The sequence below is a fragment of the Lacrimispora sp. 210928-DFI.3.58 genome (genome assembly GCF_020554865.1).
Classification (GTDB): domain Bacteria; phylum Bacillota; class Clostridia; order Lachnospirales; family Lachnospiraceae; genus Enterocloster.
In genome coordinates this window covers 57,672-115,342 of record NZ_JAJCIC010000009.1, presented here as the reverse complement: position 1 = coordinate 115,342, position 57,671 = coordinate 57,672, and the positions used below count along the sequence as shown (strand labels likewise).

The 57,671-nt window shown below is 51.5% G+C and carries 50 protein-coding genes (2 of these 50 cut by a window edge); 10 read left to right on the top strand and 40 right to left on the bottom strand.

What is annotated here, in order from left to right:
- The 4 genes from ribD to ribH all read left to right on the top strand — a co-directional run.
- Nucleotides 1-648, top strand: the 3' portion of a protein-coding gene (gene ribD, locus LIZ87_RS07975) for a bifunctional diaminohydroxyphosphoribosylaminopyrimidine deaminase/5-amino-6-(5-phosphoribosylamino)uracil reductase RibD (protein ID WP_178316901.1). The gene continues 492 nt to the left of window position 1, outside the view; only the last 648 of its 1,140 coding nucleotides appear in the window; the start codon falls outside the window, past its left edge; the stop codon is at nucleotides 646-648.
- Nucleotides 630-1,394 (top strand): riboflavin synthase, encoded by a 765-nt coding sequence (locus tag LIZ87_RS07970; protein WP_227146205.1) that lies wholly within the window; start codon nucleotides 630-632, stop codon nucleotides 1,392-1,394. The genes ribD and LIZ87_RS07970 overlap by 19 nt, the downstream gene beginning before the upstream one ends.
- A gap of 19 nt (nucleotides 1,395-1,413) precedes the next feature.
- Entirely contained in the window at nucleotides 1,414-2,613 is a 1,200-nt protein-coding gene (locus LIZ87_RS07965) for a bifunctional 3,4-dihydroxy-2-butanone-4-phosphate synthase/GTP cyclohydrolase II (protein ID WP_227146203.1), read from the top strand.
- An 88-nt stretch (nucleotides 2,614-2,701) separates the two neighbouring features.
- The gene (gene ribH, locus LIZ87_RS07960) at nucleotides 2,702-3,166 is read left to right on the top strand and encodes a 6,7-dimethyl-8-ribityllumazine synthase (RefSeq protein WP_227146201.1); all 465 of its coding nucleotides are present in this window, start codon (nucleotides 2,702-2,704) and stop codon (nucleotides 3,164-3,166) included.
- Between the two features lie 6 nt (nucleotides 3,167-3,172).
- On the opposite strand, the gene LIZ87_RS07955 is transcribed toward ribH, so the two are convergent.
- The 8 genes from LIZ87_RS07955 to dapF (LIZ87_RS07920) all read right to left on the bottom strand — a co-directional run bounded on the left by LIZ87_RS07955 (nucleotide 3,173) and on the right by dapF (LIZ87_RS07920) (nucleotide 10,687).
- Nucleotides 3,173-3,826 carry a 5-formyltetrahydrofolate cyclo-ligase gene (locus LIZ87_RS07955; RefSeq protein WP_227146199.1) on the bottom strand — a complete coding sequence of 218 codons (654 nt, stop codon included), beginning with the start codon at nucleotides 3,824-3,826 and terminating at the stop codon, nucleotides 3,173-3,175.
- Nucleotides 3,827-3,909: 83 nt separating this feature from the next.
- Nucleotides 3,910-4,692: an N-acetylmuramoyl-L-alanine amidase gene (locus LIZ87_RS07950; protein WP_227146197.1), complete on the bottom strand. Its 783-nt coding sequence runs from the start codon at nucleotides 4,690-4,692 to the stop codon at nucleotides 3,910-3,912.
- A 111-nt stretch (nucleotides 4,693-4,803) separates the two neighbouring features.
- Nucleotides 4,804-5,244, bottom strand: a complete 441-nt coding sequence (locus tag LIZ87_RS07945) for an Lrp/AsnC family transcriptional regulator (protein WP_227146195.1) — start codon at nucleotides 5,242-5,244, stop codon at nucleotides 4,804-4,806.
- A gap of 176 nt (nucleotides 5,245-5,420) precedes the next feature.
- Nucleotides 5,421-6,641 (bottom strand): LL-diaminopimelate aminotransferase, encoded by a 1,221-nt coding sequence (locus tag LIZ87_RS07940; RefSeq protein WP_227146194.1) that lies wholly within the window; start codon nucleotides 6,639-6,641, stop codon nucleotides 5,421-5,423.
- 165 nt (nucleotides 6,642-6,806) lie between these two features.
- Entirely contained in the window at nucleotides 6,807-7,688 is an 882-nt protein-coding gene (dapF, locus tag LIZ87_RS07935) for a diaminopimelate epimerase (protein ID WP_178315605.1), read from the bottom strand.
- 9 nt (nucleotides 7,689-7,697) lie between these two features.
- The gene (locus tag LIZ87_RS07930) at nucleotides 7,698-8,246 is read right to left on the bottom strand and encodes an ANTAR domain-containing response regulator (protein WP_178315607.1); all 549 of its coding nucleotides are present in this window, start codon (nucleotides 8,244-8,246) and stop codon (nucleotides 7,698-7,700) included.
- Nucleotides 8,247-8,285: 39 nt separating this feature from the next.
- Entirely contained in the window at nucleotides 8,286-9,623 is a 1,338-nt protein-coding gene (gene glnA, locus LIZ87_RS07925; protein WP_178315609.1) for a type I glutamate--ammonia ligase, read from the bottom strand.
- Between the two features lie 203 nt (nucleotides 9,624-9,826).
- Nucleotides 9,827-10,687 carry a diaminopimelate epimerase gene (dapF, locus tag LIZ87_RS07920; RefSeq protein ID WP_178315611.1) on the bottom strand — a complete coding sequence of 287 codons (861 nt, stop codon included), beginning with the start codon at nucleotides 10,685-10,687 and terminating at the stop codon, nucleotides 9,827-9,829.
- 170 nt (nucleotides 10,688-10,857) lie between these two features.
- Between dapF (LIZ87_RS07920) and LIZ87_RS07915 the strand changes: the two genes are divergently transcribed.
- The 3 genes from LIZ87_RS07915 (at nucleotide 10,858) to LIZ87_RS07905 (ending at nucleotide 13,956) form a co-directional block, all read left to right on the top strand.
- Nucleotides 10,858-11,718 carry an AraC family transcriptional regulator gene (locus LIZ87_RS07915; protein WP_178315613.1) on the top strand — a complete coding sequence of 287 codons (861 nt, stop codon included), beginning with the start codon at nucleotides 10,858-10,860 and terminating at the stop codon, nucleotides 11,716-11,718.
- 226 nt (nucleotides 11,719-11,944) lie between these two features.
- Nucleotides 11,945-13,375: an MATE family efflux transporter gene (locus LIZ87_RS07910; protein WP_178315615.1), complete on the top strand. Its 1,431-nt coding sequence runs from the start codon at nucleotides 11,945-11,947 to the stop codon at nucleotides 13,373-13,375.
- Nucleotides 13,372-13,956: a cytidylate kinase-like family protein gene (locus LIZ87_RS07905; protein WP_178315617.1), complete on the top strand. Its 585-nt coding sequence runs from the start codon at nucleotides 13,372-13,374 to the stop codon at nucleotides 13,954-13,956. Before LIZ87_RS07910 ends, LIZ87_RS07905 begins: the two co-directional genes overlap by 4 nt.
- Before the next feature lie 134 nt (nucleotides 13,957-14,090).
- Here the strand turns inward: LIZ87_RS07905 and ftsH are convergent, their stop codons facing one another.
- Nucleotides 14,091-16,166, bottom strand: coding sequence for an ATP-dependent zinc metalloprotease FtsH (gene ftsH / locus LIZ87_RS07900; RefSeq protein WP_227146191.1), 2,076 nt, complete (start codon nucleotides 16,164-16,166; stop codon nucleotides 14,091-14,093).
- A gap of 226 nt (nucleotides 16,167-16,392) precedes the next feature.
- Between ftsH and LIZ87_RS07895 the strand changes: the two genes are divergently transcribed.
- Together LIZ87_RS07895 and LIZ87_RS07890 are read left to right on the top strand one after the other, a co-directional pair.
- Nucleotides 16,393-17,994: a CTP synthase gene (locus LIZ87_RS07895; protein WP_227146189.1), complete on the top strand. Its 1,602-nt coding sequence runs from the start codon at nucleotides 16,393-16,395 to the stop codon at nucleotides 17,992-17,994.
- A 171-nt stretch (nucleotides 17,995-18,165) separates the two neighbouring features.
- Nucleotides 18,166-18,351 carry a hypothetical protein gene (locus tag LIZ87_RS07890; protein ID WP_227146185.1) on the top strand — a complete coding sequence of 62 codons (186 nt, stop codon included), beginning with the start codon at nucleotides 18,166-18,168 and terminating at the stop codon, nucleotides 18,349-18,351.
- Between the two features lie 18 nt (nucleotides 18,352-18,369).
- Here LIZ87_RS07890 and LIZ87_RS07885 read toward each other — a convergent pair whose 3' ends face one another.
- The 9 genes from LIZ87_RS07885 to LIZ87_RS07845 form a co-directional block, all read right to left on the bottom strand.
- Nucleotides 18,370-18,513, bottom strand: a complete 144-nt coding sequence (locus tag LIZ87_RS07885) for a hypothetical protein (RefSeq protein ID WP_227146181.1) — start codon at nucleotides 18,511-18,513, stop codon at nucleotides 18,370-18,372.
- On the bottom strand, nucleotides 18,510-19,253 hold the full coding sequence (locus LIZ87_RS07880) for an amino acid ABC transporter ATP-binding protein (RefSeq protein ID WP_227146178.1): 744 nt from the start codon (nucleotides 19,251-19,253) through the stop codon (nucleotides 18,510-18,512). Before LIZ87_RS07880 ends, LIZ87_RS07885 begins: the two co-directional genes overlap by 4 nt.
- Nucleotides 19,250-20,047, bottom strand: a complete 798-nt coding sequence (locus LIZ87_RS07875; protein ID WP_227146175.1) for an amino acid ABC transporter permease — start codon at nucleotides 20,045-20,047, stop codon at nucleotides 19,250-19,252. The genes LIZ87_RS07880 and LIZ87_RS07875 overlap by 4 nt, the downstream gene beginning before the upstream one ends.
- Before the next feature lie 81 nt (nucleotides 20,048-20,128).
- Entirely contained in the window at nucleotides 20,129-21,076 is a 948-nt protein-coding gene (locus LIZ87_RS07870) for a transporter substrate-binding domain-containing protein (RefSeq protein ID WP_227146172.1), read from the bottom strand.
- Between the two features lie 131 nt (nucleotides 21,077-21,207).
- On the bottom strand, nucleotides 21,208-22,611 hold the full coding sequence (locus LIZ87_RS07865; RefSeq protein ID WP_227146169.1) for an MATE family efflux transporter: 1,404 nt from the start codon (nucleotides 22,609-22,611) through the stop codon (nucleotides 21,208-21,210).
- A 148-nt stretch (nucleotides 22,612-22,759) separates the two neighbouring features.
- A complete protein-coding gene (locus LIZ87_RS07860) occupies nucleotides 22,760-23,554 on the bottom strand; it encodes a peptidylprolyl isomerase (protein ID WP_178314355.1) in 795 nt (264 codons plus the stop codon).
- Nucleotides 23,555-23,573: 19 nt separating this feature from the next.
- A complete protein-coding gene (gene thiD / locus LIZ87_RS07855; RefSeq protein WP_178314359.1) occupies nucleotides 23,574-24,365 on the bottom strand; it encodes a bifunctional hydroxymethylpyrimidine kinase/phosphomethylpyrimidine kinase in 792 nt (263 codons plus the stop codon).
- A 59-nt stretch (nucleotides 24,366-24,424) separates the two neighbouring features.
- Complete coding sequence (locus tag LIZ87_RS07850; protein ID WP_227146166.1) at nucleotides 24,425-25,765, bottom strand: ATP-binding protein; 1,341 nt, start codon at nucleotides 25,763-25,765, stop codon at nucleotides 24,425-24,427.
- 15 nt (nucleotides 25,766-25,780) lie between these two features.
- On the bottom strand, nucleotides 25,781-26,488 hold the full coding sequence (locus LIZ87_RS07845) for a LytR/AlgR family response regulator transcription factor (protein WP_227146163.1): 708 nt from the start codon (nucleotides 26,486-26,488) through the stop codon (nucleotides 25,781-25,783).
- A 238-nt stretch (nucleotides 26,489-26,726) separates the two neighbouring features.
- Between LIZ87_RS07845 and LIZ87_RS07840 the strand changes: the two genes are divergently transcribed.
- A complete protein-coding gene (locus LIZ87_RS07840) occupies nucleotides 26,727-28,184 on the top strand; it encodes a sodium:solute symporter family protein (RefSeq protein WP_178316099.1) in 1,458 nt (485 codons plus the stop codon).
- A 51-nt stretch (nucleotides 28,185-28,235) separates the two neighbouring features.
- Here LIZ87_RS07840 and LIZ87_RS07835 read toward each other — a convergent pair whose 3' ends face one another.
- The 22 genes from LIZ87_RS07835 to LIZ87_RS07730 all read right to left on the bottom strand — a co-directional run.
- Nucleotides 28,236-29,138 carry a DMT family transporter gene (locus LIZ87_RS07835; protein ID WP_178316098.1) on the bottom strand — a complete coding sequence of 301 codons (903 nt, stop codon included), beginning with the start codon at nucleotides 29,136-29,138 and terminating at the stop codon, nucleotides 28,236-28,238.
- Entirely contained in the window at nucleotides 29,135-29,779 is a 645-nt protein-coding gene (locus tag LIZ87_RS07830) for a metallophosphoesterase family protein (protein WP_178316097.1), read from the bottom strand. Before LIZ87_RS07830 ends, LIZ87_RS07835 begins: the two co-directional genes overlap by 4 nt.
- Nucleotides 29,780-29,783: 4 nt before the next feature.
- Nucleotides 29,784-31,730, bottom strand: coding sequence for a BMP family ABC transporter substrate-binding protein (locus LIZ87_RS07825; protein WP_227146161.1), 1,947 nt, complete (start codon nucleotides 31,728-31,730; stop codon nucleotides 29,784-29,786).
- A gap of 68 nt (nucleotides 31,731-31,798) precedes the next feature.
- Nucleotides 31,799-32,455, bottom strand: coding sequence for a response regulator (locus LIZ87_RS07820; protein WP_178314625.1), 657 nt, complete (start codon nucleotides 32,453-32,455; stop codon nucleotides 31,799-31,801).
- Nucleotides 32,452-34,071 carry a histidine kinase N-terminal 7TM domain-containing protein gene (locus LIZ87_RS07815; protein ID WP_227146159.1) on the bottom strand — a complete coding sequence of 540 codons (1,620 nt, stop codon included), beginning with the start codon at nucleotides 34,069-34,071 and terminating at the stop codon, nucleotides 32,452-32,454. The genes LIZ87_RS07820 and LIZ87_RS07815 overlap by 4 nt, the downstream gene beginning before the upstream one ends.
- A 221-nt stretch (nucleotides 34,072-34,292) precedes the next feature.
- On the bottom strand, nucleotides 34,293-37,085 hold the full coding sequence (locus LIZ87_RS07810; RefSeq protein ID WP_227146157.1) for a hypothetical protein: 2,793 nt from the start codon (nucleotides 37,083-37,085) through the stop codon (nucleotides 34,293-34,295).
- A 490-nt stretch (nucleotides 37,086-37,575) separates the two neighbouring features.
- Nucleotides 37,576-40,200: a pyruvate, phosphate dikinase gene (ppdK, locus tag LIZ87_RS07805; RefSeq protein WP_227146155.1), complete on the bottom strand. Its 2,625-nt coding sequence runs from the start codon at nucleotides 40,198-40,200 to the stop codon at nucleotides 37,576-37,578.
- Between the two features lie 467 nt (nucleotides 40,201-40,667).
- Nucleotides 40,668-41,651 (bottom strand): hypothetical protein, encoded by a 984-nt coding sequence (locus LIZ87_RS07800; protein ID WP_178316543.1) that lies wholly within the window; start codon nucleotides 41,649-41,651, stop codon nucleotides 40,668-40,670.
- Between the two features lie 192 nt (nucleotides 41,652-41,843).
- A complete protein-coding gene (locus LIZ87_RS07795; RefSeq protein ID WP_178316542.1) occupies nucleotides 41,844-42,533 on the bottom strand; it encodes a response regulator transcription factor in 690 nt (229 codons plus the stop codon).
- Complete coding sequence (locus tag LIZ87_RS07790) at nucleotides 42,505-44,025, bottom strand: sensor histidine kinase (RefSeq protein WP_227146153.1); 1,521 nt, start codon at nucleotides 44,023-44,025, stop codon at nucleotides 42,505-42,507. The genes LIZ87_RS07795 and LIZ87_RS07790 overlap by 29 nt, the downstream gene beginning before the upstream one ends.
- A 412-nt stretch (nucleotides 44,026-44,437) precedes the next feature.
- Complete coding sequence (locus LIZ87_RS07785) at nucleotides 44,438-44,608, bottom strand: hypothetical protein (RefSeq protein WP_178317299.1); 171 nt, start codon at nucleotides 44,606-44,608, stop codon at nucleotides 44,438-44,440.
- A 32-nt stretch (nucleotides 44,609-44,640) separates the two neighbouring features.
- Nucleotides 44,641-44,847, bottom strand: a complete 207-nt coding sequence (locus LIZ87_RS07780) for a MarR family transcriptional regulator (RefSeq protein ID WP_178317300.1) — start codon at nucleotides 44,845-44,847, stop codon at nucleotides 44,641-44,643.
- A gap of 781 nt (nucleotides 44,848-45,628) precedes the next feature.
- Complete coding sequence (locus LIZ87_RS07775; RefSeq protein WP_178317301.1) at nucleotides 45,629-47,017, bottom strand: glycine--tRNA ligase; 1,389 nt, start codon at nucleotides 47,015-47,017, stop codon at nucleotides 45,629-45,631.
- 178 nt (nucleotides 47,018-47,195) lie between these two features.
- Nucleotides 47,196-47,837: a hypothetical protein gene (locus LIZ87_RS07770; RefSeq protein WP_178317302.1), complete on the bottom strand. Its 642-nt coding sequence runs from the start codon at nucleotides 47,835-47,837 to the stop codon at nucleotides 47,196-47,198.
- Between the two features lie 96 nt (nucleotides 47,838-47,933).
- Nucleotides 47,934-48,596: a DNA repair protein RecO gene (gene recO / locus LIZ87_RS07765; protein ID WP_178317303.1), complete on the bottom strand. Its 663-nt coding sequence runs from the start codon at nucleotides 48,594-48,596 to the stop codon at nucleotides 47,934-47,936.
- 76 nt (nucleotides 48,597-48,672) lie between these two features.
- Nucleotides 48,673-49,587, bottom strand: coding sequence for a GTPase Era (era, locus tag LIZ87_RS07760; protein WP_227146151.1), 915 nt, complete (start codon nucleotides 49,585-49,587; stop codon nucleotides 48,673-48,675).
- Between the two features lie 19 nt (nucleotides 49,588-49,606).
- Nucleotides 49,607-52,555: an insulinase family protein gene (locus LIZ87_RS07755; protein ID WP_227146148.1), complete on the bottom strand. Its 2,949-nt coding sequence runs from the start codon at nucleotides 52,553-52,555 to the stop codon at nucleotides 49,607-49,609.
- A gap of 238 nt (nucleotides 52,556-52,793) precedes the next feature.
- Nucleotides 52,794-53,624, bottom strand: a complete 831-nt coding sequence (locus LIZ87_RS07750) for a YdcF family protein (RefSeq protein ID WP_178316877.1) — start codon at nucleotides 53,622-53,624, stop codon at nucleotides 52,794-52,796.
- 73 nt (nucleotides 53,625-53,697) lie between these two features.
- Nucleotides 53,698-54,945 (bottom strand): peptidase U32 family protein, encoded by a 1,248-nt coding sequence (locus LIZ87_RS07745; RefSeq protein WP_227146145.1) that lies wholly within the window; start codon nucleotides 54,943-54,945, stop codon nucleotides 53,698-53,700.
- A 41-nt stretch (nucleotides 54,946-54,986) separates the two neighbouring features.
- On the bottom strand, nucleotides 54,987-55,634 hold the full coding sequence (locus LIZ87_RS07740) for an O-methyltransferase (protein WP_227146143.1): 648 nt from the start codon (nucleotides 55,632-55,634) through the stop codon (nucleotides 54,987-54,989).
- Nucleotides 55,631-56,317, bottom strand: a complete 687-nt coding sequence (locus LIZ87_RS07735; RefSeq protein WP_178314697.1) for an endolytic transglycosylase MltG — start codon at nucleotides 56,315-56,317, stop codon at nucleotides 55,631-55,633. The genes LIZ87_RS07740 and LIZ87_RS07735 overlap by 4 nt, the downstream gene beginning before the upstream one ends.
- A 22-nt stretch (nucleotides 56,318-56,339) precedes the next feature.
- On the bottom strand, nucleotides 56,340-57,671 hold the 3' portion of the coding sequence (locus LIZ87_RS07730) for a ribonuclease J (RefSeq protein ID WP_227146231.1). The gene runs 303 nt beyond the window's last position; 1,332 of the gene's 1,635 nt are visible here — the last part of the coding sequence; the start codon falls outside the window, past its right edge — the gene reads right to left on this strand; its stop codon occupies nucleotides 56,340-56,342.

Here is a 57,671-nt window from a genome sequence, read left to right as displayed (position 1 = left end):
AACGGAAGCTCCCGCTGGATCACCGGAGAGGAAGCCCGCAAAAAGGTCCACCGGGACAGAGGCATCTACAGCGCCATCATGGCCGGTATCGGAACGGTCCTTGCAGACGATCCCCTGCTCACCTGCCGGGAGCCCGGCGGACATACGCCTCTGCGCATTATCTGCGACAGCGGCCTGCGCATGCCCCTTGATTCCAATATCAGCAGGACAGCGCGGGAATTTCCCACTCTCCTTGCCACCTGTGTGAAGGACCAGGATGCGCTCTGTCCATATCTGGATATGGGCTATGAAATCCTCTCCCTGCCGGAGCATGACGGTCACACAGACCTTGCAGCCCTCATGGACGAGCTGGGAAAGCGCGGCATTGACAGTGTTCTTTTAGAAGGCGGCGGGGAGCTCAACTGGTCTGCCCTGCGGGCAGGGATCGTAAACAGGGTACAGGCCTACATTGCCCCAAAGCTCTTCGGAGGCCGGGATGCCAGATCGCCCGTAGGCGGCAGGGGCGTAAATGTGCCGGATGAAGCATTTTCCCTTATTGCCAGATCCGTCACCAGGATCGGGGATGATATCCTGGTGGAGAGCGATGTCCTTCCCTCCATCAATACTACAGATGAAAGGCAGGCAGCACCATGTTCACAGGAATCATAGAAGAAGTCGGCACCGTCCTTTCCGTAAGCCGGGGAGCGCGCTCCTGCTCCATTAAGATCAAAGCCAAAACCGTTACCCAGGGAACAAGCATCGGGGACAGCATTTCCACAAATGGTGTCTGCCTGACGGTCACAGGCCTTATCCCATCAGGCTTCATAGCTGATGTCATGCCGGAGACCATGAACCGCTCCTCCTTAAGCGCCCTGGCTCCCGGAAGCCCCGTCAACCTGGAGCGGGCCATGGCCCTGGGAGGCCGGCTGGGAGGTCACATCGTATCCGGCCATGTGGACGGCACCGGAACCATCACCAATGTGAGACGGGATGACAATGCTGTCTGGTACACCATCTCCGCTCCGTCATCCATCCTACGCCTGACTGTAGAAAAGGGCTCCGTTGCCATTGATGGCATCAGCCTGACCGTGGCACGGACGGGCAGAGAGGATTTCAGCGTTTCCATCATCCCCCACACGGCTGCCTCCACTGCCCTGTCCCGCAAAAAGGCCGGGGACATTGTAAACCTGGAAAATGACTGCATCGGAAAGTATGTGGAACAGCTGCTGTCCTGGGGAAAATTGGAGGCTGCACCCGGATCTTCCATAAAAAAAGAATCCTGCTCCGCAGGATTCTCCGCCTGCGGCGGGTCGCTTCATCGACATAATTCCAAACCGCCTTCCGGGTCCTTCCGGACAGACACAGCCAGCTCAGCGGGCATCACAATGGAAATGCTGCATAAATACGGATTTTAATCATCAAGGAGGTATCCATATGTTTCAGTTCAACACAGTAGAAGAAGCCCTGGAGGATTTAAAACAGGGACGGCTGATCCTTGTGACGGATGACGAGGACAGGGAAAATGAAGGCGATTTTATCTGCGCCGCCCAGTTTGCCACCACAGAAAATGTAAACTTTATGGCAGTACACGGAAAAGGGCTGATCTGCATGCCTATGAGCAGAGAGCTCTGCAAAAAGCTTCAGTTTCCCCAGATGGTAACAGAGAATACGGAAAGCCACGAAACAGCCTTTACGGTTTCCATTGACCACGTGACCACCACCACAGGCATTTCCGCCCAGGAGCGGGGCGTCACGGCCAGAGCCTGTGTTTCGGAGGATGCAAGGCCGGAGGATTTCCGCCGTCCGGGCCATATGTTTCCTCTCATGGCAAAGAAGAACGGCGTCTTAGAGCGTCCCGGACACACGGAGGCCACCGTGGATCTTATGCGCCTGGCAGGGCTTAAGGAATGCGGACTCTGCTGCGAGATCATGCGGGAGGACGGGACCATGATGCGCACCCCGGAGCTCATAGAGCTTGCCCAAAAATGGGATCTCAAGTTCATCACCATCAAGTCCCTCCAGGATTACCGCAAGCGCCATGAAAAGCTGGTTGACTGCGTTGCCGTCACCAATATGCCCACTCGCTTCGGCCTGTTTAAAGCCCACTGCTACGTCAGCCGTCTCACAGGGGAGCATCATGTAGCTCTTGTAAAGGGCGACATTGGAGATGGACAGGACCTGATCTGCCGTGTCCACTCAGAATGCCTGACAGGCGATGCTTTTGGCTCCATCCGCTGTGACTGCGGCCAGCAGCTGGCCGCCGCCATGAGCCGTATTGAGTCGGAGGGAAGAGGAGTCCTCCTCTACATGCGCCAGGAGGGCCGCGGGATCGGCCTGGTAAACAAGCTAAAGGCCTACGAGCTCCAGGACAATGGCATGGACACCCTGGATGCCAACCTGGCCCTGGGCTTTGCGGGAGACTTAAGGGAGTATTTCACCGGGGCTCAGATCTTAAAGGATCTGGGAGCGAAAACCCTGCGGCTTTTAACAAACAATCCCGACAAGGTGTACCAGCTATCCGACTATGGCATCGAGATCAAGGAACGGCTTCCGATCCAGATGGATGCCACTGCTTACGATCTGTTTTACCTGCGCACAAAGCAGCGCCGCATGGGACACATTTTAAACTATTGACAGAAACGCAGCGTTTGCGTTTCCCGCTGCTTCATGGAGCAGGGGACGAGCGAAATAGAAAATAAATGAAACAAAAGGAGAATCAATCATGAACGTATTAGAAGGAAAACTTGTACCGCAGAAGATCAGAGTAGGGATCGTAGCTTCCCGTTTCAATGAATTTATCACCTCAAAGCTGGTAGGCGGAGCCTTAGACGGCCTGAAAAGGCACGATGTGGCAGAGGAGGACATCGATGTGGCGTGGGTTCCGGGCGCCTTTGAGATCCCCCTGATCGCCTCCAAAATGGCGGAAAGCGGCAAGTATGACGCTGTCATCTGCGTAGGCTCCGTTATCCGTGGAAGCACCACGCACTATGACTATGTGTGCAATGAGGTTTCCAAGGGCATTGCCCAGGTATCCTTATCCACCGGCATTCCCGTTATGTTCGGTGTGCTGACAACGGAGAACATTGAGCAGGCCATTGAGAGGGCTGGCTCAAAGGCAGGAAACAAAGGCTATGACTGCGCCCTGGGAGCCATTGAGATGGTGAACCTGATCCGGCAGATCGGATAATGGGGCTTATCTTATAATTCCATCTTCATTTACCACAAGCCCTATCCGCATATCATGCTCTTCCACCGGAATATCCTCCCGCATGAGCCGTTTTCTGCACAGCACTGCCTTTGCCCCTGCTGCCTCCCGCAGATACCTGTCATAATAGCCTCCTCCATAGCCCAGACGTCTTCCGTCTGGGCTGCAGGAAAGGCATGGGATCAGCGAGAGATCGATCTCCTCCGGCCCTATGAGACCTGTCCCCTTTTTCGGCTCCAGTATTCCATAGCTTCCGGGCTCCAGATCCTCTTTTCCGGTTATCCGGCGCACCTCCATGATCCCCTCTGCCACGCATTTAGGCACGCCCACCCGTTTTCCCTGAAAAAGGGCATCCAGAATGAGCGGCATGGTGTTGATCTCATCCTGACGGCCCACAAAGCAGAATATGGTGCCTGCTCTCTGGTATTCCGGCATGGATACAACCTGATCCCGTATAGACTTATCCGCACTTTTGCAGTATTCCTGCCCAAGAGCCTTTACCTCTTCCCTCAGCTTTTTCCTGAACAGCCTCTTCTCCTCTGCCCTCTCCATGCTTCCTCCTGTTCTCTTCCATGTACCTTTGCCGCCAAAAAGCACCACCGCCCAGGCGGTCCGTACTGCTGCGCAAAACAGCATCTCCATGCAGGCCAAAGCAGCCGGATCCTATCCATCCGGCTGCTGCCAATCTTGTTCCTGCTTTCATTTTTCTAAAACCTTCATATTAATCAATAGATGGCCGGCTCCCTCACAAGCATGGTAGGATAGCCCAGATTTCTCACTGTCCGCTCCATCCTCACTGCATTGTCCATATTTAGAAATGCGCCCACGCGTGCCTTGTACAGGCCGTCATCATAGACCAGAAATGCAGGCAGTCCCTTTGTCCGGAGCTCATTCACCAGACGCTCCCCAGGCATCCGGGTGCGGAAGGCCCCCACCTGGACCTGGTAGTAGGCCGTTCTTGCCTCCTCCTGCTCTCGGATCGTCTCTGAGATTCCATCTGCAATTGCCTGGGCAATTGCCTCGAAGTTCTCATCAAAGAAACGGTTGTCTGACGGATTGTCAATAAAACCGGCTTCCACCAGAACAGCCGGCATCTGCGTCCTTCTGAGGACGATCACTCCCGGCCGCTCCTGTATTCCCAAGTCTGCAAAGCCCGTTTCTACCAGCCTCTGCTGGATATTGCCTGCCAGCATGGCCGGAATCCCTGTATCCTCATATACCAGCACGGTTGACCCGCTTCCAGTACCCGGTATGGGCATGGCGTTCCTGTGGATGGATACAAAATAATCCCCCTCAGAACGGTTGGCGATCATGGCCTTTTCCAGAGGCGTGTCAAATACATCCGTTGTCCTGGTATAGACCACATCCACTCCCCTGTTTTCCAGTATATCGCCTATTGCAAGAGCCAGCCGCAGCGTGTCGTCCTTTTCCCGGCGTCCTTCAAATACAGCGCCGGGCTCATCCCCGCCGTGTCCGGCATCGATGATCACACGTTTAACCTCTGCCATATATGCTCTCCTTCACATCATTCCTTACCCTATACCATATGTGAAGATGAGACAAAAGTTGCCAGAAAATCCATTCTGCGCCATTCTACTGAAAGTGAATGAGACAGTACACTAGATTTCTTCCACATCCACTCCTCTGGGGCCTACCTGGGTGGAGAATACGATCTGGGTGCTGGTCTTTCCGAATTTCTGGAGCTGCCCGATAAAGATATCCAGCTCCATGGTGCTCTGGAAGGCCACCTTCAGCAGCATGGAATATTCCCCTGTGACGCAGTTGCACTCCAGCACGTTGGGGACCTCCTGGGCATAGGCATAGAACTTCGGCTTATCCTCAGGAATCACATCCAGATTGATAAATGCCAGAATATGATAGCCCAGCTTCATGGGATCCACTACTGCGTGATAGCCTGAAATGATCCCATCCTTTTCCAGCTTTTCTATCCTGGCTGATACAGCCGGTGATGACAGAAATGTCTTTTCTGCAATGGTTTTCAGGGACATCCTTGCATTGTCCTGAAGCAGCTTTAATATCTTACGGTCGATGTCATCCATGATTTCATGTCCTCCCTATTTTCCGGCACTGTTTCTTCCCATATGCCTGTAAAAACCGCCTATGTAATGAAAAAGCGCCCGAACCTCTGGCCCGAACGCTTTTGCTCGAAAAGAATTATTTTCTTATTGTTGTATAATAAACGTTTTTTTCTTTCTTGTCAACCTGATTTATAAAATTATTTCTTTAATGCTTTCATGCGTTCCACGGCTTCCACCGTATTTTCGTAAGTTCCAAATGCTGTCAGGCGGAAATAGCCTTCTCCGCTGGGGCCAAAGCCGCTGCCCGGAGTGCCTACCACATTGGCTTTTTCCAACAGGTAATCAAAGAACTCCCAGCTGGTCATGCCGTCCTCTACCTTCAGCCACACATAAGGGGAGTTGACGCCGCCAAATACCGTATAGCCAGCCTCCTTTAAGCCGTCATAGATCACCCTTGCATTTTTCTTATAGTAGGCAACCTGTTCCATTACCTGCCTGTTTCCCTCTTCGGAATACACAGCCTCTCCGGCCCTCTGCTCAATATAGGGAGCACCGTTGAATTTGGTGCCGTGGCGGCGGGCCCACAGGGAATGGAGCATCACACCGCCGCAGGTCAGATCCTTCGGCACTACGGTGAAGCCTAAGCGGACTCCGGTAAAGCCAGCCTTCTTTGAGAAGGAGCGGAACTCAATGGCACAGGTGCGTGCTCCCTCGATCTCAAAAATACTGTGGGGCACATCCTCCTCAGAAATATAGGCCTCATACGCTGCATCATAGAGGATAACGGCACCTACCTTGTTGGCATAATCTACCCACACCTTCAGCTGATCCCTGGTGAGAGTGGTTCCGGTAGGGTTGTTCGGCACACAGAGATAGATCAGATCCGGCGTCTCTTCCGGAAGGGCAGGCACAAAGTTATTCTCTGCCGTACAGGGCATATAGATCACATTGCTCCACACGCCTGTCTCGCTGTCATATTCTCCTGTGCGTCCTGCCATGACATTGGAGTCCACATAAACGGGATATACGGGATCGCACACAGCAATACGGCTGTCAGCGCTGAAGATCTCCTGGATATTGCCGCAGTCGCTCTTTGCGCCGTCGGAGACAAAGATCTCATCCGCCTCAATGGGGCAGCCTAAGGCCTTATAGTCCTTCTCAGCGATCACTTCCCGCAGAAAGCCGTAGCCCAGATCAGGGGCATAGCCGTGGAAGGTCTCCTCACGCCCCATCTCGTCAACTGCCTTGTGCATGGCCTCCACAATGGCAGGGGCAATGGGAAGGGTTACATCGCCGATTCCTAAACGGATGATTCTCTTGTCAGGATTGGCCTGCTGGAATGCCGCTACCTTTTTTGCAATAGTGGAAAACAGATAGCTTCCCGGCAGCTTTAAATAGTTTTCGTTGATTTTGAACATAGATCATTTCCTCCTCATTGTCTTTCCTTATGGACCGCCGCAGTGCGGTCCTCGCGGAGTTTCCTATGGAATAAACAGAACACTCCCAGGAACCCCGCACATCCTCGTGCCTGTGGTCCCTGAGAGTATATATTGTATACAATATTTATCCAATTTACCGCCGTGTCAATCATAATATATTTCCGGCGGGATGTCAATACTTCCGCTGAATACTTCCGTGGCCGGACCTGTCATAAACAGATGGCCTGTGACGCGGTCCAGACGTATTTTTAAGCATCCGCCCCGCAGCTTTACCTCAGCCTCATCCTCTGCATAGCCCATGAGAATGGCAGCCATCACACTGGCTGTCGCCCCTGTGCCGCAGGCCCAGGTCTCCCCGCTGCCCCGCTCCCATACGCGCATGTTCAGGTGGCCCTTGTCCACCACCTCTATGAACTCCGTATTCACGCGTTCCGGCTGAAAACGCTCATGGAATTCAAAGGAGGGGCCTATTTTTTCCAGATCCAGCTTTTCGATCCCCTTTGTAAAGCATACGGCATGGGGATTTCCCACATTGATCCCCACAAAGGAGAGACAGCCTGCCTCCGGATCCCTGGGAGCCTCTGCGCTGCCGGCAGATTCCAGGCTCACACCCTCTACCAGGATATCCTCAGGAAGCTCTGAGGTGAGTTCTCCCTTTCCCATATCCACAGTGAGTGAAACGGCTTTTCCATCCTCTACCTGGAGCTCCAGCGTCTTGATCCCGGCCAGGGTTTCTACGGTGATCGTCCTTCTGTCAGGGGGCACCAGGCCATGGTCATAGGCGTATTTGCCCACACAGCGGATGCCATTTCCGCACATCTTGCCTCTGGAACCGTCCGCATTGTACATATCCATCCGGCAGTCTGCCTTTTCGGAAGGGCAGATCAGGATCAACCCATCGGAGCCAATGCCAAAATGTCGGTCGCTGATAAATTCAGATACCTTCCCCGGCTCCTTTACCTCCTCCTCAAAGCAATTTACATAGACATAATCATTGCCGATCCCATGCATTTTTGTAAATTTCATACCAATACCTCACACATGTATTAAACTGATCACCATCTGGGCTGTCTCCACCAGGTTCGTACCGCTGTCCATACTGCATTTCTGTATGTAGCGGTGGGCCTCTGACTCTGTCATGTTATTCCGCTCCATAAGCAGTGCCTTGGCCTCTGCGATCAGCCCCTTCTCCTCCTCACTGCGTTCCTTTGGCTTGCTGCGCTGCTTTCTGCGTATACGCATCTGGGCCTGGACCATCATTTCCAGAGTGCTTAGCAGGTCATGGACCTTTAAGGGCATGGGCAGGCAGATGATATTGCCTTCCGGCTGTCCTCCCCACCGGCTGGGCGAAGAGATGAGCAGCATATCAAAGGTCACCGGCAGGCACTGGCGCAGGTCCTCACACATCATATCCTCAAACCGATAACCGCTGACCACAATGCCGCTGCTCAAGCTGTCGGCCGCGGAGATCGTTTGAGCGCCGGATGTACAGACAGCGACTACCTGATATCCGTTTCTCATTAAAATGCCCTTTATGTTCTTTCCATCCTCCGGCTTGGAGAACGCTACAATAATATTAGTCACATGTCTCACCTCCATGCAGGCGTTTTCCGATAAACGGCATCAATATTTGTACAGATACTCGCTTACCTCCCAGTCTGTGACCTGGGCTCTGAAGTCCCTCCACTCCTTTTTCTTTGCTTTGAGGTACTTTTTATAGACATGCTCTCCTAATACTTCTTTCATAAACGAATTTCCGTCAAAGGCTTCGATGGCATCCCCCAGTGTCTCCGGGATCCTCTCCACGCTGCGGCGCTTAAGCTCCTCCGGCTCCATAGAGAACAGATTACCCTCCACACAGGTCGGAAGCTCCATCTCATGCTCAATGCCGTCCAGTCCCGCACACAGGCAGGCTGCCAAAGCAAGATAGGGATTCATGGCAGAATCCGGGCAGCGCAGCTCGATCCTTGTATGCTCTCCTCTGGGAGACGGAATACGGATAAGGGAGCTCCTGTTGGAGGTGGAAGACCAGGCAATGTAGATAGGCGCATCATACCCCGGTATCAGCCTCTTGTAGGAATTTACAAGGGGATTGGTCAGTATGGTCATGGATTTCATGTGATGGAGGATACCTGCCATAAACTGGTATGCCAGCTTGCTTAAGGCCTTTGGGTCATTCTCATCGGCAAACAGGTTCCGGCCATTTTCATCGGAAAGGGACATGTTGATGTGCATGCCGGAGCCGTTTACACCCTCCTTGGGCTTTGGCATAAAGGTGGCATGGAGTCCGTGGCGCTTTGCAATGGTCTTTGCCGCCATTTTAAAGGTCATAATATTGTCTGCCGCCTTTAAGGCCTCAGAATACTGGAAATCGATCTCATGCTGGGCCGGAGCGATCTCATGGTGGCTGGCTTCCACCTGAAAGCCCATATCCTCCAGGTTCAGCACAATATCCCTGCGGACATTTTCCGCCAGATCAATGGGGGAGACGTCAAAATATCCGGCCATCTCATGGGTATTGGTGGTAGGACGGCCCTCCTCATCGGTGTGGAACAAAAAGAATTCGCATTCCGGTCCTACCTGGAAGGTATAGCCCATATCGGCGGCCTTCTTTACCGCCCGCTTTAGCACATTCCTGGGATCGCCTGAAAATGGCGTGCCGTCCGGATTGTACACATCACAGATAAACCTGGCTACCTTGCCCTGCTGAGGCCTCCAGGGGAATATCTCAAAGGTATCAAGATCCGGATACAGGTACATATCGGACTCATCGATCCTTACAAATCCTTCAATGGCGGAACCGTCAAACATGCATTTGTTATCCAGAGCCTTTTCTAACTGGCTGGATGTGACTGCCACATTTTTCAGCTGGCCGAAGATATCCGTAAACTGAAGGCGGATAAACTCCACATCCTCCTCTTCCACAATACGGATAATGTCATCTTTACTGTATTTGCTCATTTCCAATCTCCTTCTCTTGCAACTGCTGGACGTTTCAAACACATAGAGGCGGGACCTCTGAAAGGTGCCCGCCCCTTTTCCGGCAACTATAATAGAAACAACTTTTGGACGCACTGCTTGTAGCTATAAAAAATATAACAGCTGGTTTTTTATTTGTCAATCGTCACCTTTGCCTAAGTTTTATGCCAGTTTCTTAAAATTTTTCATTTTACCGCCTTCAGCTGTTCTGTGAAACTGCTTCCTAACCTCATGCTTCCCACATAGCCCACGTCCCCTGTCATAAGAACAGTTCCGTCCTCCTCGATCTCCACCTCCAGGGTTCCGCCGGGCATCTGCACAATGACCTTCGGATCGGTCAGGCCCAGCCTGTAGGAGGCAGCTGCCGCTGCACAGCAGCCAGTGCCGGAGGCCAGGGTATAGCCTGCTCCCCGCTCATAGACCTCTGTCTGGATATGGGTCCTGTCTAACACCTTCATGATCTGTGTGTTGATCTTCTCAGGGAACTGGCGGGCTGTCTCGGAATATTTTCCGATCCTGCAGACCAGGTCCTTGGAGATCTCATCCATGAAGATCACGCAGTGGGGATTCCCAATGGAGAGGCAGGTCACAGGATAAGGTATCCTGCCAAATACCATGGTCTCGTTGATGATCTCCCTGCGTGGACCGGTTACAGGCACATCATCGCTCCAGAAGGACACCTTTCCCATGGAGGCCTTCAGCCTTGTGCCCTCCTCATTGAGATAGTGGACCGATGACTGGCCCTCACTGGAATGGATGGTAAAATCCTTTTTCTGCACATAGCCCGCATCCTTCAGATATTTTGCAAAGATCCGCAGGCCGTTTCCGCTCCTCTCCGTCACGCTTCCGTCCGGGTTCCATACGATCATGGAAATGCGGTCCTCCTCTATAATAGGTCCCTCCAGCACCCCGTCAGCGCCCACGCCAAAATTCCTGTTGCACAGAAGCTGCACTCTCTCAGGAGTCAGTTCCAGCCTATTTTTATTGGGATCATATACCAGATAATCATTTCCCAGCCCATGGTATTTTTCTATCACTAATTTCATGTTCCACCGCACCCTTCTTCTGTTCTTGATTGTATGTATCTGTTTTTCATTTTATCAGGCATTTTTTCATAAAAATATCAATATATTGCTGTTTTATATTGCAAATTATGCTATCATATCTTTGATGATACCAGAGTCAAACTGGCCCCTGCATCTTTTGGAGGTAAAAAATGCTGTATACAGATGATGCGCCGTCTTTCCAGAAAAAGGGATTTTTAGAGGAGGAGTTCCGCCTCTTCCACATAAGGGACCACAGCAGGAGAAGCTATGACTTCCATTACCATGATTTCTTAAAGATCATGGTACTCCTTGAGGGCAGGGTGGACTATGTCATTGAGGGGCGCTCCTATACCCTGGCCCCCTATGATCTTGTGCTGGTAGACCGGGGCGAGATCCACCGTCCTGAGGTGGACCCCTCCTTTCCCTATGAGCGGACGATCCTCTACCTGTCCCCGGATTTTATGGAGCAGTCCGGCGTCTCCTTAAATACCTGCTTTCAGACTGCGGCCTACCGCCATTCCAGCGTGCTCCGCATAAAGGATGATGCCCGCCAGCCTCTTTTCTCCTTGCTTCGGCGGCTGGAAAAGGCGATCCAGCACCAAAAGGAGGAGTTTGCAGGCCCCCTCTATGTCCGGCTTCTCTGCCTGGAATTTCTGGTAGAGTTAAACCGCGTCTGCCTGGCCCCTGCTTCCCAGTACCTGGCCTCCGGCAGCCTGGATTACCGTGTCTCCGGGCTCATTGCCTATATCAATGAGCATCTTTCCGAGGACTTAAGCATCCCCCTCCTCTCCGACCGCTGCTGCTTAAGTCCCTATCATATGATGCGCATTTTTAAGGAAGAAACAGGCTATACCATCGGCAGCTACATCACAGAAAAACGCCTCATGCGGGCAAGAGACCTGTTATCCGGGGGGATGGGAGCCACAGAAACCTGCTTTATGTGCGGCTTTCGGAATTATTCCACTTTCCTGCGGGCTTACAAACGGCGGTTCGAGGAGCTGCCTCGCAGAAGCTTGAAAAATCAAGGTTGAAAAAACAAATTTCATGTGATATGATAATCTTGAATTGAATAGTAATTCGATACGATACAAGAAGTGCAGGTCTGCAATCTGATACGATACAGAATGCCGGCACCTTTTGTATCATTTTTTTTGCGTATACAAAAGGTATACGCTTTTTTATTACGAAGTATCCAGTAAAACGCGCCAGTGACGCGTTTTATCGGATTGTCGGAAAACAGTAGGAGGTAATGATCAAATGAAAGAAACACAAACAAATGATTTTCTCGAACGGGAGAGCTTGGGAAAGCTTATGAGGAAATATGCAGTTCCCTGCGTGATCTCCCTGCTGGTAGCAGCATTGTACAACATTGTTGACCAGATATTTATCGCCAATGCATCCTATCTGGGCTCCTATGGCAATGCTGCCAACACGGTAGTATTTCCCTTGACTGTGGTCGCACTGGCGATCGCGGTGATGATCGGAGACGGCTGCTGTGCCTTTGTCAGCATCAGCCTGGGTGCAAACCAGCAGGAGGATGCCCACAGGAGCATCGGCAATGCCGTGATACTGTGTGTGATCAGCAGCATCCTTTTGATGGCAGTATACCTGATCTTCATGGAGCCTATCCTCACCATGTTCGGTGGAAAGGTAAATGCAGAGACCTATATCTGTGCGCAGGAGTATTTCTTTTGGATCTCCCTGGGCATTCCGTTCTATATGTTCGGTCAGGCCATGAATCCCATTATCCGTTCTGACGGCAGTCCCAAATTTGCGATGGTCTCCACTGTCAGCGGTGCAGTAGCCAATATCATCCTTGACCCCCTTTTCATCTTCCCTCTGGGGATGGGCATGAAGGGCGCAGCCATTGCAACTGTCATGGGACAGATCCTGACAGCCCTTTTGTCCATCTGGTACCTGTGCCATATGAAGGCGGTAAAGCTCCAGAAAAGCAGCTTCGGCCTTTGGGGCAGCCTGATGAAGAGATTCCTTGCACTTGGTATCACCAGCTTCCTGTCCCAGATCTCCCTGGTAGTCTCCATGGCAGCTGTACAGAATATGTGCACCATGTACGCCGCCATGGATGAGGTCTTTGGCCAGCCTGAATATGCCCAGATCCCTTTGGCAGTGCTTGGTATTGTAATGAAATTCTTCCAGATCGCCATCTCCATCTCTGTGGGCATTGCCGCAGGCTGCATCCCGGTTGTGGGCTATAACATCGGAGCCGGACGAAAGGACAGGGCAAAGGATCTGTTCACCTACCTGCTGACAGCAGAAGCAGTGGTGGGCCTTGCTGCCCTGCTCATTGTGGAATTCTTACCACATCGGCTCATCGGCATTTTTGGCGCAGCCAACGAGAGCGTATACTATACGGATTTCGCAGTGAAGAGCTTCCGCATCTATCTGTGCATGATGATCCTGGCAACTGTCAACAAGGGAACCTTTATCTATCTCCAGGCTCTGGGCAAGGCTGTGGCTTCTACTGTAGTCTCTCTTACACGTGAGGTGATCTTCGGTGTTGCCCTGCCGATCCTTCTTCCCATCTTCTTTGGACTGGATGGCCTGCTGTATTCGTTCCCGACCGCAGATATTCTGACCTTCATTATCGCGGTCTTCTTCATCCGCCAGACCTATAAAGAGCTCACTACCGAAAATTCTATCACACTGGAAAGGAGTCAGACAACATGAGTAACAGGATCATTACCATCAGCCGCGAATTTGGCAGCGGAGGACGGACCATCGGAAGGCTGACAGCCATGCAGCTGGGGATCCCCTGCTATGATGCGGAGCTGATCGAAAAGATTGCAGAGGAAAGCGGTTTTTCAAAGACCTATATTGCAGAGCGCGGCGAATATGCCATGAGCAGAGGCATGCTCGTCCATGCATTTGCAGACCGGGACTATAACGGCCACTCTTATCAGGATGAGCTGTGGGCGATCCAGCACAGGATCATCCTTGAGCTGAGCGAAAAGGGTCCCTGCGTGATCGTTGGCCGCTGTGCCGACTACATCCTCCGTGACAAGGCAGACTGCCTGCGGGTCTTTATCCATTCTGACATGGAAAGCAGGGCAAAACGCATTGTGGAACAATATGGCGAGAGAAACGAATCCCCTGAGAAGCGCCTGAAAGACAAGGATAAACGGCGTGCAGCCTATTACCAGTTCTATACGGACATGAAGTGGGGCGTGATGCAGAACTATCACATTGCTCTGGACAGCGGTGCACTGGGCATTGACAAGTGCGTGGCTACCATTAAGAGCTTATATTGACACATCGCCAAAAGGCGCTGCCGGATGGATACTTCCTGTCCGGCAACGCCTTTTCATCTTCCTATGTGATGGATTTTATTCTTGCGAAGCAATGAGCCAAGCAGCCGTGCCTGCACGGATATTTGACTGTTCTCTTACTGCTGGGAAGAATTTTCATCTCTTCCGCCCATGTGCCAGGAGCTTCCCTCTTCCTTCTGCTCCTGACCGGCCTTCATCCAGCCGTCATCGGAAGATACCTGAGTCTCCTGCACAGGCTGGCTCTCCGGCTGCTCCCCGGACTGCTCTGCCTTTGGTGCTTCCTTCTCCCCGCTCTTTTCAAAATGATTCGTATCAGGAAGGCCCTCTGTCTCAGCCTTCTCCTCCGGCTCCGGGATTCCCTTCACCCTGCGGAATATCTGCATGAACTCCTTGCCTGTGATGGTCTCCTTATCGATCAGGAATTCCGCGATCTGATCCATGGCATCCCTGTTCTCGCTCAAGAGGCGCTTGGCCTCGTCATAGGCTTCCTTCAGGATCCGCATTACCTCCTGGTCGATCTCTGCCGCCGTGGCATCGCCGCAGTTGAGCACCGTACGCCCGGTCAGATACTGGTTCTCCTGGGAAGCCAGACCCATCAGGCCGAACTTCTCCGACATGCCGTACTGCGTCACCATAGCCCTCGCCAGGTTGGTGGCCTGCTGGATATCATTGGCAGCACCGGTGGTAATGTTGCCGAATACGATCTCCTCCGCTGCACGGCCTCCCATGAGTTCTACCAGCCTTGCCTCCAGCTCCTTCTTTGTATTCAGGTACTTCTCCTCCTCCGGCACGTTCATAACGTAGCCCAGAGCGCCCATGGTCCTGGGCACGATGGTGATCTTCTGTACTGGCTCTGAATGCTTCTGGAGAGCGCTCACCAGCGCATGGCCCACCTCGTGGTAGGAGACGATACGGCGCTCCTCCTTGCTCATAATGCGGTCCTTTTTCTCCTTACCCACAAGAACGACTTCCACTGCCTCAAAGAGATCCTTCTGGGAGACAGCACTGCGGCCATGCTTTACCGCATTGATGGCAGCCTCATTCATCATATTGGCAAGATCTGCTCCCACTGCACCTGAGGTGGCAAGGGCGATCTCCTTAAAATCAACGGTCTCGTCTAACAGCACATCCTTGGAATGTACCTTCAGGATATTGATTCGTCCGTTTAAGTCCGGCTTATCCACCACCACGCGCCTGTCAAAGCGTCCCGGACGCAGCAGGGCCGGGTCAAGGATCTCAGGACGGTTGGTCGCTCCCAGCACCAGAAGGCCTTTTGTGGAGTCAAAGCCATCCATCTCGGAGAGGAGCTGGTTTAAGGTCTGCTCACGCTCATCATTGCCGCCCATCCGGCTGTCACGGCTTCGTCCGATGGCATCGATCTCATCAATAAAGATGATACAGGGCGCATTCTCTGTGGCGTTCTTAAACAGGTCCCGGACACGTGATGCGCCCACGCCCACGAACATTTCCACAAAGTCAGAGCCTGACAGGGAATAAAAGGGCACATGGGCCTCTCCTGCCACAGCCTTTGCCAAAAGTGTCTTACCTGTTCCCGGAGGGCCCACAAGAAGGGCTCCCTTTGGCAGCTTTGCGCCGATCTTTGTATACTTTCCGGGATTGTGAAGGAAGTCCACGATCTCTGTCAGGGACTCCTTTGCCTCGTCCTCGCCTGCCACATCCTTAAAGGTAATGCCGGTCTCCTTCTGGACGTACATCTTTGCATTGCTCTTTCCAACGCCCATGATTCCGCCGCCGCCCATGCGCTTCATGGTGAAATTCATGAGGAACAGGAGGAACAGGAAGGGGATCGCATAGTTGAGAACAGCCAGAAGCACGGCGTTGGGATTGCTGTTCTCGCGGTTGGTCACAACATTGTTTTCCAATATGCGGTCTACGAACTGGTAATCTCCCTCCAGGCGGACCACATAATACTTCATCTGCTGGGAATAGTTCGGATCGCCCTGCTTTGGCTTCACGGAGATCTCTGTATTGCCGACGCTGATGGACTCCACCTTTCCCGCTTCGATCATTTTGACAAACTCATTATAGGATAGCTCCTGGCGCTGCCTGGCATTGACTGTGGAATTCATCCAGCCCACTACCAAAAATGTCAGAAGCGCTGCCACAAGCAGCATGGTAATGGTCTGCCAGTTGCTGCCTAGATTGGGGTCTTTCTTTTTGTTATTATCCATATTGTGTAAATTCTCCCTCTGAATGGGCCGTTAAGATCAGGCTGCCGGAGCCCATTCCTTACCATTATAGTGTCAGTCTCCCCATAAATCAAGAAAAGAACAGTTAATTTTTCTAAAAAGTTTGGGAAAATACCTAGATTTATTTTTTCTGCGGATGTATAATATTTCAGTTATTTTTTTTCGTCACACAACCCATAAAATATCATGAAAAGGAGGTTTCCCCATTATGCCAGTCAAATACGTTTTCGTTACCGGCGGCGTTGTCTCCGGCCTCGGAAAAGGAATCACGGCAGCCTCTCTTGGCCGTCTCTTAAAGGCGAGAGGCTACAAAGTAACCATGCAGAAGTTTGATCCCTACATCAACATCGACCCCGGCACCATGAACCCCGTACAGCATGGCGAGGTCTTTGTAACGGACGACGGAGCAGAGACAGACCTGGATCTGGGCCACTATGAACGCTTCATCGATGAAAGCCTGACGAAAAATTCCAACGTCACGACCGGAAAGGTTTACTGGTCCGTCCTTCAGAAGGAACGCCGCGGCGACTTTGGCGGCGGCACCGTACAGGTAATCCCCCACATTACCAACGAGATCAAGAGCCGCTTCCACCGCAACTACAATGACAACGAGACTGAGATCGCCATCATCGAGGTAGGCGGCACTGTCGGCGACATCGAAAGCCAGCCCTTCTTAGAGGCCATCCGCCAGTTCCAGCGGGAGGTAGGTCCCGGCAATACCTGTCTCATCCACGTTACCCTGATCCCTTACTTAAAGGCCTCCGGCGAGCTCAAGACAAAGCCCACCCAGGCCAGCGTAAAAGACCTCCAGGGCATGGGCATACAGCCCGATATTCTCGTCTGCCGCTCCGAGCATCCACTGGACGACGGCATCAAAAACAAGATTGCGCTTTTCTGCAATGTACCAAAATCCCATGTACTTCAAAACTTAGATGTGGAAGTGCTTTATGAAGTGCCCCTTGTTATGGAGGAGGAACACTTAGCACAGGTGGCCTGTGAATGCCTTGACCTTCCCTGCCCTGAACCGGATCTGGCTGACTGGCAGGCTATGATCAATGCCTGGAAGCACCCTGATAAGGACGTTACAGTGGCCCTTGTCGGCAAATACACACAGCTTCACGATGCCTACATCTCTGTTGTGGAGGCCCTAAAGCACGGAGGCGTCGCAAACCATGCCCAGGTGCATATTAAATGGGTAGATTCCGAGACTGTCACCTCTGAAAATGTAGGAGACATTCTGGGTGATGTAAAGGGCATCCTGGTACCCGGCGGCTTCGGAGACAGGGGCATTGATGGAAAGATCTATGCGATCCGGTATGCCAGGGAGCATGGCGTACCCTTCCTGGGACTCTGTCTCGGCATGCAGCTCTCCATCGTAGAGTTTGCCAGAAATGTCATCGGCTGGTCCGATGCCCACAGCGTGGAGCTGAATCCTTCCACCACCCATCCTGTGATCCATCTCATGCCGGAACAGGACGGCATCGAGGATATCGGCGGTACCTTAAGGCTTGGCTCCTACCCCTGCGTCCTGGACAAGGCTTCAAAGGCTTATGGCCTCTATGGTCAGGAGACCATCCATGAGCGCCACAGGCACCGCTATGAGGTGAACAACGACTACCGGAAGGCCCTGACCGAGCACGGCATGATGCTCTCCGGCCTTTCCCCTGACAACCGGATCGTGGAGATGATCGAGCTGCCGGAGCATCCCTGGTTCGTTGCCACCCAGGCCCACCCGGAATTAAAATCCAGGCCAAACAGGCCTCATCCTCTCTTCAGAGGCTTTATTGAGGCTGCATTAAAAAATGAATAATGCCTGAAAAGACCACCCCATAAAAATGGCGAAACGCAGGAGAGACATGGCCGCTGTATAAAACAGCCGCTGCCATGTCTCTCCTGTATTTTTATTTATTCCCAGTATGGATTTCTGTTTTATCCAACAGACTAACATATATACTAGTTAGAACGGAGGTGAGATCCATCTATGTCCAACAACACACATCCATCAAAAAAGGACGATTACGATATCGATATCCAGGCCTGCTCCGCCATGGACTGTACCGGCCTTATTCCCTCTCTTCCCCAGTCAGAGGCGGAGAAAGAATATTACGAGGAGCTCTATCCCTACATTACAAGGGCGAACACCGGTGACGGAAAAAGCTGCCGCTGATTCCGGGCGCGCCCTCTTTTACTGGCACTTCAGACAGGCCACCTGTTGTCCTCCGCCCATGTCCGTAAGCTTTGGATTGCAGCTTAGACAGGCATCAGTACAGTAAGGGCATCTGGAGGCAAAACGGCAGCGCTCCGGCTTCAGGCCAGGAATGGGGATCATCCATGCCTGAACCGGCTCAAAAATTCCTTTGTCTGTTCTTTTTTGGGCTCTCCGAATATCTGTTTCGGAGTTCCCTCCTCCACGATGACACCGTCCGCCATGAATACCACATGGCTGGAAACATCTCTTGCAAAGGCCATTTCATGGGTCACAATGATCATGGTAAGGCCTTCTTCCGCCAGCCTCTGCATGACCTCCAGAACCTCTCCCACCATCTGGGGATCCAGAGCGGAGGTAGGCTCATCGAAGAGAAGGACCTCCGGCTCCATGGCAAGGGCCCTGGCGATCGCCACCCTCTGCTTCTGTCCGCCGGAAAGCTGCCTGGGCTTTGCATTGATGTAGGGGGCCATCCCCACCTTCTCCAAATAGGAGAGGGCGTTTCTTTTTGCCTCCTCCTTGCTCTTTTTCAGGACCTTTGTCTGACCGATGATGCAGTTTTCCAGAACAGTCATATTATTGAACAGATTAAAGCTCTGGAATACCATTCCCACCCTGGAACGGTACTTCGGCGCATTCATTTTCACGTCCGCAATGTTGGTTCCATGGTATACGATCTCCCCGGTGGTGGGCGTTTCAAGGAGATTCAGGCACCTAAGCAGCGTGGACTTGCCGGAGCCGGAGGCGCCGATGATGCAGGTGACATCGCCGCCATTTACCTGAAAATCAATATCCTTTAAGACAAGATTCGTTCCAAAGGTCTTGCTTAAATGGCGTATCTCCAAAATCCTATCCTCTTTCATCGCCCCTCCTCCTTTTTCTTGTCGTCCGGATAGCGGGTCATGCCGCTGGTATGGGCCAGGGTATCCGTAGTGGCCAGGTCAAAATTGTCCGCCCCATCCATATGGTTCTCCCACAGCCGAAGCAGCCTGGAGCAGGTAAAGGTCATGATAAAATACATGATCATGGTGATCGTATAGGCCTCAAAGTTCATATACAGGGCCCCGGCTGCTGCCTTTGTCTTATAAAGCAGCTCTGCCACGCCGATGACAGAGAGGACACAGCTGTCCTTGATATTGATGATCAGGTTATTGCCGATCTGGGGCATGATATTGCGCAGGGCCTGGGGAAGAATGACATAGAGCATAGTCTGCACATGAGTCATGCCGATGGATTTGGCTCCCTCTGTCTGGCCCGGATCAATGGAGAGAATGCCGCCCCTGACTGTCTCAGCCATATATGCGCCGGTGTTGATGGATAAAATGATATAGGCAGACTGCCACATGGACAGATTAATACCCATAAGAGGCAGAAGACCATAATAGATGAACATGGCCTGGGCCATCATGGGGGTGCCCCTGAAAAACTCCACATAGGCATTCAGGACCAGCTTTACAAGCCAGAGGACTCCCTTCTTCGCCAGATTGTCTCCCCTCCCCACAGGTATTGTCTGGACAATGCCGACTGCAAAACCGATAATGCAGCCTGCCAGGGTGCCTACCAGGGCAATCTTAAAGCTGACTCCTGCTCCCTGGAGCATAGACATACCATACCGGTTAAATACGACCATTACGCGGCCGAAAAAGTCTGTAGGCATAATATTCTCCTTCTCTTGCTACTGTCCACAGCCCAGCTGACAGGCAGCCCTTCTGTGAACAGTAACCTTGTGTTTTCCCTGTCAGTTTGCCAGAGGCTGCACAGAAATCGCTTCATCCATCATGGCGGAATAGTCGTCCGGGGTCATTGTTGCCAATACGCTGTTGATGGCATCCTTAAGCTCTGTATTGCCCTTTTTCAGGGAAATGCCGATGTTGATATCCTCGTCTGTCACCTGGAAATCCTTCTCGCCGCCGCCAAATTCCAGCATCTTAAAATCCGGATAAGCAACCAGGGCGCCCTTTCCTGTGGGCTGGTCTGTAACAATCAGATCGCATTTTCCTGCATTTAAGGACATCAGCATATCCGGGGCGCTGGCAGTTGCTGCCAGGATATTGGCATCCTCAATCTGCGGCAGGCAGGTATCATACCAGATGGTGCTCTGCTGAGAGGTACAGGTGGCTCCCTTTAAATCAGCTACACTGGCTGCATTTTCATATTGGCTGCCCTTCTTTACCAGGGTAACAATAGTAGCATAGTAGTAGGGCTCCGTAAAATCTACTGCCTGAAGGCGCTCTGAGGTAATGGACTGGCCTGCAATCACACAGTCTACCTGGCCAGTGGAAACAGCAGGGATCAGGGAATCCCAGTCAAGGCGTACGATCTCCAGATCATAGCCCAATTCCTCGCTGATCTTTTTTGCCATCATGACATCATAACCATATGCATATTCATTGCTGTCTGCAATGGGAACAGCTCCGTTGGCATCATCGGGCTGAGTCCAGTTATAGGGCGCATAGGCGCACTCCATTGCCACCCGGAGAGTCTTTTTCTCAGATTGGGCAGCCTCTGCGGCTGCTGTGCTCTCTGTCCCGCCAGCCTCCGCTGTCTCCTTCTCTGTCTCCTTAACAGCCTCTGTTGCTGCAGCTTCTGTTGCCTGGCTGCTTCCTCCGCCGCAGGCAGTCAGGGCTCCGGCCGCCATCAAACCTGCACACATAAGGCTGACCAGCTTACTTCCATTCTTTCTCATAATCCTTTTCCTCCTTTTTCTATGCCTGTCAACAAATAACAAAAGAGGCCATACCTGTTCCAGGTATGACCTCATCGTCATCTTTTATTGGCTGCTGCCAGCAGACAAGCTCCTATAAAATAACGGAAAGATTATAACACAATTCTCTCGGTTTTCCAATACTTTTTCTCATTTTTTCCCGGTGCATCACCAAAAAGCTTCTGCAGGCTTTTTATCACATGCCGGTAGGCCGGTATTAAAAACAGGTCCGCCGCCACCCAGGCCGCAGGGCTTGCAAAGCAGCAGGCCACGTAGCCAAAGACAGGCACCAGGAAGAAGCCCACAGAGGCTCTGGCTGCCATCTCGCAGACTCCTGCAATGACGGCAAATTTTGAGTAGCCCAATCCCTGAATCATAAAACGGAAGTTATTGACGATCACCAATGGGATAAAAAGGGCTGCATTGATCAGCACATACAGCTGGGTATTGGCAAGGATTTCCTTCTCCCCTGCATCCACAAACAGCAAAGCGATCCCGCTTCCGAAAAGCCATAGGACAGCCAGGATCCCGATGGCATAGATGCAGCCAATGGCAGTTCCCACCTTAAGCCCCTGATCCACACGGTCAAGGCGTTTGGCCCCCACATTCTGTCCTCCGTAGGTAGCCATAGTGGCCCCCAAGGCATCAAAGGGACAGCAGGCGAACATGACGATCTTGTTGCCTGCAGTGACAGCAGCCACTGCCATGGAACCCAAGGCATTGACGGCGGTCTGGAGCACTACGCTGCCGATAGCTGTGATGGAATACTGAAGACCCATGGGGATTCCCATGCCGCAGAGCGCTGCCATAAAGCGGCGGTTGGGCTTCCATTCATCCCCTTCCATCCGGAGGATCGTAAATTTTTTGCGCATATAGATCAGGCACAGAATCCCCGACACTGCCTGGGAAATAATGGTAGCCCAGCCTGCTCCGGCCACTCCCATATCCAGCACAAGGATCGTAAAGAAATCCAGCGCCACATTGAGAAGGGAGGAAAGGACCAGAAATACCAATGGCGTGGTGCTGTCTCCCAGAGACCGGATAATACCGGAAAGCAGGTTATAGAGATATGTAGCCGGAATCCCTAAGAACACAACAAAAATATACTGGTAAGCACCCTCTATAATGTCCTCCGGCGTATTCATCCACACCAGGAGGGAATGGCAGAGACTGCAGACCACCGTTGTCATTACCAGTGAAAACAGAGCGGCCAGCCAGCCGCTGTTTGCTACAAACCGCCTTAGGGCCTTCTCATTTTTCTCCCCGAACTTCTGGGCCACCGGTATGGAAAAGCCGCTGCACACGCCCTGGCAGAAGCCGATGATCATAAAGCTTAAGGAACCGGTAGCGCCCACAGCGGCCAGGGCTCCCACACCCAGGCATTTGCCCACTATGATGGTATCCACCATGCTGTAAAGCTGCTGAAACAGCATCCCGCACAGCATTGGTATAAAAAATGCCAGAATCAGCTGAAATGGCGATCCTTCTGTCATATCTCTCACTGTCTGCTTTGCCATAATTTCATCCTCTTTTTTATCATATCATCCCAATAATGTACTCTATCCGCCCATCCTTTGCAAGTAGAAAAAGATCAGCAAAAGACGCGCTCTGCAATGCATTTTTCACAATACATTCCAGGCGCGTCCTGCCGCTTTTTCTATTATTTTAATCAATCACCTTTATACTCTCGATCACTGGCTGGTTATTCTTTGCAACAGTACCGTTGTTGTCCTCCACCTTAGTGGCCTCGCAAATAGCATCCACCACCTCTATGCCTTCGGTCACATAGCCAAAGCAGGCATAGTTGCCGTCCAAAAAGGTACTGTCCTCATGGACAATGAAGAACTGGGAGCTGGCGCTGTCCATTCTCTGGGAACGGGCCATGGAGATAGCTCCCCTTGTGTGGGAGAGAGGGTTGTCCACGCCATTGGCGGCAAATTCGCCTTTGATCTCCTTGTCAGAACCGCCCATACCTGTGCCGAAAGGATCTCCCCCCTGGATCATAAAGCCGCTTATGATGCGGTGGAAGGTCAGGCCGTCATAGAAGCCGTCACCTGCCAGCTTTAAGAAATTGGCAACTGTGATTGGCGCATGATCGCCGTCCAGCTCTACGGAAATGGTCCCGTAGTCCCTTACAGTGATCTCTATGTGGTGTTTGCCAGCAGCCTCTGCCAGGGCTGCTTCCTCCTCTGCCTCATCGGCTCCAGCTTCTTCTGCGCTGCCGGTTTCCCCGGCGATCTCTTCTTCTGTATCTCCTGCTTCTTCTGCAGCTGTCGTCCCGGCTGCCTCCGCAGACTCCCCTGCTTCCGCCGTGGTGTCCGCCGCAGTCTCCCCTGCAGCTTCCGTCACCGCCTCTGCCGTGGTCTCCGCTGCAGCTTTATCCGTGCTCTTTCCTGCACAGCCAGTCATAGCTGTCATGGCCAGCACGGCTGCCATGCATATACACATCCATTTTTTCATAATACGTAAAAAACTCCTTTCAATATTCACCTTTGATCGCAAAGGCATGATTCATGGGCCCGCTTCCCCTGCCCAGATCCAGCATGGCCTCCAGGGCCCCTGACAAATAGGCCTTTGCATGGCTCACCGCCTCATCCATCTCCATTCCTTTTGCCAGATTGGAGGCAATGGCGCTGGAAAGAGTGCAGCCTGTGCCATGGGTGTTGGGATTGTCTATGCGCTTTCCCATAAACCATCGCAGGCTTCCGGCCCTGCAAAGCAGGTCATTGGCGTCATTTAACTGGTGTCCGCCTTTTAACAGGACGCTGCAGCCATAGCGCTCCGAGATCGCCGCTGCCGCCTTCTCCATATCCTGCGCCGAATGGATCTCTGACCCGGAAAGGATCTCCGCCTCCGGGATATTTGGCGTCAAAAGGGATGCCATGGGAAGCAGCCGCTCCTTTAAGGTATCGATAGCCTCGTCACTGATCAGCTTTGCTCCGCTGGTGGCCACCATCACCGGGTCCACTACCACATTTACTGCTTGATAGAAAGCCAGCTTGTCTGCGATCATCTCAATGAGTCCCTTTGAGGACACCATGCCGATCTTCACTGCATCAGGGACAATGTCTGTAAATATATTGTCCAGCTGTTCCCCCAAAAATTCCGGCGTCACCTCCATGATCCCTGTGACTCCCACTGTATTCTGGGCTGTCAGGGCTGTAATGGCGCTCATGGCATATACACCGTGGACCGTCATGGTTTTAATATCTGCCTGGATCCCTGCTCCTCCGCTGGAATCACTGCCTGCTATTGTTAAGGCTGTCTTCATTTTCATCTGCCTTCTCCTCCTTCTTGTACTGCCCCCGGCATATGCCTGAACACGGCCAGCTATATATGCTGGGGCTCCGCCACCTTATTATATACCTGTGCCTGGGTTCTGTCCACAATCTTCACCATGGCCGTGAACACCTTTCCGTCATAATCCACATCAAATTCATCTCCCGGCTGGTTTAAAATGCGCCGGATACTTAGGAGGCCCAGACCGCCGTCCTTCTTGCTTGAGAGAAGCTTTTCGCCATTTTGGCGTATCTGTCCGCTGTAGGAATTTTCCACCAGCATCATCAAATGATCCTCTATCCAGCGGGCCTGCAGGCGTATAAAGCCCTTTTCCTTCATCCTCCGGCAGGCCTCCATGGCATTTTCCAAGAGATTTCCGATCACAATACAGAGGGTCAGGTCATCCACCGGCACATGGGCAGACAGATCCATCTGGGCAGAAAATGTGATGCCCTCCCGCTCTGCCCTGGCTGCATATTCCTTTACCAGCCCATTCACTGCCTGGTTCCTGCAAAATACTGTTTCCACCGCAGCATCCAGCTCTTTTTGGAGATTCTGCAAATATCTCGTCTGCTGCTCTTTATCCATGTGCAGCAGGGCATGGATATGATGGCGGAAATCATGCTTGATGATCCGGACCTGTTCCATATAATCTAAGGTCTGGTTGTAATGCTCCCTCTGCTGTGCGATAAGCTGACGCGCAAACTGAAGCTCCTCCTCTGTCTGCCTTTTGTCCATAATCTCCAAAATACTGCTTAGGATCATGATATAGAGCACCATGATCATGACGCAAAGCGTCAGGAAGAACAGAATATCCTCGATCCCCCGCTGAAACAAAGTGCTGGTGGAAAAGATGGTATTGACACCAATAAAAAGAATGCCTAAAAAGATGCTGGGAAACACCACCAGAAGAGCCGCATTTTTCATGGACAGCTGGTGAAAGAGCCTGTTTACACGGTTTTTAAGCCAAAACTGCACCAGCACATAATAGCCGCAGGCCGTCACCAGCGACACGATCACCCGCACCTGCCCGTAGGACAGATCCACCTGCCTTCTGAGCATCCAGACCGCAAATTCATTCAGCGAGGTTGCCAGCACAGCAAACAGCCCGGCAGAAATATAGAGAAACGCCTTCTGCATCATGCTTCCCTGAAAAAATATCAAAAGCACCAGGAAAAACAGGCAGGAATAGATGCACCGGAATACAAAGAAAACAGAGGGCTCAATGGAAAACAGAGCCTGTATAGATATCATAATGACCCACAGATAGCCGGAGACAGCTGCAATATTTTCACGGCTTCCATATTTTGGTTCAAGGCAGACAAATATGGGCATGATACACACTGCCAGCTGTATCAGGCCTAAAAACACAGTACATGCAGAATCGTTCATAATCGCCTCATTTCACTACTTCAAGCGGTAACAGTAATAGGCATGCTTGCTCTGCTTATAGCAGTTGCGGGAAACGGGCACCATGGCCCCTCCCTTCATGAGAAAACAGGAATCCTTCAGGCTCTCCGCCTGCTCCAGATTTACAATATAGCTCTGGTGGCAGCGCAGGAATCCCTTGCTGCCCTCCAGGGCCTCCTGTATCTGGGACAGCTTCTGCCCAATGGACAGGACCTCTCCGTCCGTCAGGGTCACCAATACCCGGTGGAGCCTGTTTTCAAAAAATACCACCTTGTCAAGGGAAAGCTTTATGGGAACACGGTTGTGGACCACGGAGAGAACCCCTTTGCCCTGCTTTAGCTTCTGCTCTGTCACCCGCACCATGGTTTCCTCAAAGCTGGCTCTGTCTACAGGCTTCAGGAGGAAGCCGGAGGCATTTACCCGGTAGCCATCCACCGCTGCCTCCAGAGAGGAGGTGATAAACACGATGACCGGATCCGTCCCCATAGCTCTTAAGCTGTCTGCACCCTGGATCCCGCTCATCCCCGGCATGAGAACGTCTAAAAGATACAGCCCGTACTGCTTCCCTGCTGCAAGAAGCTCTGTCATGGATCCATATGTATCGATCCTGACCTCCATCTCATGCTCCTTAAAAAATGCAGCAGCATATTCCTCCACCATGCGGCACTCCTCTGGTGTATCGTCACACACTGCGATTTCCAGCATATCTCTGCCCCCTCTATCTTCTGTGGCTCAGCGGACATCTTTGGGCCGCTTACTATTGTTTTATTTTATTGACAAACTTGTCACAAGTCAAGTTTTCCGGCAAAAGAATGGAGAGATTTGTGAATGCTAAGCAGAAGTGTCATATTCGGTATATTTTACGCAGATTTGGTTATTTTTTTTACTTTTTCTCCATGCTACACTAAATGTATGAATATTTTATCTAAGGAGGGCTTTATGTATGGGTACTAACATTCTTGTAACTGTCATTGTAATCATCTATCTGCTGCTGATGCTGTGGATCGGCTGGTATTCCTCCACGAAGATCACCAGCAACACGGACTTTATGGTTGCCGGACGCCGTCTGGGCCCGTTCCTCATGGCAGGAACTCTGGCTGCAACGGAGATCGGGGGCGGCAGCTCCTTAGGCGTTGTACAGAACGGCATGTCAGGCTTTGGCCTCAGCGCTTCCTGGTACATCACCACCATGGGCATTGCCTTCATTATTTTAAGCTTCGTGGCTCCCAAGTTCAGAGCCGCAACCGTTAAGACGGTTCCCGAATACTTCCGCAGACGCTACGGCAAGGGCTGCGGCCTGATCACCGCCATTATCATGCTCCTTCCCCTGGTAGGACTGACAGCCGGCCAGTTTATCGCTTCCGCCGTTATCCTTTCCACCATGCTGAACATTGATTACCAGGTGGCTGTTATCATCGTTGCGGTAGTTGTTACCGTATATTCCATCATGGGCGGCCTGTGGAGCGTGACCCTGACTGACTTTGTACAGGTATTCCTTATCGTCATCGGCATGATCATCGCTGTTCCCTTTGCACTGAACTATGCCGGCGGCTGGGGAAACGTTGCTGCCAATATCCCTGAGGGTACCATGGGGCTCTTTGAGGGCTATGACCTGTTCGGCATCATTTCCCTGGTCATCATGTACACCGCTACCTTCTCTGTCGGCCAGGAGGCTGTATCCCGCTTCTACGCTGCAAAGGATGAGAAAGCAGCCAAGGGCGGCGCATGGCTGGCAGCCCTTGTAAACTTCATCTACGCCTTTATCCCAACCATCCTGGGCATCATCACCCTGGCGCTCATCAATATGGGCAAGTTCAGCTCCTCCCAGTTTGAATCTGTAGGCGCCCGCTATGCGCTTCCGGTGCTTGCCATCAATACCATGCCGGCCATTATCTGCGGCCTGTTATTTGCAGGGATCATCTCCGCCACCATGTCAAGCTCTGACTCTGACCTGTTAGGCGCCGGTTCCATCTTTGCAAACGATATCTACAAGGCTGTATTAAAGCCGGATGCCTCCAGCAAATCCGTGATGAACGTGACAAAGATCGTGATGTGCCTTGTGGGTGTAGCTTCTATGTTCATTGCACTGTTTAATACACAGAGCATCGTGTCCATCCTGATGTTCTGCTTCACCTTGAGAGCTGCAGGCTCCTTCTTCCCCTATGTGATGGGACATTACTGGAAAAAGGCCTCCACAGCCGGAACCGTTGCTTCCCTGATCCTGGGAACCATCGTGGTCGTATACTTAGAGCATTTCTCCGGCGGCATGCTCTTTGGGATCAAATTCAGCCAGCCCATCATCCCAGGCCTGGTAGCTGCTTTTATCGGCTTTATCGCATTTTCCTTTATCATGCCTCCTGCTGTGGAGACCACAGAGCTGGCTCCGGAGGAGGACGACTAACGCTGCTCGCAGCTGTCCTGTGACTGCTCTGCGATCAGAATTTCACAGACCCTATGAGGAGGATCCTCCTGTATTTTCCCGGTTTTCTATGCGGGAATACAGGAGGATTCCTGCTATTGTGACGGCTCCGCCTGCAAACTGCATAAGGGCGGGAACCTCATGGAACAAAAAGAAAGCAAACACTGCCGCCACCACCGGCTCACAAAGCTTTGAGGCTGACACAAAGGCCGGGGACAGGAATTTCAGGCACCAGCTGAAAATGCTGTGTCCCAGAAGGGTGGAGCACACGCTTAGGAGAAAGCCCACTGCCACACTTCCCGCTCCGTAGCCTGTAAAGGATAAGCCCTGGACTGCCACAGCCCCACACAGGGAAAGACAGCAAAAGGTATATACGATGTATGTATAGACCATGGTGGACATATTGCGCCTTGCCTGCCGTCCGATCAGCGTGTAAACTGCCTGGAAGATTGCTGCCCCCAGGGCCAGCACATCCCCGTAAAAATGGTTTCCCCCTGCGGAGTAATCGGACAGGGCGATCACAAGGCTGCCCGCCACTGTTATCAGGATGCTCATGCCGGCCTTTGCTGAGATCCGTCCCTTTAGAAATAAGCAGTACCCCAGTGCAACCCAGATCACCTCGGTACAGGAAATAGCCGTTGAGCTGGCAACGGAGGTCTGATTTAAGGATTCAAACCAGACGGTAAAATGAAGGGCCAGGAAAATGCCGCTGACAGCGCACAGAAGAACTTCCCTTTTTTCCGTTGACAAAAGCTCTCTCCGAAACTCTCCCTTCCCAAACACCATGGGAGTCATAAGCCCGACTGTCCACAGCAGGCGGTAGGCTGCTGTCACCACCGAGGGGGCCTGAGAATACTTCACGAAAATAGCCGATAACGAAATACCGGCTATTCCCACTGCGATCATGATCATAGGATGTTTCTCTAAAAATTTCATTGTCCTGTTTCCTTCTCCAACGTTTTCTTATCCGGCTCTCCATCGGCCGGGTATTCGATCACACAGAAATCATAGGCGTTGATCACTGTAGTCTTTCCAAAGGTATCCCTCCGCTTGAACCCGCCTCCATAGGTAGCATGGACATGGCCGTGAAGGAAGAATTTTGGCTCATATTTCTCCATCAGGGTGCGGAAAGCGGCAAAGCCGCGGTGGGGCAGGTCCTCCATATCATTGACCTGGTAGGCCGGGGCATGGGCCACCAGGATATCAAAGCCCCTATGCCTCCACAGTTTGAACCACAGCTTTCTTATACGCCAGCGCATCTGTCGCTCCGAATACTGGTTGGGAGCCCCAGGAATATATTCCATGGAGCCGCCCAGACCCAGGATACGCACTCCCTCATGCACGTAAATATCATCTTCAATGCAGATGCAGCCCTCCGGCGGCCGCCTGTCATATTTGTTGTCATGGTTTCCCCTGACATACAGCACGGGAGCATGGCACAGGGTCGCAAAAAAGCTCAGATATTCCGGCTCCAGATCCCCGCAGGAAATGATCAGGTCAATATCCTTCATCCGCTCCGGGTCATAATAATCATATAGTATTTTTGACTCATGGTCAGCCAGTACCATGATATTCATGTGTTTAGTTCTCTGCTTTGGTTTCATCGATCTTAATACCCTGGAACTGTACCAGCGCCTGGGCCTCCTCCGTCAGCTCTTCAAATTCCGGGATCCGTCCCACTACATTTTCCGCCAGCCAGTCCATGGTGATGATCTCGTCAGCCCCCAGGCTCTCTCCCTCCCTGCACCGCACGACGCCGTTCTGGGAGTAGACAGGTCCGTCAAAGGGATGGAAGCTTCCTGTACGGATGGAATTTTTCAGGAATTCCACAAGCCTGTGGGTGCCATGAGGCATATTGCCGGAGCAGATGACATCGATCACATCGGCCGACATTCCCCACCAGTAGTTCACTGCCTTTTTTCCCTTTACCGTGCTGGGCTCTGCCGTGCCCTTCCAGATGCTCCGGATGATCCGCTCGTAGAATTTTCCCCAATGCCAGATGGGCGTTGCCAGGTTTTCAAGGGTTCCATCCTCCTTCTTTGTGTAGAGCCCGTATTCCCTGGAGGCCCGCTCCGGCGTGATCATATCATCATCGGAGATAAAGAACACACCCTCCTGCTTTAAGCGCTCCCTGGGATCCTGGTTCTTTGTCCTGGACCATTCCAGATATACCTTCACATAGGGATTGATCATCCTGGCTCCCAGGGCAAAGGCATTGATATTGGCAACATTCCCATATATGGGGTAATCTGCCACATAGCCCAGCCGGTCTGTTCTGGAAAGGGCAGCCGCAATGGCTCCCAGCAGGAATTTGGATTCGTACATCCTTGCATAGTAGGTGCAGATGGAGGAATAGGACATCTTGATGGAGCAGTTGTAGATCTTCACTTCCGGGTGGCGGATGGCAGAGCGGACACTCTGGTTCACCATCTGGATCGCAGTGGTAAAGATCAGGCTGCAGCCGGAGGCAATAGCCAGCTCAATGGCATTTTCCACCTCCTCGTCTGTGTTGGCCCGGTCTAGGGCCATTGTCTTTACTCTTCCCTTATAGGTCTGTTCCACGTACATCCTTCCCAGCTCATGGCTGTAGGTCCAGCTGGAGGTCCCTGCCGTCTTCCTGTAAATAAAGGCGATCTTCAGTGTTTCCGGCGCCATGGCCCCGGCAGGGATCAGACGGCCCAGGAGTGACGGCTTGTTAAGCCCCTCTGCCTCCTCCGGAGTCTGTACCAGCTCCACCTGGCTTCCTCTCTCGGCCAGCTTGATCTCCTCCCAGATCTTAAGGAGCGCCTTGTACATTTCACGCTCTGTCTCTCCCTTTATCCGGTCGTACCCAAATATTTCCATATATACAAGGAAAGCATCGGCGGCTGTCATCTCCAGCCGTTCCCCGCGGGCCATCTGGAAGGCCTTGGCAAAACGGCCATAGGTGGAGCGGAAAAACATCCGTTCCTCATCATCCCAGATCTCTCCCTCCTTTTTCTGCATCACCTTCAGAAGCTTTTTGTAGCTCCCTTCCTTTGTGAACCACACATCGCAGTTGGAGGATACCTTATAAAAGTCAAGGAATTCGTAATACAGCCTGTTTTCCTTGTCATCTGTCTTTTTGGGGATCAGGCGGGTGACGCTGCCAACAATGCTGTAGGCCCCCAGATATTTCATCACGCTGACCCGCTTATTGCCCTCCTGGACATAGAACTGGTTCATAAATTCATAGGCTATGATGGGATCCTGGATGCCCTCGCTCACCTGATAGTCATAGAGAGAGGCCCATTTCGCCCCAAACTCTGATTTTTCAGGCAGAAGGGGCATGAAATTATTTGCAAAGGCATTGGTCCGCTCCGCAGTCTTTGTTCCCACGAGCTTTGACAGCGGAATATCCATCACCCCCAGGCTGACAGTGGACGCGATCTCTGTATACGACAGGATATCGTCCAGCACCGGGAGATAGGGATATTCTCCTTTTGTGAGCGCAGCCTGATACCTGCGCTTTCCCTGCTTTAACGCTGCTGCATAATCCGTTAATGCCACATTAACACCTCACTTGTTATTTTTTATACAATCTTTTTCTGTGATTAACTATATCACACTTATCCCCTCTAATCCAGCTGATTTTTCACCGTAAATACGGCCAGCTGCGTCCTGTCCTTCAGCTTCAGCTTTTCCAGCAGGCGGGAAATATTGTTCCTCACAGTACCCTCTGCCAGAAACAGCTCGGCTGCGATCTCCTTATTATCCATGCCATGGGCCACGCAGCGCATAATGTCACGTTCTCTGGGTGTCAGGCCTTCTGCTGCCTGAAATTCTCTTCCTCTGTTTTCTTTGTCTGCCTGCCCCCCGGAGGCCATCTTAACCCTTATGCCCTCAAATACACTGCCTCCCAGCACACGGATCCCGGCGCAGACAGCCTTTACGGACTGGATGACCTTATCATCCTCCATCTCCTTTAAGATGTATCCGTCTGCTCCGCTTCCAATAGCCGCCTCCACTGTCTCCGGATCATCAAAGGTTGTCAGCACAAGCACCTTTATGTCCGGAAAATCCCTTTTGATCCTCCGGATTCCCCAGGCGCCGTCATATTCCGGCATCCTCATATCCATGAGGACCACATCCGGTCTCTGTTTCCTGCAGGCCTCCCAGGCCTCCTTCCCGTCTGCCGCCAGGCCAACCACCTCAAGCTCCTTGTCCTGGCTCATGATAGCTCTGAGGCCCTGGCGCAAGATCTGGATATCATCTGCGATCACTACACGAATCATACCTTATCCTCCACTGGAAGCTTCACATAGATCTGGAAGCCCTCTCCCTCTGCCGACAGGAACCTCACCTGTCCTCCTGCCTTTTCCACTCTGTCCCGGATCCCCCTGATTCCATTATTCCCGCAGATGCTGGCGCACCCCTGCCCATCGTCAAAAATATACAGGCAGAGCTCTGTTTCTGCAAATTTGACAATGACATCCATACGGGATGCGTTGGCATATTTGAGGCAGTTGGTGATGGCCTCCCGCAGGCATTCATAGACGATCTTTGATAAATGGGAGTAGGCCGGACTGTCCTTTCCCTGGATCTCTGCCTCGACCGTGATCTCCCGCACACTGCCGATAAGCTGGTACACGCCCTCTGTCACCAGCTCGCAGGCGGTTCCCTGGCGCATGTGTCGGATGGCCCAGCGAAGCTCACGGATCCCGTCTGCGGCCAGCTTCTGGGCCTGATCCAGATACCCGGCCTTTATATCCTCCTCCTTTGTGATGCGTATCAGCTTCACCAGAGATTGTATCATGGTCAGCGTATGGCCCGTGGTGTCATGGACTTCCTGGGCGATCCTGTTCCTCTCCTGTTCAATGGCAAAGCGCTGCTCAGCCACTGCAAGCTCCTTTCCCTGGTGCAAAAGCTCATAATACTCCCCCACATCTGTCAGGAGGACTGCGCCTGCTGTCACCGCGCCCTTTTTGTCGTGGTAAACGTACTGTCTCAGGCGGAGCCTGCCGCCATTCGGCAAGGTAAGGACCTGGCCTGCAGGTTCGCTTGGGCCTTCCTCCTCCATCCTGGCCCCGGCCTCTTGAAGCCTCCTGCGAAGCTCTGAGTACCCGTCTCCCTTTCGGATCCCCAGCCAATCCCCGGCAGCATCATTGCAGTAAGTGACCGTCCCTTTTTTATTGTAGATAATCACCCCTTCTGCAATGGATTCAAAAATATGCTCAAAGGTCAGCACATTCACGTTCAAAAAATCATACCTGAAAACAGCCAAAAGCATAAGGAAGCTGGAAATGGAGAACGCAGGAGGCGTCAGATCAAAGCCGGACCTCACCAGCCCCAGAATATAGAGCAGATTGAATCCCAGGGGAACGGCTGCTGCCAGAAGGATCACCGCCATATGAGCTGCTGCCACCCTCTTCTGGCGAAATTCCCTCCCCACTGCCAGAGCCCCGGCCAGCACACAGAGATAGGTATAAACCATATGGAAATAAAACACCGGGCCATACACCACCTGTCCCACCTCAAACTGACGGTAAAAGAGATGATGGAGCTCATTTGTCAAAAGCATGGAATAGTCCAGCGCCGATATACCAAACAGCAGGATCAAAAGCCATGATCTCAGCCTGCGCCCGCAGTAAAGGAAGGAAAAAACCAGCCAGGCTGCCCCGATAAAGCTGATCCCGGTATAAGAAATGCAGTACAGCACATACTTCATCTCCCTCGTCATGGGAAATGACAAAAAGAGCTGCGGGATACACCAGATAATGATAAGAAGCTGGCAGGCTGCCAGTGCTCCCGTCACCCGGTTTCTGTCTGCCCGCCAGACCAGCCAGCCGGATGTATATAAGCTAAATCCAATGGCACAGAGATATGCGATCGGAAGCAGAAGATGCGTCATCTTTTCCCTCCTTCCCTTCGTAATAACATACAGGGCACCGGCCGTTTTCCTTTTATCTGCCGATACCCTGATTATAGCCTTCTGACAGCCCTATGTCAAAGCAATTACATTTTCTCCTGATCCGGCTCTTTTGTCCGGGACTTCCCTCATGCTTCACTCACACAAAACACCTGGCTGGATAGCAGGCAGCCATTTTGCAAATGGCCGTCAGCGCATTCCTCCTAATGCTTCCTTCTTTCATTTTGGGCTGCAAAAATGATCAGGCCGATTCCTGCTGCCAGAAGATAGATCCACCAGGAAATGCTCAGCCAGAACTCCTTTGTCAAAAAGACCACTACCAGTATCAGGAATATACCGGAAATACGCACCCAGCTGCCGTTCTTTTTTACCTGCGCCCAAAGAAAGATCGCCAGGCAGACCGCCTCCAGGATCATGGCATTTGCCAGGCTGCCAAACAGGAGGACGTTAAAGCACAGAATAACCAGACAGATCACATAGCCTGCTGTCTGAAGCGCCCTCACTCCTTCCCTTTCCTTCCACTGCCTTCCTGCAAGCCAGATAAGCAGAACAAAGGGAAGCATCCTGCATTCCAATCCGATGATATCAGGCCACTCTATGAAGGGCTGCTCCAGATAAGCGGCTCCCAGAGCGCAGGCTGCCAGGAAAATGGCGCCCTTTCTCAGTCTCTCTGCTGCTGCAAACTGCAGGATGTTGAGAGCCAGGAGGAGCAGATAAAGAAACTGCCACACATCGCTCGCCTTCGGAAGCATTCCGATCAGCACAAAGACGGAGCATACCTGATACCAGTTCACGCGCCAGCCTCCCCGGACCCCCTCTGCCCTCTTAAGAACCGGCAGAAGCTTACGGCACAGAAGACCGGAAATGAGCAAGACCGCACCTACGGCAGCATATCTCCCGTTTTCTGTCATAAGCAGGCGCTCACCCAGCAGGAAGGGAACCGGAACCATACTCAGGGCTGCCAGGAAATGGGGCCACTGGCGGTTTCCCTTATAAAACCAGATGAAATATCCTGTAAAGGCGGCCATACAGAGAACGAGTTCTCCAAGTCCTGCGTCCCCGTCCCAATAGAAACCAGTTATCGTAAACAGGAAGGCGCTGCATCCACAGATATCCCATATAAGAGGATGGTACTGTCCGTCACACCCATCAGGTGTTTTCCGATGCACTCCCACACTGCGTGCCAGCCCAACTGCCCCAAACAGCAGATTGACCGCCGTCATCCGCATAACCTGCACATCCGTGAAACGGCAGGATAAAACATACACTCCCAACAGGAAATAGCAGCCTGACATAGAATACAGGCATCCGGCAGGCTCCTCCTTCCGAAAATATCCTTTGGCCAGCAGATATCCTGCTATCAGAAGCGCAAAGGGCGCTGTCACTTCCTTTTGCCAGAAATATCCGGTCTGGGCCAAGGTCCCCATCACAAGCACCGGGAGGCAGAATACATCCTTCCGCCACAGATCCCATAACATGATTCCAAAGAGAAATGCAAACAGCAGCATTTCATAGGTCACAGAATGAAGATCCGGAAAGCTTCTGTCCAGCATTTCATATCCTGTAAGGGTGAGCAGCCACAGCGAACCTGGTATAAACAGGCGGACGCAGCTTCTCTTCTTTCCCCACTGTCCTAATGCCGCCGCCAGAAATACAACCGTTGCCGAAGCCGCCAGAAGCTCTGACATGCCTCCCACAGCGGACAGGGCATATCTCAGGGAACAGCCAGTATTTAAAATCAGGAACACCATGCGGATGCCATCCTTATTTAAACATTTCCACCCTTCCTGCTTCTGCACCAGCAAAAGCCAGAGGGAGATGGCGGCGGCGGCCAGACAGCACTGCCCCGACACATGAACAGGCGCAAGGAATGCGCAGTATTGGGCAAGGACTGACGCTGCCACTGCAAAAAAGATGGTATTCCAGCGGCTTTTCTGATTCCATGCAAGGACAGCTGCTCCCGCTGTCATTGCTGCCATGGAGCAAAAATGAGAGATGGACATATTGGCGGCTCCATAATCTCCCAGCAGCCAGATTCCGATCCGCGTGCATCCATAAACCATCACAAGGGCTGCAAACACCCAGAAATGGATTGGCACAAAGCTCCGAAGGCCCTCCAACAGCATGTCAATATACCCAGTCCCACTGCCGTCTCCATTGCTGCTGTCTCCATCGCTGCCCTTTCTCCTGCTCCTTAAAATCCCTTGCTGCAGGATCACCAAAGCTGCGGCATACAGCATCATATCATTGATCCATCCATCAAGACCTGTCTGAAGGGCCCCTGCCATAAAGATCCCGGAGACCGTCACGCCCCACAGGCTTATCTGTGTATAGATCCGGTCATGAAACCGCTTTAATCCTGCAAAAAATGCGCATTCTGTCACAATGCTTCCTATCCACAAAACCAACCAGCGTTTTCTCCTGCACAGGATAAATTCCGGCATCAGCACTTCAAAATAAGCTGCTGCTATTACAAAGAGGAATAAAAAGAGGCTTCCCAGCACATAACACGCATTCCCTGTTCTTTGGATATGCAGCCTGCTCTCAGCCAGCCAGCTGGCTCCAAAGAACACCCCTGATGCCGCCAGAACAAGGAGCGCTTTCCCGGTATTCGGAAGAACATTCCAGGCTGTAGTAGCAAAGATCAGACCTGCGATCACCACAAAGATCACACCGATCATCAGGGCCGCTGTGCCAAAAGGAGAGTCTTTGGCCTTCTCCACCGCATATTCGCCCCTATGCCAGCCGTCTTTCATTGCCGACGCCGTTTCTTCTGCCGCCTCTGCCTCCCCCTCCATCTTCGCCTCTGTGGTCAGCTCCATTTCTTCCAGCTCCGCTGCCATCTTAACCGCTGGCTGCCTTTCCCGCCCAGCCGTCAGCTCCCGGATCTGCCTCCTATACCGGCTGTTTGATACCAGCAATACAATAATGATCACAAGCTCCACAAAAGGTGCAGCCAGCCAAATAAGAACCGCCATCACCAACCCCATATTCATTCCCCTTTCCCTCTTTCCTTTGGTATTCTTATTATAGGAAATATAGGAAAAATCCTCCAGATGCCGCCTGTCACTTTTCCAGTGACATTTGTCACGATCTTCTCTGGCAGCTTTTCGGTATGCTTTGCACTAAAAAGAGGCCATCGCACATCGTGCGACGGCCTCAACATCATTCATTTGTCTTTCTGAATCTCATTACGAAATATAGTGGAGCTACTCTCATGCATAACCTCATATGTAGTTTCTTTTCGTCAGGCCAGAGGTTTGCCCGTGGTTCGTCTGTTTCCACATCCGGCTTCCTTCAGATTCCACCTCGCGATGGACACCCTTGCCTTCGGCTATGTCCTTCCCACTGCCGGACGGCTTCGGGACTTTCACCTGTTAGAAACGTGCGCCGCCAGGCGCACCATCACAAAAAGACCCCTGTACTTTCGTACAGAGGTCTTATCGTTATTGACAAAATGCTATTCAGTTATAAAACTGATTGCAGTTATTTCTTGAGCGCTGCCTGAGCTGCTGCCAGACGTGCGATCGGCACACGGAATGGTGAGCAGGATACGTAGTCTAAGCCAATCTTGTGGCAGAACTCTACGGAGGATGGATCGCCGCCGTGCTCGCCGCAGATACCTACGTGGAGCTCTGGGTTCACTGGCTTGCCCAGCTTGATTGCCATCTCCATCAGCTTGCCGACACCAGTCTGATCCAGCTTTGCAAATGGATCGTTCTCGAAGATCTTGGCATCGTAGTAAGAGTTCAGGAACTTGCCTGCATCATCACGGGAGAAGCCGAAGGTCATCTGGGTCAGGTCGTTTGTACCGAAGCAGAAGAAATCAGCCTCTTTTGCGATCTCATCAGCAGTCAGAGCTGCTCTTGGGATCTCGATCATGGTACCAACATGGTACTTCAAATCAGAGCCTGCTGCAGCGATCTCTGCATCTGCAGTCTCAACAACGGTCTTCTTGCAGTATTTCAGCTCCTTGATCTCGCCAACAAGTGGGATCATGATCTCAGGAACGATATTCCAATCTGGATGAGCCTTCTTTACGTTGATTGCTGCACGGATAACAGCTTTTGTCTGCATAACAGCAATCTCAGGATAGGTAACGGCCAGACGGCAGCCGCGGTGACCCATCATTGGGTTGAACTCATGGAGGGAATCGCAGATAGCCTTGATCTCCTCGACAGTCTTATTCTTAGCTGCTGCCAGCTTCTCGATATCAGCTTCCTCGGTAGGAACGAACTCATGCAGAGGCGGATCCAGGAAACGGATGGTAACAGGGTCTCCCTCCATAGCCTCATACAACTGCTCAAAGTCACCCTGCTGCAGCGGCAGGATCTTCTCAAGTGCAACTTCACGCTCTTCCTTTGTATCGGAGCAAATCATCTCGCGGAATGCATCAATGCGGTCGCCCTCGAAGAACATATGCTCTGTACGGCAAAGGCCAATGCCCTCTGCGCCAAGCTCTCTTGCCTTCTTTGCGTCAGCTGGGGTATCTGCATTTGTGCGTACCTTTAAGGTTCTGAACTCATCTGCCCATGCCATGATGCGTCCGAACTCGCCGGCGATCTGAGCATCAACAGTTGGGATTGCGCCATCATATACGCAGCCGGTAGAACCATCAAAGGAGATAACATCACCCTCATGATACTCCTTGCCAGCCAGTGTGAACTTCTTGTTTGCCTCGTCCATGATGATATCGCCGCAGCCGGATACACAGCAAGCACCCATACCACGTGCAACTACTGCTGCATGGGAGGTCATGCCGCCGCGGACAGTCAGGATACCCTGGGAAGCCTTCATACCTGTGATATCCTCCGGGGAGGTCTCAAGACGGACCAGAACAACCTTCTCGCCTCTCTCAGCCCACTCTACCGCATCATCTGCAGTGAAGACGATCTTACCGCATGCAGCACCTGGAGCAGCGCCCAGAGCCTTCGCGATCGGGGTTGCAGCCTTCAGTGCCTTCTGGTCAAAGGTTGGATGCAGCAGGGAATCAAGGTTACGAGGATCGATCATTGCCACTGCTTCCTCTGGTGTTCTCATACCTTCGTCAACCAGATCGCAGGCGATCTTTAAAGCTGCCTGAGCAGTTCTCTTACCATTACGTGTCTGCAGCATATACAGCTTGCCGTGCTCAACGGTAAACTCCATATCCTGCATATCTCTATAGTGATTCTCCAGAGTAGCGCAAACATTCTTGAACTGCTCAAATGCCTCTGGGAACTTCTCTGCCATCTCATTGATGTGCATAGGAGTGCGGACACCTGCAACCACGTCCTCGCCCTGTGCATTTGTCAGGAACTCACCAAAGAGGCCCTTTGCACCGGTAGCCGGGTCACGGGTAAATGCAACGCCAGTACCGCAATCGTCACCCATGTTGCCGAATGCCATGGACTGTACGTTTACAGCAGTACCCCAGGAGTATGGGATATCATTGTCGCGGCGGTATACGTTGGCACGTGGGTTGTCCCAGGAACGGAATACTGCTTTGATTGCTCCGTAGAGCTGCTCCTTTGGATCAGATGGGAAATCAGCACCGATCTTTGCCTTATACTCAGCCTTGAACTGGCCAGCCAGCTCCTTCAGATCCTCTGCTGTCAGCTCAACATCCAGCTTAACGCCCTTCTTCTCCTTCATCTCATCGATCAGGGCCTCAAAATACTTCTTGCCAACCTCCATTACAACGTCGGAGTACATCTGGATAAATCTTCTGTAGCAATCCCATGCCCAGCGCGGATTCTGAGACTGCTCAGCGATAACCTCTACTACCTCTTCATTCAGGCCCAGGTTCAGGATAGTGTCCATCATACCAGGCATAGATGCTCTTGCACCGGAACGTACAGATACAAGAAGGGGGTTCTTCTTATCGCCAAATTTCTTGCCAGTGATCTCCTCCATCTTTGTGATGTACTCATTGATCTCAGCAAAGATCTCATCATTGATCTCGCGTCCGTCCTCATAATACTGGGTACAAGCCTCAGTGGAGATTGTAAAGCCCTGTGGAACCGGAAGACCGATATTGGTCATCTCTGCAAGGTTTGCACCCTTGCCGCCAAGAAGCTCTCTCATGCTGGCATTGCCTTCGCTAAACAGGTAGCAATACTTTTTTGCCATTGGTTTTTTCCTCCTCAATAAATGTTTCAGACTGTTTTTCTGCTGCTTTTTGTATTGGACGGAACAAATGATTCTCCCAGTCCGTCCGCCTTGTCCATTATATCACAAACATTTTTCGAGTAAAGAGTTTTTCTGGTAAAATATCGAAAAAATTTGCCGATTTTACTGCTAAAATACATGAAAGTGCTTTCATTTTCTGTCTTTTTCACATATGCGTTATCAATTCGCATATCCGAACTTCTGCTTTATTTTCTTATATTTGCGCGACTTTTTCTTTCTTTCCGCATGCCCAAACTCCTTGTTTCTTTTGTAAGTGCTTTCACGGTTTTACTCCCCTCACCGGAGGAAAATCCCATTGGCCGTCCTCTAAACTTGGACGGGAGATACCGGCAAATCATAAAAGATCGACTCAAAAAGATAACGCCGAAAGGAATCTGCCCCTTCGGCGTTTCTGCACATTTTTATAATTAATCGATAAACACAATGCTGCTGTTATAACCTGGAGAAAATTCATATGAATCTGCCGGGTAATCCAGCTGGAGCAGTAAATTGGAGCTCAGATACGGCTTCCCGTCTACCTGCACAAAGCACGTTGCATGGTTTGCCGACGGATTTACGCCAAGGGCCGACTTTAGTCCCAGGCATTTTGCTAATGATCTTACCGTCATTGCAAAGTCTGCGCAAACCCCCTTTTTCTCTATCATGGTAGTGTATATCACATTTTTTATATTGGTGTTACTGTCATAGCTGTTATCATAATTTCCCATTGCCAGTACATCTTTTATGGCCCTTGCGCGTTCCATTTCGCTCATATTTTGGAAATCCATCCCATTTAACCAATTACAAAACCACTGATAGACTTCCAATTCAATTTCATTCAACCGGTCTGCGCCGCCTCCGGTCCTGGGATGATAATATTCCATCTGGCCTGTCAGCATAGCATGGATATTATCATTTTCAGCTATATAATTATAATTCAGGAAATTCGTCTCCGGTGTAAGCCTCAAGTTCCACCTGTCCATCACACAAGCAAGGGGATGCGCCGGGTCATACGGTATATCTGCTAATACAGAATCATCTGCACTGGTATCCTTTTCTCTTGTTTTTGTCTGAACAACACCGTCCACAACCCACTGCATTTTTGCATTTACCTGGTATCCATCCGGCGTTGTGCGGATATACTGATTGACATCCGTCAGGGCAGTCCATTTATGAAGAACCCGTTTAAATTCATCATCACACGAATTATAAAAATCCATATTACGGTAATAACACTCAAAGGTGCCATCACAGTCCGTATCTTCCCAGTTCCACCCTGTTACATAGCCATTTTCGTCCACGGTTGGCTCATATAAATACTGTTCTGTATCCCACGCAAAAGATGTGATACTCGTAGATGCCGCCAGAACCATAGATGCTAATAAAGCAACACACTTCTTCCTCTTTGTCATTGTTCATGATCCTTCTCTATTTTTATATTTTTTACTGCATAACTCATATCAGCTAATGTATATGTCCTGTTACCAATATACCATAGTCCAAAGAATTTGGCCGCATGTGGGTAGTATGAAAAATAATCGTCAAATGTAACAGACAGATTTTTCCTTATAAATACAAGGGAATTTCGGTTGTTTGAATTTGTTTTACACCTTAAAGCGATACCCGACCCCCCAGATCGTCTCAATATACTGGGGCTTTGCCGTATTGAACTCGATTTTTTCCCTGATCTTCTTGATATGCACGGTCACAGTGGCGATATCTCCGATGGATTCCATATCCCAGATCTTAGAGAACAACTCCTCCTTCGTAAACACATGGTTGGGATTCTGGGCCAGGAAGGTCAGGAGATCAAACTCCTTTGTGGTGAAGTTCTTTTCCTCGCCGTTCACCCATACGCGCCGGGCAGTCTTATCGATCTTTAAACCGCGGATCTCCACGATCTCGTTGGAGGCCTGTCCGCTACCGATCAGGCGCTCATAGCGGGCCATGTGGGCCTTGACCCTGGCTACCATCTCGCTGGGGCTGAAGGGCTTTGTAATGTAATCATCGGCTCCCAGCCCTAAGCCGCGGATCTTGTCAATATCCTCCTTTTTAGCGGAAACCATGATAATGGGAGTATTCTTTACCTCCCGGACCCGCTTGCAGATCTCAAAGCCGTCTGTTCCAGGAAGCATCAGATCTAAGATCAGCAGGTCATAGTCCTCCTTTAGTGCTTTATCAAGGCCTTCACTTCCATTATTTTCAATCTCTACCTCAAATCCTGAAAGCTCCAGGTAATCCTTTTCCAGCTCTGCAATGCTCTCCTCATCCTCTACGATTAGTATCTTGCTCATCCTGTATAACCTCCTGATATTTTCTGAGGACAAAGTGGATCTCCGTTCCGATCCCCTCCTTGCTGGTGGCCCATATGCGGCCTCCGTGATCCTCTATGATCTTGCGGACAATGGAAAGGCCAATGCCGCTTCCTCCCTGGGAAGAATTCCTGGAGGAATCTGTGCGGTAAAACCGCTCGAAAATGTTGGGCAGGTCCTTTGTGGCGATTCCTTTGCCATTGTCCTCGATCTCAACCTGGATGAAATCTCCCACATCCTTGATACGGATATTGATGATCCCCTTTTTCTTATCCAGGTATTTGACGGAATTGCTGATAATGTTGTTGATAACGCGCTTCATCTGCTCGGCGTCCGCGATCACCACCACATCCTCATCCACGTAATTAAAATACCCCAGCTCGATCCCCCTGGAGTCCATGTCCAGGCCTACCTCCTCCACACAGTCCTTAAAATACTGGGCCACATTGATCTTGTTGAAGGTGTAGGGTATCTTGTTGGTATCGATCTTGGAATAAAAGGTCAGCTCGTCTATCAGACGGTCCATGTCGTTAGCCTTGTTGTATATGGTGCGGATGTATTTGTCAAGCCGCTCCGGCGAGGAGGCCACTCCGTCCAGGATCCCCTCCACATAGCCCTTGATGGCTGTGATCGGCGTCTTCAGGTCGTGGGAAATGTTGCTGATGAGTTCCTTGCTCTCCTTGTCGTACTGGATCTTCTCCTCCGCATTTTCCTTCAGGCGGATGCGCATGGCCTCAAAGTCCTGGCACAGCTGACCGATCTCATCGTCCGCATCCACATCCAGGGTAAAATCCAGATTGCCCTCTGCGATCTTCTTTGTCGCCTCCTGGAGCTTGTTTAAAGGGCTTAAGATGGAGCTGTAGATCCACAATGTCAATGTAATTCCTGCCACTATCAGGATAATAATGGCCATCATAAGCATTTCCCGGATCATGGACTTGACCTCAGGTACCAGGTCATCCACATTGGAAATGATGAAGACGCTGCCTTCCTCGCCGTCAGGGAAGACGAAATCCATCTGTTTGATCAAATGCTGGCTCTCACCATCCATGTAAATGCCGCCCTCCAGATTGCCCTTCATGGTGTCAAAATCCGGAAGCTGGCTGTAGAGGGCCTGCAGGTCATCAGGGCTGCTTTCACCGCAGTAGAAGATCGAAGCTCCTTTGCGGACGATCAAATATGCATAATGGCTGCGAAGCTCACTGTTGACCTTGTCCAGATACTCCTTGTCCTCATACAGGCCGGGATTGGTATCCAGGGTTCTTCGGATATCCGTCTGAGCCCGTTTGGTCAGACGGTTAAATATCTGCATGGAATTGCCGTTGAACAGATCGATCTGCTCTGTTAATCCGTATTCTTTTGAAAATGATCTTGCCTGATAGCTGCTGAGCACCACCACTGACAGGGAAAAGATCGCCATCGGAACCACCGTGATGATCAGAAATGCTATGGCAAGGCGGGTTCTCAATTTCATATTGCCCATTCTCCTTTTTTGAAGAGTGTGGGAAAGGGAGACAAAGTGTCGCCTTAAGAGCACAAGCTCTAACAAGATTATAGCATACTTCCCTGTTTTCATTTATAAAATCATTCTAAAATTTAGGTTTTTCCTTGTTTCTCCTGTAAGTTTTTATGGAGCGAGGGACGAGCGTAATAGAAAAGAGGCCTCCCGGCATCACTCCAAACATTTACCATCCATTTTAGATTTAAGGCCATTGCTGATAAGAGGCAGTGAGTTTCCGCTTCCTCAAAGAAGTTTACACGAACTGTCCAACTCTTTTGACTGGAACCCACGCATCGGCTAAACATTAGACAGGGTTTGCATTCTTTACATTCCACACGATAAACCCTGCAAATATTGAATTCCTCCATTTCAAGGCTACACAGTATCAGCTGGTTCCATATGCCCTGTCTCCCCCTGCTGTTTTGATGTGTAGTTCCAGACGATTCCGCATATACTCAATCCGTTCTAAATAAGGGCCGGAGTCATTTACGTTTCCTGGAGTCACTGCCACATCAGCGATGATCCCATGGGCAATATCCACACTTTGGCGGCTCAAATAATGCGGCCCCGTAGGTTTCCCTGGCCTTTTCAGCATACAATCCAACTACCAGCTTTTTGGGAACCTACACGTTTCAATTTTCCTTTTTCTGTAAGTTCTTTAATCGTCCTCTGAACGGTACTTCTTGACAAAAACGTATTCGCAATAATTTCCTTTTGCGTAATAGCAGGATTGCTATGCAGTATATCGAGCAGTAATTTTTGATTCTCTGTTAAAGCTTCATTTAATGCCTTCATTTAGAAGAATGATAAGACTACCTGTGTACTCGGCACTATCCAAAGCATCAATCTGTCCACCGCTTTTATCCAGTCCATTCCATCTTGTGCAGAAAAGGCGAGACCATCGAACAGGAGCATCGTTAGCAAGTAATGCACCTGCACAGGTAAGATATCCCTGCGCATCCCTAATGCCAAAAGACTCAAAGCTTTTCTCTGTCATGCTGTTTCCCGTCCATGATTTGTAACGTTCTCTCAGCTTGCTAAAAGAGAAGTCCTCAAATTATACGGAGACATTAGAGAATCGTAAGATGAATTTCTGCCACGCATGACCAGACGTTTTAATTCAGTCGCATCAGCAACAACGCTTTCATTTCCGATACGAATATATGCTTCTGTTACACCATCACCGATATAATAATATGGTGTTTCAGCACCTGCAGGAATCTGAAGGAGCAGAAGTTCTTTTCCATAGCATAACTTCGTCCCCAATATTGTTCATGAGGTTACCAATGAAATCATGATTGCCGGCATTGTGGATACTGGAGAATGTGTAGGCTTAATCCCCCATGTGATCGGAGCGCGCTACCAAAACGTCAAGCTCCTTACCATAGAAGATTGTATTTTATACAGATCCATGTATATGTTCTGGAAAAAAAGACGAACCCCTGCGCCCCACTGTCCGAAGGTTTCAGAATTTTGTGTTTGAAAACTATAAAAAAAGAATCCGGCTCCGAAGGCGTTTCCTATAAAAAATAACCGCATTGTGCCGTTATCCACAATGCGGTTTTCCTTTTATCAATTAGAACATAAACTTCTCAGCAAAGTAATCCTTCAGCTCTGCGATCGGAATACGTACCTGCTCCATGGTGTCGCGGTCGCGGACAGTTACAGCCTGATCTGTCTCGGAGTCAAAGTCATAGGTGATGCAGAATGGTGTGCCGATCTCATCCTGTCTTCTGTAGCGCTTTCCGATGTTGCCTCTGTCGTCAAACTCACAGTTGAAGTATTTGGACAGCTCTGTGTAGATCTTCTCTGCGCCCTCGTTCAGCTTCTTGGACAGAGGAAGTACGCCTACCTTTACAGGTGCGATAGCAGGATGGAAATGAAGGACGGTCCTCACATCTCCTTCGCCGATCTCCTCCTCGTCATAGGCTGCGCAAAGGAAAGCTAAGGTCACGCGGTCTGCGCCCAGGGACGGCTCTATGACATAAGGAATGTATTTCTCCTTTGCCTCGTCGTCAAAGTAGGACATATCCTGGCCGGATACAGTCTGGTGCTGTGTCAGATCGTAGTCTGTTCTGTCTGCAATGCCCCACAGCTCGCCCCAGCCAAAGGGGAACAGGAACTCGATGTCAGTGGTAGCCTTGCTGTAGAAGCACAGCTCCTCCGGGGAGTGGTCTCTTGCGCGCATCTCATCGTCCTTGATGCCTAAGGTCTTCAGCCAGTTAATGCAGAACTGCTTCCAGTAAGCAAACCACTCCAGGTCTGTTCCCGGCTTGCAGAAAAACTCCAGCTCCATCTGCTCAAACTCTCTTGTGCGGAAGGTAAAGTTACCGGGAGTGATCTCATTGCGGAAGGACTTACCGATCTGTCCGATACCGAAGGGAACCTTCTTTCTGGAGGTTCTCTGTACATTCTTAAAGTTTACAAAAATACCCTGGGCAGTCTCAGGACGGAGATATACGGTATTCTTCGCATCCTCGGTCACGCCCTGGAAGGTCTTGAACATCAGATTAAACTGGCGGATATCTGTAAAGTCATGGGCGCCGCAGCTTGGACAGCAGATATGCTTGTCCTCAATGTACTGCTTCATCTGCTCCTGGGACCAGCCGTCAACAGAGCCCTCCATGGTGATGCCGTGCTCATCGTTGTAATCCTCGATCAGCTTGTCCGCGCGGAAACGCTCCTTACACTGCTTACAATCCATCAGCGGGTCAGAGAAGCCGCCTAAGTGTCCGCTGGCTACCCATGTCTGGGAGTTCATAAGAATAGCGCAGTCAACACCTACATTGTAGGGGCTCTCCATGACAAATTTCTGCCACCAGGCCTTTTTTACGTTATTCTTAAGCTCTACACCCAGATTACCGTAATCCCAGGTGTTGGCAAGGCCGCCGTAGATTTCAGAACCCGGATATACGAAGCCTCTGTTCTTGGCAAGTGCCACGATTTTCTCCATTGTCTTTTCCATAATCAATATCCTCTCTTTAATTATGATGATATATTCGAAACAGTTCAGAGCGGCTTTTTCGGTGGGGAAGAGGGGCCGTTTTGGACTGTTACTTTATAATACAGCTTCTCATAAAAGGCGCGTTTTGTGCGCCGTAAATCCGATTATGAGGTTCGCGAAGCGGTTCTCATAATATAACTTACCTGGTAACAATATAGCTGATGCCCTCTGCCGCTGTCTGCACCGTGTGCTCATCCCTCAGACTGCAGCCCTCGCTTACCAGCTTGATCTTATCCTCTGTGCGTATCAGGCCCGGTCCCTCTGCCTTGATCACCAGCTTTCCGCCGTCCTTTGCAGCGCCTGCCGGATCCTCCAGTGCCTTGCCGCTGTAATCCAGACAGGAAACACTGTTCAGCTCTCCGGCCATACTGTCGATCGTCCCGGTTGACATCTGGGTAAAGCCAACATTATAATCACCAATACTCTGGGCAAATTCCACCAGACGTTCCGGGGTATCATAGGCTGTCACTAAAACTGCCTTTCCGTCCTTTAAGGAGCCTGACACTACGGCTACAGGAAGAGGATCTGCATTTTCCTTTCCCAGAGAACGGTTAAAGTCCCCAATACGCTCATTTGCAGAGGCAAGCATCTCCTCCTCTGAAAACGCTCCCTCTCCATAGGTCTCTACCGATGCCCACTGAACCTTTCCATCCTTTTCAATGTAGGCGCAGTTTTCCTTTGGCTGGAAACCGCTTTTCCCGCCGCCTACTATGGAACAGCCTGTCACAAGCAGCATTGCGGCAAGGGCCAATGCTCCTGCTGCTGATATCCTCTTTTTCATAACCAATTCCTTTCCATCACAAAGCCACCACTTATGGGGCATATGGCATATATTATAGCCTCTGAATTTCATAATTTCAAGACTTATGTTCGCGAATTATGCTGTGAATGTTACGGCCATCATCTCCAAAATCTCCAATGAGCGGAATTCATGGCGCACAAAGCGCCTGCGGCTGCTCTCCACCGCCCGCTCAAACTCCAAAAGGACTTCCTCCTTCAGAGTAAAATTGTAGAGGGACTGGCTGGGCGAATACACCACATATTCCCAGGCGTATGTACAGGACTCCGATACAGCCATGGGCGGCTTTTCCGTATACTCCCCTTCGATCACCATGGCCTTTAACTCAAACACCCGGCGTACCAGACGGTTGGGAAGAGCAGGCTTTGTCAGAGCGCGCAGGGACTGGTAGAGAAGCTTTAGCAGCTCCGTCTCATCCATATTCTCCTGGGCATAGTAGGAGGCTGCCTCCAGAAAATAGGAGCCGTAGCAGGCTGCCTCCATGTCGGTAGACAGCTCATCAAAATAATTGGATATCTGGGCTGACTGGAGGTTGTAGGCGCTTCTTCCCTCATACAGGGAAAAGGAGCCAAAAGAAAAGGTGCGGCTGGCAGCCATCAGCGGATTCCCCGGCTTCCTGGCCCCATGGGCAAAGGCTGTCACCTTTCCCCGCTCCTTTGTGAGGAGCACCAGCCTTCTGTCATATTCGCCGGAAGGAGCGGAAATAAGGACAATACCTGTGAGTGTCACTGTCTCTCTCATTCCCGCTCCTTCCTCCTTTTCTTTTTATGTTACTCTCAAAGTCCCTTTGCACCCGGTCTTGTGAGATGATCTTTTGTCAGCCGAGGTCCTTCTCATTATATCCATAATTCTTCATGTACAGCTCGCTGTCGCGCCATTCCTTCCTCACCTTTACCCAGAGCTGCAGGTTCACCTTTGTGTCCATCATGTGCTCGATCTCTTTGCGGGCCTCGGTGCCGATGCGCTTTAACATGGAGCCGCCCTTGCCGATGATGATGCCCTTGTGGGAATCCCGCTCGCAGACAATGCTGGCCTCGATGTCAATGATCCCGTTTGGGCGCTCCCGCATTTTTTCAATGGTAACGGCGATGCCATGGGGGATCTCGTCGTCCAAAAGTCTTAGGGCCTTTTCACGGACCAGCTCTGCGGCGATCTGCCGCATGGGCTGGTCTGTCACCGTGTCCTCATCGTAAAACTGAGGCCCATAGGGCAGGTACTGGAACAAAAGCGTGAGCAGCAGGTCCGTGTTCTTCTCCTTCAGGGCGGAGAGAGGCACGATCTCTGCAAATTTGCACACATCCTTGTAGGCATTGATAAAGGTCAGGATCTCCTCCTGCTGCTTTACTGTGTCGATCTTGTTGATGACTAAGATCACCGGAGTGTTCACCCTGTTTAGCTGCTCTGCAATATGGCGCTCTCCTGCGCCGATAAAGGTGGTGGGCTCCACCAGCCACAGGATCACATCCACCTCCTTTAAGGTATGCTCCGCCACATTTACCATGTACTCGCCCAGCTTGTTCTTTGCCTTGTGGATGCCGGGGGTGTCTAAGAAAATGATCTGTCCCCTGTCGTCTGTGTACACGGTCTGTATCCTGTTCCTGGTGGTCTGGGGCTTATCTGAGGTGATGGCGATCTTCTGCCCGATCAAATGATTCATGAGGGTGGATTTTCCCACATTCGGCCTGCCGATCAAGGTGACAAAGCCCGATTTCTTCTGTACTGTCTGATCCATTATTTTACTCCTGTTCTTTTTAATGATACAGCCCCTTTATTTCACCGAACATTTCCTTCTCTGCCTTTATCTGCTCGTCATTTCCGATCACGCACAGAGCACCTGTGCCCAGAATGGCTTCTGTGAGGCCGGATAGAGCCCGTATATCCTCCTGGGTCACATCCAGTATCTGCTCTCTCTCCCTCTGCACCATCTCATCTGTGACGCCGGAAAGATAAGCGGATAAGCTCCTGCTTCCCTTGAGGGATGGAGTGAGGGGCGCATCCACATCGCTGATGGCGCCGATCACATATTTCGTCATATCCCTGTCGTCAATGGAAAACTGACGCAGGTATTCCGGTATGCCCTCGTATGTCCGGTTCGTCTTTCCAAGGCCCGGATCGCGGTAGGACACAAAGTATCCCTCTCCGGAACGCCCGAAACCGCTCATACAGCCGTAGGCCCCGCCCTTTACACGCAGATTCATCCAAAGGTATTCATAATTCATGATCACCTTCAACACCTTGAGGGCTCCCGTGTAGTCCTCAGGAGCAAAATGCCCGCAGCGCGCCACATAGTTTACCTGGGAGGCTGTGGTAAAGCCTTCATTTTTATTGTCAGGCGTAAATGTGAAGGCAAAACGGCCCTTCTCTCCCTCAAAGAGCTCTGTGCGGAAGGCCTGAAGCTCCTTTGGAAGAAAGGCGTAGCCCTCCTCATCTGCCGTATAGCCAACAAGGAGATTGTCCGCTGCGAACAGCCGGAAGGCCGTCTCCTCCAGCTTTTTGATCAATTCCCTGCGGTAGTCCGGCTCCTTTCCATAGCGGGCCGTCACATTCTCCAAAAATTGGTAATATCCGACTCCTCCTGTCACATCATTAAATGCAGACCAGGGGGAAACATAGGCGGATGCCCTTCCCACCGCCGCAGCGTGGGAGCCGTTTTCCATGCGCATCCTCGCTCTCGACTTTGTCTCATCCAGAATCTCTCCCAGCCGCTTCTCATCTCCCAGCTTTGAGCGCGTCAGGATCTCCGCCAGCATGGAGAAGGCAAAGCCCAGCTTGTCATAGAGCACCTTTGCATTTGCCACAAAGGCCCCAGTGAAGCCCTCCTCCTTCCTCCTGTCCACATAGGAGGCTACGGAGAAATCAATGCCGCCGCTGTTTAAATAGATCTCGCTGGTAAGGTCACTGTAGCTGTAATTTTCCGTATCCACATATCCCAGCACAGATTTTAACAGTCCCACATAGGGCAGATCCTCCTGGGGAACCCTGTCTGTACCGAACAGCACCTTCAGATATCCGATGCCTGCTGTAAACATCGGCGTGTGTATCACAGTCACGCCGTTTTCTTCCTTTTTCTCATAGGCAAAGGGGCTTCCCTGCCTGTCAATGTCTTCCCTCCGGAGCATGGGGATCTTTTCCAGATCCTCCTGAGAGGAGGGCTCCTCCTGGTATGCCTTAAGCTCCGCTGTCTGCCTCACCAGGCTGCCGGTCTCCTCCTCTGAGAGAGAGGCCTTATAGTCGGCCAGCCGCTCTGCCAGCCTTTCGTCTTCCCTGGCGGTCTTGTTCACCTCAGGGCTTACCAGGATAACGGCCTCATGGGGATTATCCAGCAGATACTCCCTTATAAGACTTTCAAAATACCCCTGATCCACTGCCTTCTTCAGGAAATCAAAGGTTTCCTGGTAGGTCAGATGGAGCATGGGATCCCCATCGTAAAGCCAGCTGTCCATAGACCAAAGACCGTACATAAGCCCCTTGGGAGCAGAGCCGTAGTCTGCCTCCCTGTAGCGGAACTCATAGTAATTTAAGCCTGCCAAAAGGCTCCTTCTGTCAATGCCCTGGTCCGCCAGCCTGCGCAGAGTTCCCTTTACCACTGCCAAAAACTCACCCTTCTGCTCCTTGTTCGCATTTTTCGCGATCATGGAAAAGTAGGGCTGCAGGATTCCGTTCTCATATCCTCCCAGGATGTCCTGACCGATATGGGCATCAATCAGGGCCTGCTTTAAGGGAGCTCCAGGCGCATTGATGAGGGTATATTCCAAAATCTGGAAGGCCACATAGAGCTTCGGATCCAGATTTGTGCCAACTACCGTATTGATGGACAGGTAGGTCCTATCCTCCACGCCCTCCTCCTCCGTCACAGAGTAGGTGATCTCCTTTTCCGTCGGAGCAGAAAATGCCGCCTGCAGGGCGATCCCGGAATCCGCGTGGCAATCCTTCCTGTCGTAACCGGAAAGGTAGGCCTCATCCAGCCAGGCAAGGGTCTCTGCCATGTCCATATTTCCATAGAGATAAAGATAGCTGTTGGCAGGATGGTAATAATTCTTATGGAAATCAATGAATTTCTCATAGGTCAGGTCCGGGATCCTGGAAGGGTCTCCGCCGGATTCATTGCTGTAGCTGTTGTCCGGGAAGAGCACTGCCCTCGTATACCGGTCAAGTACGCTTTCCGGTGAGGAAAATGCTCCCTTCATCTCGTTGTACACAACGCCGTTGATGGTCAGAGGCTTTTCCTCAGACTCCAGCTCATAATGCCAGCCCTCCTGCATAAAGATCTTCGGCTCCCTGTAAATAGCCGGATGGAAGACGCCGTCCAGATACACATCCATCAGATTCCTGAAATCCTTGTCATTGCAGCTTGCCACCGGATAGACGGTCTTGTCCGGGTAGGTCATGGCGTTTAAGAAGGTATTTAAGGAGCCCTTTACCAGCTCCACAAAGGGATCCTTAACAGGGAACTTCTCAGAGCCTTCCAGTACGCTGTGCTCTAAAATATGGGGAAGTCCCGTGCTGTCATCAGGCGGCGTGCGGAAGCCAATGGAAAATACCTTGTTCTCATCCTCATTGGACATAAGGAATATCCTAGCCCCGCTCCTTTTGTGCTCCAGCACCATTCCCTGGGAATGCATCTCCTCCACATACCGCTCCTCTGCAAGGCTGTATGCGCCCAGCTCCTTTACACGTTCCAGATTCTGTTTCTCCAACATCTGCGATCTCTCCTGTCTTCCTGCTGATTCTGTTTTCCTCCATAGCGGCCTGTTACGGCCCTCTATGCTGCGAATGTCCTGCCGCCGGACAGGCAGCATGTATTCAGATATGCCAAAAGCGCCCGCCAGCTTTTCATAGCCCGGCGGCGCTTTGCCAGCCGGGACGCATGCAGGCTTATTCTTCCAAACAGCCCGCCTGTTTATACCTGTCCTCTGCCTTCCTATTCCTTCCAATGCCTTACATATTTCCCATCAGCCTGTCCTTGATGATGGACGCCCACTCCCTGACGCACAGATGGACGAACAGCACTGGATCCGACTCTGCGGAAATGCCGTATACATTGTCCAGGCCCCATTTTTCCGCTGTCAGCTTTGCCCGGTAGACATGGAAATTGCTGGTGAGGATCCCCACCTCAAGGGGCTTATCCGCAGCCACCAGATAGGGGCCATGGCCCCGCGGACGCGGCATAGAAAGGCGGTTTTCCTTCTCCCTCTCCCTGTGGCGCTCGATCACGATCCTGCTGTAGGCAATATTCTCCACTGTGCTGACAGACCGCTCCTCCAGAAGAAGATGTTCCGGGCTCACGCCATTGTATACAAGATACTGGTACATGGCCTGGGCCTCGCTTTCCTTTTCCCCAGGCACCTTTCCCCCGGAGAGCACCAGCATGGTATCCGGGTTTGCCTCCAGGTACTCCACGGCCTTGTCCAGACGCTTCTTCAGGGAATCGCTTACTGCAGCGTGCTCCTTTCCCCTGGCTCCCAGCACGATCACGTAATCTAGGCCGGGACGGGCGGGCGTTGCCGCTCCCGCAAAGACCAGCGTGCAGGCGATGACCAGGGAAGCCACACCGGCCACGCAGGTCGTCACAATGCTGACAGGCACCCACCTTGGTATGCGGCTTTTATTTCTCACATAATACCATTTCCCATACACCAGGAAAATCAGAAGAGATGCAAAAAACAGCCATATAAAAGCAAAGGATGTTCCGATTCCCGCATAAAGGACGATCATAATAAAATAAGCCACACATAAAATTGCCATTCCGACCAGTATCAGCTCGCCCATCGGCTGCACCTCCTCTCATCCTCCGGCGCGGCTGCGCCGTATGCCATGCCGCTGTTATTGTTTTCCTCTCAGATCATAATTCTGCCTGAGACTGTCCTTCCTCTTTTTTCCGCAGAATATCATAGGGCTCCACCTCTGCCCCCAGGTCCACCCACAGAACCTGCTTTGGATGGGGCGCGCTCTCCTGGGCATTGCCTTCCTCGTCACGGATCTCCTTTACCGCTGCCTCCAGATTCCGTCCGTCCGGCTTCATGATCTCGATGGTCTCTCCCACAGAGAATTTATTCTTCTGCTGGATCCTGCACCTGCCCTGTCCGTCTGTCTCCTCCGCTGTTCCCAGATACGTATAATTTTTTACATAGGTATTGCTGCTGTAGATCTGGGCATCTGCTCCGGGCTTTCCAAAGTAAAAACCGGTGGTAAACTCCCGGTAGGTGCATTTTCCAATTTCTTCCTTATACCACTCCATGTTCTCCCTGTATCGTTCGGGAGATTCCATATAGTCGTCAATGGCCTTCCGGTAGGTCCTGGCGACAGTGGCAACGTACAGGGCTGTCTTCATCCGCCCCTCGATCTTAAAGCTGTCGATCCCTGCATCGATCATCTCAGGGATGTGCTCGATCATGCACAGATCCTTTGAGTTGAAAATGTAGGTGCCGCGCTCATTTTCATAGACAGGCATGTACTCTCCCGGCCTTGTCTCCTCTACAATGGAGTATTTCCAGCGGCAGGGATGGGTACAGGCTCCCTGGTTGGCATCTCTGCCCACAAGGAAATTGCTGAGCAGGCAGCGGCCGGAGTAGGAAATGCACATGGCACCATGGATAAAGCTCTCGATCTCCATGTCCTCCGGGATACGGCTTCTGATCTCCCTGATCTCTGCCAGAGAGAGCTCCCTGGCGGACACCACACGCTTGGCTCCCATCTCATGCCAGAACAGGTAGGTACCATAGTTGGTATTATTTGCCTGGGTGCTGATGTGGAGCTCCATCTGCGGGAGCACACGCTTTGCAATGGCAAAGACTCCGGGGTCTGATATGATCAACGCATCCGGGCCGATCTCTTTTAATTCTTCAAAATAAGCCTCCACCCCCGGCAGATCCCCGTTGTGAGCCAGAATATTGGCCGTAACGTAGACTTTGACTCCGCGCTCATGGGCAAAGGCAATTCCTTCTCTCATCTCTTCATTGGAAAAATTGTGGGCTTTTGCCCGGAGGCCAAAGGCCTCTCCTCCTATATATACGGCATCTGCGCCATAGACCACTGCTGTCTTCAGCACATCCAGGCTGCCTGCCGGTATCAGCAATTCTGTTTTTCTCATTTCACGTTATCCTTTCACTGCCTTGCGTTTCTTCCTGCGTCTCACCTTACCCTTGTGCTGACGGCAACTCCGTCCCCAATGGGAAGGATGGCTGTCTCCCATTCCTCCATGTGCTTTAACGCATAGAGGTATTCACGCATCCTGCTGTGAATGGTCCTGTTCCTGCGCAGGACGGCAAATCTGGATTCCGCCACATCTCCCTCCTGGAGCACATTGTCGGAAACCAGAACGCCTCCCAGAGGCATGATCTCAAGGAGCAGGGGGAGCCAGTTTAAGTACTGGCCCTTGGCGGCATCCATGAACACAAAGTCAAAGCATTCTCCTGAAAGTCCTTTCAGTATCTCCTCTGCATCCCCTTCAAGAAGGGTGATCCGCTCCTCTTCTCCTGCCCGTTTAAAATTCTCCCTCGCAATGGGGATCCGTTTTTCATACTTTTCAATGGTGGTAATGCGGCAGTCCTCAGGCATTACCTGGCACATCACCAGGCTGGAATAGCCTATGGCCGTACCGATCTCCAATATCCGGGAAGGCTTAAGTGCTGCCACCAGTGTTCTCAAAAGGGACGCTGTCTCCCGGCGCACGATGGGCACATAACCGTCCAGGGCCTCCTTTTCTATGGAATCCAAAAGGCTTCCCTGACTGGACTCCAGGGAATGGATGTATTCGGTTATCCTGTCATTTACGATCATTGGGTTATATCCTCTGCGGCATCCTCGATCCAGCCGCCTTCATCCTCATCTTCTCCATAGTACCAGGAACCGCTGTCCTGGCCGGCCATGCCTTCGCCCTCTGCAGTCTCCCCTTCCATGGGAATGCCGTCATAATCAAGCTGAACCTCCGGGTTCTCCCCCTCTGCGGCCTGGGCAGCCGCCTCCACGGCTCCGGCTTCATTTCCGGCCTCATCCTGCTCTTTTGCGGCCTCTGCTGCCTTCGCCGCACTGACTCCGCCTTCGGAACCGGAGCCTGCTGCACGGCTTGCGCCTTCGCTCTCCTCTGATGGCTTTGTTCCCAGCGTCTGCAGGATCTCCTTTGAGGTCATAGAGGTGTTCAGCGTATAGTTTCCGGGATACATGGTCTCGTAATCATAGAACTTGCTCTGGAACAAAAAGGCGATCTCGCTCTTGATCAATCCCTTTTCTGCCAGCAGATCCGCTGCCTCAGAGACAGACTCATCCTTTGGCACGGTCACGGAGACATCGCGGCCCGGAGCCTCCTCCACTGCCTCTGCATAGAAGACAGAGTGCCCGAAGGCAAAACCTCTTATCACTGCCTCATAAAGCAGCAGGATGATCAGAGCGTATACGATGAGCTTCACTGAAATGCTGATGATCGTTGTGGTTATTCTGTTGATTTCCCTTGTTGTATTGCTCATGGCTCCATTCCCTATATATGCACTATACTTCCATAATGATCGGCAGGATCATGGGACTGCGCTTCATGCGCTTCCACAGGAAGTCGCTTAAGCTGTCCTTGATAATGTTCTTGATCTTGCCCCAGTCGCTGACGCCCCGTTCCATGCAGTCCTCCACCGCATCCGCCACAATGGCATGGGCCTCCTCCAGAAGATCCTCTGATTCTCTCACATAGACAAAACCTCTGGACACGATATCCGGCCCTGCAAGAAGCTGGTTGGAATGCTTTTCCAAGGTCAGGACTACTACAATAATACCATTCTGGGCCAGGTTCTGTCTATCCCGCAGGACAATATTGCCCACATCGCCTACGCCCAGTCCGTCTACTAAGATGCCGCCGGAAACCACGTGGTCGATCACCTCGCAGCTGTTCTCATCCAGAGCCACCACATCGCCGGAGTTTACCAGCACTGCCCTGTCTTTTGCAACGCCCATAAACTCTGCCAGCTCTTTCTGGGCTACCCTGTGGCGGTATTCACCGTGGACAGGGATCGCAAACTTCGGATGGACTAAGGAATAGATCAGCTTTAAGTCCTCCTGGCAGGCATGTCCTGAAACATGAGTATCCTGGCAGATCACCTCTGCGCCCTTCATGGAGAGCTCGTTGACCACATTTGCCACTGCCTTTTCATTACCCGGTATCGGAGTGGAGCTTAAGATCACCACATCACCCGGCATGATGGACACCTTCTTGTGGATGCTTGCCGCCATGCGGGACAGGGCTGCCATGGACTCTCCCTGGCTTCCCGTGGTGATGAGCACCGTGGACTCAGGCGGATAGTTCTTTAAATGTTCAATATCAATGAGGGTTCCCTCAGGAATATTAATATAGCCCAGTTTGCTGGCAATGTCAATGACCGTCACCATGCTGCGGCCTTCCACCACGACCTTTCTCCCGTACTTGTAGGCCGTATTTACGATCTGCTGCACCCGGTCCACATTGGAGGCAAAGGTCGCCACAATGATCCTCTTTGAGGTGTGCTCCGCAAAGATCGCGTCAAAGGTCTTTCCCACTGTGCGCTCTGACATGGTAAAACCGGGGCGAGTGGCGTTGGTACTGTCGGCTAAGAGGGCCAGGACCCCCTTCTTTCCCAGCTCTGCAAAGCGCTGCAGGTCAATGGGATCGCCGAACACCGGCGTATAATCGATCTTAAAGTCTCCTGTGTGGAGCACGATGCCTGCCGGTGAAAAGATCGCCAGGGCAGAAGCATCCTGGATGCTGTGGTTGGTCTTCACAAACTCCACGCGGAAGCAGCCCAGGTTCACGGACTGTCCGTGCTTCATCACCTTGCGCTTCGTATTCTTTAACAGCTT

What these genes read in the sequence shown, in the direction of transcription:
- LIZ87_RS07970 (WP_227146205.1), top strand. Translation starts at nt 630, where the DNA reads ATGTTCACAGGAATCATAGAAGAAGTCGGCACCGTCCTTTCCGTAAGC.
- LIZ87_RS07965 (WP_227146203.1), top strand. Translation starts at nt 1,414, where the DNA reads ATGTTTCAGTTCAACACAGTAGAAGAAGCCCTGGAGGATTTAAAACAG.
- ribH (WP_227146201.1), top strand. Translation starts at nt 2,702, where the DNA reads ATGAACGTATTAGAAGGAAAACTTGTACCGCAGAAGATCAGAGTAGGG.
- LIZ87_RS07955 (WP_227146199.1), bottom strand. Translation starts at nt 3,826, where the DNA reads ATGGAGATGCTGTTTTGCGCAGCAGTACGGACCGCCTGGGCGGTGGTG.
- LIZ87_RS07950 (WP_227146197.1), bottom strand. Translation starts at nt 4,692, where the DNA reads ATGGCAGAGGTTAAACGTGTGATCATCGATGCCGGACACGGCGGGGAT.
- LIZ87_RS07945 (WP_227146195.1), bottom strand. Translation starts at nt 5,244, where the DNA reads ATGGATGACATCGACCGTAAGATATTAAAGCTGCTTCAGGACAATGCA.
- LIZ87_RS07940 (WP_227146194.1), bottom strand. Translation starts at nt 6,641, where the DNA reads ATGTTCAAAATCAACGAAAACTATTTAAAGCTGCCGGGAAGCTATCTG.
- dapF (WP_178315605.1), bottom strand. Translation starts at nt 7,688, where the DNA reads ATGAAATTTACAAAAATGCATGGGATCGGCAATGATTATGTCTATGTA.
- glnA (WP_178315609.1), bottom strand. Translation starts at nt 9,623, where the DNA reads ATGAGCAAATACAGTAAAGATGACATTATCCGTATTGTGGAAGAGGAG.
- dapF (WP_178315611.1), bottom strand. Translation starts at nt 10,687, where the DNA reads ATGAAATTAGTGATAGAAAAATACCATGGGCTGGGAAATGATTATCTG.
- LIZ87_RS07915 (WP_178315613.1), top strand. Translation starts at nt 10,858, where the DNA reads ATGCTGTATACAGATGATGCGCCGTCTTTCCAGAAAAAGGGATTTTTA.
- LIZ87_RS07910 (WP_178315615.1), top strand. Translation starts at nt 11,945, where the DNA reads ATGAAAGAAACACAAACAAATGATTTTCTCGAACGGGAGAGCTTGGGA.
- LIZ87_RS07905 (WP_178315617.1), top strand. Translation starts at nt 13,372, where the DNA reads ATGAGTAACAGGATCATTACCATCAGCCGCGAATTTGGCAGCGGAGGA.
- ftsH (WP_227146191.1), bottom strand. Translation starts at nt 16,166, where the DNA reads ATGGATAATAACAAAAAGAAAGACCCCAATCTAGGCAGCAACTGGCAG.
- LIZ87_RS07895 (WP_227146189.1), top strand. Translation starts at nt 16,393, where the DNA reads ATGCCAGTCAAATACGTTTTCGTTACCGGCGGCGTTGTCTCCGGCCTC.
- LIZ87_RS07890 (WP_227146185.1), top strand. Translation starts at nt 18,166, where the DNA reads ATGTCCAACAACACACATCCATCAAAAAAGGACGATTACGATATCGAT.
- LIZ87_RS07885 (WP_227146181.1), bottom strand. Translation starts at nt 18,513, where the DNA reads ATGATCCCCATTCCTGGCCTGAAGCCGGAGCGCTGCCGTTTTGCCTCC.
- LIZ87_RS07880 (WP_227146178.1), bottom strand. Translation starts at nt 19,253, where the DNA reads ATGAAAGAGGATAGGATTTTGGAGATACGCCATTTAAGCAAGACCTTT.
- LIZ87_RS07875 (WP_227146175.1), bottom strand. Translation starts at nt 20,047, where the DNA reads ATGCCTACAGACTTTTTCGGCCGCGTAATGGTCGTATTTAACCGGTAT.
- LIZ87_RS07870 (WP_227146172.1), bottom strand. Translation starts at nt 21,076, where the DNA reads ATGAGAAAGAATGGAAGTAAGCTGGTCAGCCTTATGTGTGCAGGTTTG.
- LIZ87_RS07865 (WP_227146169.1), bottom strand. Translation starts at nt 22,611, where the DNA reads ATGGCAAAGCAGACAGTGAGAGATATGACAGAAGGATCGCCATTTCAG.
- LIZ87_RS07860 (WP_178314355.1), bottom strand. Translation starts at nt 23,554, where the DNA reads ATGAAAAAATGGATGTGTATATGCATGGCAGCCGTGCTGGCCATGACA.
- thiD (WP_178314359.1), bottom strand. Translation starts at nt 24,365, where the DNA reads ATGAAGACAGCCTTAACAATAGCAGGCAGTGATTCCAGCGGAGGAGCA.
- LIZ87_RS07850 (WP_227146166.1), bottom strand. Translation starts at nt 25,765, where the DNA reads ATGAACGATTCTGCATGTACTGTGTTTTTAGGCCTGATACAGCTGGCA.
- LIZ87_RS07845 (WP_227146163.1), bottom strand. Translation starts at nt 26,488, where the DNA reads ATGCTGGAAATCGCAGTGTGTGACGATACACCAGAGGAGTGCCGCATG.
- LIZ87_RS07840 (WP_178316099.1), top strand. Translation starts at nt 26,727, where the DNA reads ATGGGTACTAACATTCTTGTAACTGTCATTGTAATCATCTATCTGCTG.
- LIZ87_RS07835 (WP_178316098.1), bottom strand. Translation starts at nt 29,138, where the DNA reads ATGAAATTTTTAGAGAAACATCCTATGATCATGATCGCAGTGGGAATA.
- LIZ87_RS07830 (WP_178316097.1), bottom strand. Translation starts at nt 29,779, where the DNA reads ATGAATATCATGGTACTGGCTGACCATGAGTCAAAAATACTATATGAT.
- LIZ87_RS07820 (WP_178314625.1), bottom strand. Translation starts at nt 32,455, where the DNA reads ATGATTCGTGTAGTGATCGCAGATGATATCCAGATCTTGCGCCAGGGC.
- LIZ87_RS07815 (WP_227146159.1), bottom strand. Translation starts at nt 34,071, where the DNA reads ATGACGCATCTTCTGCTTCCGATCGCATATCTCTGTGCCATTGGATTT.
- LIZ87_RS07810 (WP_227146157.1), bottom strand. Translation starts at nt 37,085, where the DNA reads ATGAATATGGGGTTGGTGATGGCGGTTCTTATTTGGCTGGCTGCACCT.
- ppdK (WP_227146155.1), bottom strand. Translation starts at nt 40,200, where the DNA reads ATGGCAAAAAAGTATTGCTACCTGTTTAGCGAAGGCAATGCCAGCATG.
- LIZ87_RS07800 (WP_178316543.1), bottom strand. Translation starts at nt 41,651, where the DNA reads ATGACAAAGAGGAAGAAGTGTGTTGCTTTATTAGCATCTATGGTTCTG.
- LIZ87_RS07795 (WP_178316542.1), bottom strand. Translation starts at nt 42,533, where the DNA reads ATGAGCAAGATACTAATCGTAGAGGATGAGGAGAGCATTGCAGAGCTG.
- LIZ87_RS07790 (WP_227146153.1), bottom strand. Translation starts at nt 44,025, where the DNA reads ATGAAATTGAGAACCCGCCTTGCCATAGCATTTCTGATCATCACGGTG.
- LIZ87_RS07780 (WP_178317300.1), bottom strand. Translation starts at nt 44,847, where the DNA reads ATGAAGGCATTAAATGAAGCTTTAACAGAGAATCAAAAATTACTGCTC.
- LIZ87_RS07775 (WP_178317301.1), bottom strand. Translation starts at nt 47,017, where the DNA reads ATGGAAAAGACAATGGAGAAAATCGTGGCACTTGCCAAGAACAGAGGC.
- LIZ87_RS07770 (WP_178317302.1), bottom strand. Translation starts at nt 47,837, where the DNA reads ATGAAAAAGAGGATATCAGCAGCAGGAGCATTGGCCCTTGCCGCAATG.
- recO (WP_178317303.1), bottom strand. Translation starts at nt 48,596, where the DNA reads ATGAGAGAGACAGTGACACTCACAGGTATTGTCCTTATTTCCGCTCCT.
- era (WP_227146151.1), bottom strand. Translation starts at nt 49,587, where the DNA reads ATGGATCAGACAGTACAGAAGAAATCGGGCTTTGTCACCTTGATCGGC.
- LIZ87_RS07755 (WP_227146148.1), bottom strand. Translation starts at nt 52,555, where the DNA reads ATGTTGGAGAAACAGAATCTGGAACGTGTAAAGGAGCTGGGCGCATAC.
- LIZ87_RS07750 (WP_178316877.1), bottom strand. Translation starts at nt 53,624, where the DNA reads ATGGGCGAGCTGATACTGGTCGGAATGGCAATTTTATGTGTGGCTTAT.
- LIZ87_RS07745 (WP_227146145.1), bottom strand. Translation starts at nt 54,945, where the DNA reads ATGAGAAAAACAGAATTGCTGATACCGGCAGGCAGCCTGGATGTGCTG.
- LIZ87_RS07740 (WP_227146143.1), bottom strand. Translation starts at nt 55,634, where the DNA reads ATGATCGTAAATGACAGGATAACCGAATACATCCATTCCCTGGAGTCC.
- LIZ87_RS07735 (WP_178314697.1), bottom strand. Translation starts at nt 56,317, where the DNA reads ATGAGCAATACAACAAGGGAAATCAACAGAATAACCACAACGATCATC.